Source organism: Pseudomonas sp. HAR-UPW-AIA-41 (genome assembly GCF_002304225.1).
In the GTDB taxonomy this organism is placed as follows: Bacteria; Pseudomonadota; Gammaproteobacteria; order Pseudomonadales; family Pseudomonadaceae; genus Aquipseudomonas.
Genome location: NZ_NSLB01000002.1, coordinates 1 through 53,590, shown reverse-complemented (window position 1 = coordinate 53,590; position 53,590 = coordinate 1). Strand labels below are relative to the sequence as shown.

The 53,590-nt window shown below is 60.0% G+C and carries 62 protein-coding genes and 1 pseudogene (1 of these 63 cut by a window edge); 26 read left to right on the top strand and 37 right to left on the bottom strand.

Annotated elements, in window-relative coordinates:
* The 24 genes from CK486_RS04550 to CK486_RS04475 form a co-directional block, all read right to left on the bottom strand.
* Positions 1 to 768, bottom strand: partial view of an FRG domain-containing protein gene (locus tag CK486_RS04550; RefSeq protein ID WP_095939106.1) — the 5' portion only. It extends 93 nt beyond the left edge of the window; only the first 768 of its 861 coding nucleotides appear in the window; it begins with the start codon at positions 766 to 768; the stop codon falls past the left edge of the window.
* 141 nt (positions 769 to 909) lie between these two features.
* The gene (gene rpsU / locus CK486_RS04545; RefSeq protein WP_256574364.1) at positions 910 to 1,188 is read right to left on the bottom strand and encodes a 30S ribosomal protein S21; all 279 of its coding nucleotides are present in this window, start codon (positions 1,186 to 1,188) and stop codon (positions 910 to 912) included.
* Between the two features lie 104 nt (positions 1,189 to 1,292).
* Positions 1,293 to 2,153, bottom strand: coding sequence for a restriction endonuclease (locus CK486_RS04540; RefSeq protein ID WP_095939104.1), 861 nt, complete (start codon positions 2,151 to 2,153; stop codon positions 1,293 to 1,295).
* A 123-nt stretch (positions 2,154 to 2,276) separates the two neighbouring features.
* Complete coding sequence (locus tag CK486_RS04535) at positions 2,277 to 2,825, bottom strand: hypothetical protein (protein WP_095939103.1); 549 nt, start codon at positions 2,823 to 2,825, stop codon at positions 2,277 to 2,279.
* 89 nt (positions 2,826 to 2,914) lie between these two features.
* Positions 2,915 to 3,682 carry a hypothetical protein gene (locus CK486_RS17930; RefSeq protein ID WP_141248884.1) on the bottom strand — a complete coding sequence of 256 codons (768 nt, stop codon included), beginning with the start codon at positions 3,680 to 3,682 and terminating at the stop codon, positions 2,915 to 2,917.
* 563 nt (positions 3,683 to 4,245) lie between these two features.
* Complete coding sequence (locus CK486_RS18040; RefSeq protein WP_176481650.1) at positions 4,246 to 4,575, bottom strand: hypothetical protein; 330 nt, start codon at positions 4,573 to 4,575, stop codon at positions 4,246 to 4,248.
* Positions 4,576 to 4,681: 106 nt separating this feature from the next.
* Entirely contained in the window at positions 4,682 to 4,984 is a 303-nt protein-coding gene (locus CK486_RS18035; RefSeq protein ID WP_176481649.1) for a hypothetical protein, read from the bottom strand.
* A 109-nt stretch (positions 4,985 to 5,093) separates the two neighbouring features.
* The gene (locus CK486_RS17920; RefSeq protein ID WP_141248882.1) at positions 5,094 to 5,420 is read right to left on the bottom strand and encodes a hypothetical protein; all 327 of its coding nucleotides are present in this window, start codon (positions 5,418 to 5,420) and stop codon (positions 5,094 to 5,096) included.
* Positions 5,421 to 5,521: 101 nt separating this feature from the next.
* Positions 5,522 to 5,755, bottom strand: a complete 234-nt coding sequence (locus tag CK486_RS04520; RefSeq protein WP_095939100.1) for a hypothetical protein — start codon at positions 5,753 to 5,755, stop codon at positions 5,522 to 5,524.
* 96 nt (positions 5,756 to 5,851) lie between these two features.
* The gene (locus CK486_RS17915; RefSeq protein ID WP_141248881.1) at positions 5,852 to 6,181 is read right to left on the bottom strand and encodes a hypothetical protein; all 330 of its coding nucleotides are present in this window, start codon (positions 6,179 to 6,181) and stop codon (positions 5,852 to 5,854) included.
* An 84-nt stretch (positions 6,182 to 6,265) separates the two neighbouring features.
* Positions 6,266 to 6,730, bottom strand: a complete 465-nt coding sequence (locus CK486_RS17910; protein WP_141248880.1) for a hypothetical protein — start codon at positions 6,728 to 6,730, stop codon at positions 6,266 to 6,268.
* Positions 6,731 to 6,820: 90 nt separating this feature from the next.
* Positions 6,821 to 7,297, bottom strand: a complete 477-nt coding sequence (locus CK486_RS17905; RefSeq protein ID WP_141248879.1) for a hypothetical protein — start codon at positions 7,295 to 7,297, stop codon at positions 6,821 to 6,823.
* Positions 7,298 to 7,388: 91 nt separating this feature from the next.
* Positions 7,389 to 7,601, bottom strand: a complete 213-nt coding sequence (locus tag CK486_RS18030; protein ID WP_176481648.1) for a hypothetical protein — start codon at positions 7,599 to 7,601, stop codon at positions 7,389 to 7,391.
* Between the two features lie 99 nt (positions 7,602 to 7,700).
* The gene (locus tag CK486_RS17895; protein WP_141248877.1) at positions 7,701 to 8,042 is read right to left on the bottom strand and encodes a hypothetical protein; all 342 of its coding nucleotides are present in this window, start codon (positions 8,040 to 8,042) and stop codon (positions 7,701 to 7,703) included.
* An 866-nt stretch (positions 8,043 to 8,908) separates the two neighbouring features.
* Positions 8,909 to 9,271: an ankyrin repeat domain-containing protein gene (locus tag CK486_RS04510; protein ID WP_095939098.1), complete on the bottom strand. Its 363-nt coding sequence runs from the start codon at positions 9,269 to 9,271 to the stop codon at positions 8,909 to 8,911.
* 103 nt (positions 9,272 to 9,374) lie between these two features.
* The gene (locus CK486_RS17885) at positions 9,375 to 9,800 is read right to left on the bottom strand and encodes a hypothetical protein (RefSeq protein ID WP_141248875.1); all 426 of its coding nucleotides are present in this window, start codon (positions 9,798 to 9,800) and stop codon (positions 9,375 to 9,377) included.
* Between the two features lie 467 nt (positions 9,801 to 10,267).
* Positions 10,268 to 10,498, bottom strand: coding sequence for a hypothetical protein (locus CK486_RS04505; RefSeq protein WP_095939097.1), 231 nt, complete (start codon positions 10,496 to 10,498; stop codon positions 10,268 to 10,270).
* Positions 10,499 to 10,596: 98 nt separating this feature from the next.
* Positions 10,597 to 11,052 carry a hypothetical protein gene (locus CK486_RS17880; protein ID WP_141248874.1) on the bottom strand — a complete coding sequence of 152 codons (456 nt, stop codon included), beginning with the start codon at positions 11,050 to 11,052 and terminating at the stop codon, positions 10,597 to 10,599.
* 88 nt (positions 11,053 to 11,140) lie between these two features.
* Positions 11,141 to 11,374: a hypothetical protein gene (locus CK486_RS04500; protein ID WP_095939096.1), complete on the bottom strand. Its 234-nt coding sequence runs from the start codon at positions 11,372 to 11,374 to the stop codon at positions 11,141 to 11,143.
* A 300-nt stretch (positions 11,375 to 11,674) separates the two neighbouring features.
* Complete coding sequence (locus CK486_RS04495; RefSeq protein ID WP_095939095.1) at positions 11,675 to 12,577, bottom strand: EamA family transporter; 903 nt, start codon at positions 12,575 to 12,577, stop codon at positions 11,675 to 11,677.
* A 9-nt stretch (positions 12,578 to 12,586) separates the two neighbouring features.
* Positions 12,587 to 14,281: a putative 2-aminoethylphosphonate ABC transporter permease subunit gene (locus CK486_RS04490; RefSeq protein ID WP_095939604.1), complete on the bottom strand. Its 1,695-nt coding sequence runs from the start codon at positions 14,279 to 14,281 to the stop codon at positions 12,587 to 12,589.
* Between the two features lie 38 nt (positions 14,282 to 14,319).
* On the bottom strand, positions 14,320 to 15,390 hold the full coding sequence (locus tag CK486_RS04485) for a putative 2-aminoethylphosphonate ABC transporter ATP-binding protein (RefSeq protein WP_095939094.1): 1,071 nt from the start codon (positions 15,388 to 15,390) through the stop codon (positions 14,320 to 14,322).
* Positions 15,391 to 15,493: 103 nt separating this feature from the next.
* Positions 15,494 to 16,516 carry a putative 2-aminoethylphosphonate ABC transporter substrate-binding protein gene (locus CK486_RS04480; RefSeq protein WP_256574363.1) on the bottom strand — a complete coding sequence of 341 codons (1,023 nt, stop codon included), beginning with the start codon at positions 16,514 to 16,516 and terminating at the stop codon, positions 15,494 to 15,496.
* Positions 16,517 to 16,680: 164 nt separating this feature from the next.
* A complete protein-coding gene (locus tag CK486_RS04475) occupies positions 16,681 to 17,592 on the bottom strand; it encodes a LysR substrate-binding domain-containing protein (protein WP_095939093.1) in 912 nt (303 codons plus the stop codon).
* A gap of 170 nt (positions 17,593 to 17,762) precedes the next feature.
* Between CK486_RS04475 and CK486_RS04470 the strand changes: the two genes are divergently transcribed.
* From CK486_RS04470 to CK486_RS04445, 6 genes are all read left to right on the top strand, one after another.
* Positions 17,763 to 18,461 (top strand): HAD family phosphatase, encoded by a 699-nt coding sequence (locus CK486_RS04470; protein ID WP_095939092.1) that lies wholly within the window; start codon positions 17,763 to 17,765, stop codon positions 18,459 to 18,461.
* Positions 18,454 to 19,575: a 2-aminoethylphosphonate--pyruvate transaminase gene (locus CK486_RS04465; RefSeq protein ID WP_095939091.1), complete on the top strand. Its 1,122-nt coding sequence runs from the start codon at positions 18,454 to 18,456 to the stop codon at positions 19,573 to 19,575. Before CK486_RS04470 ends, CK486_RS04465 begins: the two co-directional genes overlap by 8 nt.
* On the top strand, positions 19,572 to 20,405 hold the full coding sequence (gene phnX / locus CK486_RS04460) for a phosphonoacetaldehyde hydrolase (RefSeq protein ID WP_095939090.1): 834 nt from the start codon (positions 19,572 to 19,574) through the stop codon (positions 20,403 to 20,405). Before CK486_RS04465 ends, phnX begins: the two co-directional genes overlap by 4 nt.
* 138 nt (positions 20,406 to 20,543) lie before the next feature.
* Positions 20,544 to 21,692 carry an elongation factor P maturation arginine rhamnosyltransferase EarP gene (earP, locus tag CK486_RS04455; protein WP_095939089.1) on the top strand — a complete coding sequence of 383 codons (1,149 nt, stop codon included), beginning with the start codon at positions 20,544 to 20,546 and terminating at the stop codon, positions 21,690 to 21,692.
* Between the two features lie 36 nt (positions 21,693 to 21,728).
* Positions 21,729 to 22,304, top strand: a complete 576-nt coding sequence (gene efp / locus CK486_RS04450; protein ID WP_095939088.1) for an elongation factor P — start codon at positions 21,729 to 21,731, stop codon at positions 22,302 to 22,304.
* A gap of 61 nt (positions 22,305 to 22,365) precedes the next feature.
* Entirely contained in the window at positions 22,366 to 23,121 is a 756-nt protein-coding gene (locus tag CK486_RS04445; RefSeq protein WP_095939087.1) for a sulfite exporter TauE/SafE family protein, read from the top strand.
* On the opposite strand, the gene CK486_RS04440 is transcribed toward CK486_RS04445, so the two are convergent.
* Complete coding sequence (locus tag CK486_RS04440) at positions 23,111 to 23,962, bottom strand: LysR substrate-binding domain-containing protein (RefSeq protein WP_095939086.1); 852 nt, start codon at positions 23,960 to 23,962, stop codon at positions 23,111 to 23,113. The two genes, CK486_RS04445 and CK486_RS04440, sit on opposite strands and share 11 nt — an antisense overlap.
* Positions 23,963 to 24,058: 96 nt before the next feature.
* Here CK486_RS04440 and CK486_RS04435 point away from each other — a divergent pair, with 96 nt between their 5' ends.
* The 4 genes from CK486_RS04435 (at position 24,059) to CK486_RS04420 (ending at position 27,754) form a co-directional block, all read left to right on the top strand.
* A complete protein-coding gene (locus tag CK486_RS04435) occupies positions 24,059 to 24,289 on the top strand; it encodes a DUF1127 domain-containing protein (protein WP_095939085.1) in 231 nt (76 codons plus the stop codon).
* 85 nt (positions 24,290 to 24,374) lie between these two features.
* Complete coding sequence (locus tag CK486_RS04430; RefSeq protein ID WP_095939084.1) at positions 24,375 to 25,001, top strand: c-type cytochrome; 627 nt, start codon at positions 24,375 to 24,377, stop codon at positions 24,999 to 25,001.
* A gap of 10 nt (positions 25,002 to 25,011) precedes the next feature.
* A complete protein-coding gene (locus tag CK486_RS04425) occupies positions 25,012 to 26,208 on the top strand; it encodes a cytochrome-c peroxidase (RefSeq protein WP_095939083.1) in 1,197 nt (398 codons plus the stop codon).
* A 1-nt stretch (position 26,209) separates the two neighbouring features.
* Complete coding sequence (locus CK486_RS04420) at positions 26,210 to 27,754, top strand: parallel beta-helix domain-containing protein (protein WP_095939082.1); 1,545 nt, start codon at positions 26,210 to 26,212, stop codon at positions 27,752 to 27,754.
* A 195-nt stretch (positions 27,755 to 27,949) separates the two neighbouring features.
* Here CK486_RS04420 and CK486_RS04415 read toward each other — a convergent pair whose 3' ends face one another.
* Entirely contained in the window at positions 27,950 to 28,549 is a 600-nt protein-coding gene (locus CK486_RS04415; RefSeq protein ID WP_095939081.1) for a 2-hydroxychromene-2-carboxylate isomerase, read from the bottom strand.
* Positions 28,550 to 28,583: 34 nt separating this feature from the next.
* Entirely contained in the window at positions 28,584 to 29,315 is a 732-nt protein-coding gene (locus tag CK486_RS04410; RefSeq protein WP_095939080.1) for an SDR family oxidoreductase, read from the bottom strand.
* Between the two features lie 98 nt (positions 29,316 to 29,413).
* Here CK486_RS04410 and CK486_RS04405 point away from each other — a divergent pair, with 98 nt between their 5' ends.
* Positions 29,414 to 29,983 (top strand): TetR/AcrR family transcriptional regulator, encoded by a 570-nt coding sequence (locus CK486_RS04405; protein ID WP_095939079.1) that lies wholly within the window; start codon positions 29,414 to 29,416, stop codon positions 29,981 to 29,983.
* A gap of 48 nt (positions 29,984 to 30,031) precedes the next feature.
* Here the strand turns inward: CK486_RS04405 and CK486_RS04400 are convergent, their stop codons facing one another.
* From CK486_RS04400 to CK486_RS04385, 4 genes are all read right to left on the bottom strand, one after another.
* On the bottom strand, positions 30,032 to 30,562 hold the full coding sequence (locus CK486_RS04400; RefSeq protein WP_095939078.1) for a DUF3087 family protein: 531 nt from the start codon (positions 30,560 to 30,562) through the stop codon (positions 30,032 to 30,034).
* Positions 30,563 to 30,636: 74 nt separating this feature from the next.
* Positions 30,637 to 31,983, bottom strand: a complete 1,347-nt coding sequence (locus CK486_RS04395; RefSeq protein WP_095939077.1) for a class II 3-deoxy-7-phosphoheptulonate synthase — start codon at positions 31,981 to 31,983, stop codon at positions 30,637 to 30,639.
* Positions 31,984 to 32,081: 98 nt separating this feature from the next.
* On the bottom strand, positions 32,082 to 32,876 hold the full coding sequence (locus tag CK486_RS04390) for an ABC transporter substrate-binding protein (RefSeq protein ID WP_095939076.1): 795 nt from the start codon (positions 32,874 to 32,876) through the stop codon (positions 32,082 to 32,084).
* Between the two features lie 88 nt (positions 32,877 to 32,964).
* Complete coding sequence (locus CK486_RS04385) at positions 32,965 to 33,750, bottom strand: SDR family oxidoreductase (protein WP_095939075.1); 786 nt, start codon at positions 33,748 to 33,750, stop codon at positions 32,965 to 32,967.
* Between the two features lie 173 nt (positions 33,751 to 33,923).
* Here CK486_RS04385 and CK486_RS04380 point away from each other — a divergent pair, with 173 nt between their 5' ends.
* A complete protein-coding gene (locus CK486_RS04380; protein ID WP_095939602.1) occupies positions 33,924 to 34,682 on the top strand; it encodes a spermidine synthase in 759 nt (252 codons plus the stop codon).
* A gap of 50 nt (positions 34,683 to 34,732) precedes the next feature.
* Here CK486_RS04380 and CK486_RS04375 read toward each other — a convergent pair whose 3' ends face one another.
* Positions 34,733 to 35,524 carry a crotonase/enoyl-CoA hydratase family protein gene (locus CK486_RS04375; protein WP_095939074.1) on the bottom strand — a complete coding sequence of 264 codons (792 nt, stop codon included), beginning with the start codon at positions 35,522 to 35,524 and terminating at the stop codon, positions 34,733 to 34,735.
* A gap of 338 nt (positions 35,525 to 35,862) precedes the next feature.
* Here CK486_RS04375 and CK486_RS04370 point away from each other — a divergent pair.
* A pseudogene (locus CK486_RS04370) lies at positions 35,863 to 37,600 on the top strand (DEAD/DEAH box helicase).
* Positions 37,601 to 37,670: 70 nt separating this feature from the next.
* Here the strand turns inward: CK486_RS04370 and CK486_RS04365 are convergent.
* On the bottom strand, positions 37,671 to 38,600 hold the full coding sequence (locus CK486_RS04365) for an alpha/beta fold hydrolase (RefSeq protein WP_095939072.1): 930 nt from the start codon (positions 38,598 to 38,600) through the stop codon (positions 37,671 to 37,673).
* Between the two features lie 110 nt (positions 38,601 to 38,710).
* On the opposite strand from CK486_RS04365, the gene CK486_RS04360 reads away from it, so the two are divergent.
* Genes CK486_RS04360 through CK486_RS04350 form a run of 3 tightly spaced genes read left to right on the top strand, consistent with a single transcriptional unit; the run spans position 38,711 to position 40,688 of the window.
* Positions 38,711 to 39,541, top strand: a complete 831-nt coding sequence (locus CK486_RS04360) for an ABC transporter substrate-binding protein (RefSeq protein ID WP_095939071.1) — start codon at positions 38,711 to 38,713, stop codon at positions 39,539 to 39,541.
* The gene (locus CK486_RS04355) at positions 39,541 to 39,891 is read left to right on the top strand and encodes a DUF4398 domain-containing protein (protein WP_095939070.1); all 351 of its coding nucleotides are present in this window, start codon (positions 39,541 to 39,543) and stop codon (positions 39,889 to 39,891) included. Before CK486_RS04360 ends, CK486_RS04355 begins: the two co-directional genes overlap by 1 nt.
* Entirely contained in the window at positions 39,891 to 40,688 is a 798-nt protein-coding gene (locus CK486_RS04350; protein WP_095939069.1) for an OmpA family protein, read from the top strand. Before CK486_RS04355 ends, CK486_RS04350 begins: the two co-directional genes overlap by 1 nt.
* 56 nt (positions 40,689 to 40,744) lie before the next feature.
* Here CK486_RS04350 and CK486_RS04345 read toward each other — a convergent pair whose 3' ends face one another.
* Positions 40,745 to 41,146, bottom strand: coding sequence for a hypothetical protein (locus tag CK486_RS04345; protein ID WP_095939068.1), 402 nt, complete (start codon positions 41,144 to 41,146; stop codon positions 40,745 to 40,747).
* A 145-nt stretch (positions 41,147 to 41,291) separates the two neighbouring features.
* Between CK486_RS04345 and CK486_RS04340 the strand changes: the two genes are divergently transcribed.
* The 7 genes from CK486_RS04340 to CK486_RS04310 all read left to right on the top strand — a co-directional run bounded on the left by CK486_RS04340 (position 41,292) and on the right by CK486_RS04310 (position 48,781).
* Positions 41,292 to 42,731, top strand: coding sequence for a PLP-dependent aminotransferase family protein (locus tag CK486_RS04340; protein WP_095939067.1), 1,440 nt, complete (start codon positions 41,292 to 41,294; stop codon positions 42,729 to 42,731).
* 403 nt (positions 42,732 to 43,134) lie between these two features.
* Entirely contained in the window at positions 43,135 to 43,923 is a 789-nt protein-coding gene (locus CK486_RS04335) for an ABC transporter substrate-binding protein (RefSeq protein ID WP_095939066.1), read from the top strand.
* A gap of 66 nt (positions 43,924 to 43,989) precedes the next feature.
* The gene (locus CK486_RS04330) at positions 43,990 to 44,715 is read left to right on the top strand and encodes an ABC transporter permease (RefSeq protein ID WP_095939065.1); all 726 of its coding nucleotides are present in this window, start codon (positions 43,990 to 43,992) and stop codon (positions 44,713 to 44,715) included.
* Positions 44,712 to 45,455 carry an ABC transporter permease gene (locus CK486_RS04325; RefSeq protein WP_095939064.1) on the top strand — a complete coding sequence of 248 codons (744 nt, stop codon included), beginning with the start codon at positions 44,712 to 44,714 and terminating at the stop codon, positions 45,453 to 45,455. Before CK486_RS04330 ends, CK486_RS04325 begins: the two co-directional genes overlap by 4 nt.
* 5 nt (positions 45,456 to 45,460) lie before the next feature.
* Positions 45,461 to 46,234 carry an ATP-binding cassette domain-containing protein gene (locus CK486_RS04320; protein WP_095939601.1) on the top strand — a complete coding sequence of 258 codons (774 nt, stop codon included), beginning with the start codon at positions 45,461 to 45,463 and terminating at the stop codon, positions 46,232 to 46,234.
* A gap of 33 nt (positions 46,235 to 46,267) precedes the next feature.
* Positions 46,268 to 47,716, top strand: coding sequence for a diaminopimelate decarboxylase (gene lysA, locus CK486_RS04315; RefSeq protein ID WP_095939063.1), 1,449 nt, complete (start codon positions 46,268 to 46,270; stop codon positions 47,714 to 47,716).
* Positions 47,717 to 47,800: 84 nt separating this feature from the next.
* Entirely contained in the window at positions 47,801 to 48,781 is a 981-nt protein-coding gene (locus tag CK486_RS04310) for a LysR family transcriptional regulator (RefSeq protein WP_218192092.1), read from the top strand.
* A gap of 123 nt (positions 48,782 to 48,904) precedes the next feature.
* On the opposite strand, the gene CK486_RS04305 is transcribed toward CK486_RS04310, so the two are convergent.
* Genes CK486_RS04305 through CK486_RS04295 form a run of 3 tightly spaced genes read right to left on the bottom strand, consistent with a single transcriptional unit; the run spans position 48,905 to position 51,758 of the window.
* Complete coding sequence (locus tag CK486_RS04305; RefSeq protein WP_095939062.1) at positions 48,905 to 49,357, bottom strand: hypothetical protein; 453 nt, start codon at positions 49,355 to 49,357, stop codon at positions 48,905 to 48,907.
* On the bottom strand, positions 49,350 to 50,906 hold the full coding sequence (locus CK486_RS04300) for a hypothetical protein (protein WP_095939061.1): 1,557 nt from the start codon (positions 50,904 to 50,906) through the stop codon (positions 49,350 to 49,352). The genes CK486_RS04305 and CK486_RS04300 overlap by 8 nt, the downstream gene beginning before the upstream one ends.
* A gap of 39 nt (positions 50,907 to 50,945) precedes the next feature.
* Entirely contained in the window at positions 50,946 to 51,758 is an 813-nt protein-coding gene (locus tag CK486_RS04295; RefSeq protein WP_176481646.1) for an SDR family oxidoreductase, read from the bottom strand.
* A 182-nt stretch (positions 51,759 to 51,940) separates the two neighbouring features.
* Here CK486_RS04295 and CK486_RS04290 point away from each other — a divergent pair, with 182 nt between their 5' ends.
* The 3 genes from CK486_RS04290 to CK486_RS04280 form a co-directional block, all read left to right on the top strand.
* Positions 51,941 to 52,582 carry a TetR/AcrR family transcriptional regulator gene (locus tag CK486_RS04290; RefSeq protein ID WP_095939059.1) on the top strand — a complete coding sequence of 214 codons (642 nt, stop codon included), beginning with the start codon at positions 51,941 to 51,943 and terminating at the stop codon, positions 52,580 to 52,582.
* A gap of 128 nt (positions 52,583 to 52,710) precedes the next feature.
* Positions 52,711 to 53,178: a DUF2271 domain-containing protein gene (locus tag CK486_RS04285; RefSeq protein WP_095939058.1), complete on the top strand. Its 468-nt coding sequence runs from the start codon at positions 52,711 to 52,713 to the stop codon at positions 53,176 to 53,178.
* Positions 53,179 to 53,188: 10 nt separating this feature from the next.
* A partial coding sequence (locus CK486_RS04280) for a PepSY-associated TM helix domain-containing protein (protein WP_176481645.1) occupies positions 53,189 to 53,590 on the top strand: 402 nt, incomplete at its 3' end.

Sequence of the window (53,590 nt, the reverse complement as noted above, 5' to 3'; positions counted from 1 at the left end):
CTCCCTGAGTTTTTGTTTGTTTTCGACCGCGAATCTGATTGGCTCAAACTCCTCTTTCTTGTAATTGGCAAGCTTCTTCTTTGTTTCGTCGATTCCAAATAAAAGGAAAGCGCCGTCTTGTTTTATTATTCTTCTGTTGTTAAGAAGTGGCTTTACACACCATATTGACTGAAGGTGATCTTTCTCTATGGCGTGAGAAAAATACGGTTTTTCGTCTTTTATTTCGTGCAATAAATATTGGATGTGAGCGTGGTCGTTAAATCTTTTTATCCATTTCTTCTTTTCTTCGCCCTCGGATATTTTTCTAGATATTTTGCTGACATCCAGTTCGCCATAAGGCCTTCTTGCAACATTTGCAACTACGCTCACCGTATCTGAGTCGTAATACTTAACGAATTTGTCTGGTATTGAAAAAACTATAAAATCACCAGCCTCTGCATCAGTTTCTTTGTCAGACTCGACTGCAAAAAACAATGCGACCAATGGATTTGTTGTTATATCCAGAAGGCGAGTTGGCAATCCATAGTGTTGCATTTTTGTGAGTATTTCAAAGGTCGACCTCTGTCCTTTGAACTCATCGGGGTTTCTTATTATGAATTCTTTAAAAAGTACATCTTCGTTTTTTAAGTAGCCATTTCTATCAATTGATGGCTTAACGGTATCGTACCTTTTCTTTTGTCCTCTAAAATACAAGCTATGGCCTGATTTCTTTGTTGCAGATATCAGGTCTAGCAGAGAAGAGAGGCTGTCTATTTTAGTCGCACTCATCAAATTTATCTTTTTGTCGTGAAGGGCTGTGTGTTTGGTGCATAACGATTAAGCTAACGGGCGGCCAAAAGCGCAGCTTTTGGACGTCCAGCGAACGAAGTGAGCGATAGTTGAGCGCATTGTTAGGAAACAATTGCACGACTAGCGCCCTGCGGCTGAGCTGCCATTTTTAGAGAATTGCTCTTTAAGTCCAATTTTCAACCACAACCTACCACCTGACTGTATTGAAAGCTCTTTCATCTTCTTTGCCTTGCGCTTCAATGCTGATGGCTTCTCGTAATAACCGAATCTTCGCTTGTGCCAGCGGCGATCCGTTTCATGCTTTACCTTTTTATTGAGCTTGCGCAGCGCAACCTCAATTGGCTCTCCAGCTTCTACGTTGACTGTCACTGTCATTGCTTGCGTTTTAGGGACTGACACCTGTCCATCTTTGGTTTCTAACGATTAAGCTAACAGGCGAGCAAAGGCGCAGCTTTTGCGAGTCCAGTGAGCGAAGCGAACGGTGTTGAGCGCATTGTTATATTTTACTTCCAATCTTTAATGATTCTGTCCTTAAAGATTGCCGTTGAGGAACCCTTATGAAGATACTCAATTACGCCGACCAACTCTTTTGAGAAGTCAATATTGATGGGGTTGATGATTGGTTTTTGCCGGAAAAAATCAACCTCATATGAAAGCATTTTTAGTCTTAGCCCATTGTTGAGGAAGTACGCTTCTTGAAAGGTCTCTGTGTGGCTTAAATCGCCGTATTCTCCATTGGCTTTTGAATCTAGTCTATATGCCAAGTCATATAGTGAATAAGTGTCATTATTTGCAACGTCTTCAATGAATATTTCATTATTCATGCCGGACGAAATTAATTTAGTGCTTGGGTCTAGATTTGTATTTTCTTTTGCCCAATTTCCGTCTATGCGAGGTCGAAAGTTTGTTATTCTTGGGCAGGGCAGAATCTGCATTTCAATGTTAATTTCTCTAACTAATGGATTTCCGTCCTTGTCTTCCCAGTCGTCGTCGCGTTGCTTGCGAACAATTAGAAGGTCTATGCGGTTAGCTTTTGCCTTTGCCTCTGCGCCACTTTGGTAGCCGGTTTTGGTGGCAAATACTGGCTTTAAGTCTGGTATGTCGCGTGTTTTTCCAATAAGGGCATCAATTTTTTCAATTGAGACGCGCGAGGCGTAATCTTTGCATTCAATTACTGTTTTGTACGTGACGCCAGCCAGCTCGTACTCCCAGTACAGGTCGAATTCGCGCTCAATTCCGAAATTATCAATTATTTTCTTATTTGCCTCGATTTCAATGTTCTTTTGCTCGGAGAATTTCTCTGAATCCAAAAGTGCTTGCTGGAGGTCTTTTACGAATTTTTCGTAATCTTTTCCATCAGACATTGCATGATATCTCTGCGAATATAAAGATTAAGCTAACGGGCAGACAAAAGCGTAGCTTTTGGCTGTCCAGCGAACGAAGTGAGCGATAGTTGAGCGCATTGTTATGTGCCATTACTTGGTAGCTTAAAAATGGCCATTGGTAGAGCTAGCAATATTTCCGTGAGCGTACTTCTCTACGAGATATGTGCGTGACCTTACATCTAACTCAACGAATGCGCCAATGAGATACCCGCAAACATGCTCTGGGTGAGCGATACCATCTGCTGACCAAACATCGTCGTAGCTGGCCTTAGTCATCGCCCGAAGTCTGTTCCTATCGTCCTCTTTTTCGTGATTCGGTCGTGTGGATTTCTTAACCTCAAAGGCAATGAGATTATCCTCTGCCACAAGCTCACCTCTTGAGTGAAGTATGAGGTCGCAGTTGATGGTTACTATAACGTGCTGATGGTCAAGAATTGTTTTAACGCGACCATCTTGTTTTCTGTTGTACTCGGTGTCTGCGTAATATCTTTCTAGAGCAAACTCCGGAAGCAAATTATTGAGATGGATAGCTAAGCGCCCGCAGAGATTTCTCTCGTTAGTGCCCAGGGCAATATTATCTGACTCCGCACGGAAGAATACTTCGAGAGCTTTATCTAACAATTGCTCTACTTTGCCAGGATCAATAGGCATCGTGATTTTCCCTTTTGGCACATAACGTTTGGTTAAGGGGCGGGCTTTAGCCCGTCCCAGCGAGCGGAGCGAGCGATTTGAACCACTTGTTAGGCGCTTGCTACGCGAGCGTGCCCAATAGGTAAAATTAAATTCTGCCAATCTTCTTTTCTGTACTCTCTCAGGCCTTGGGGCTCAACCTTCTCGAAGGCGTTTATTAACTGACAGAATTTTATACAGTAGTCTCTTACTTGATCTCCCATTCCCGTGATGAGCTGGCTGGGTACGTTGCCGAAGCCGGGGATTGTGAAGGTGCATATTGCGCTGAGGGATTGGCAAACCCTCATGAACTCGGAGTTTAGTAGGTTATCCACTGCAGCGAACAACTCTTGATCTAGATTGTCTCCAGATGCGGCCAGCATTAAGTGGAGAGAGCTGGATAGCTGTATAAACGAGTCTTCTATATATTTATAGTATGGAGTGGTGCCCATTGAGTTTGCTGGTGAGGGTGCATAAATATTTAGTGCGGCAAATGTTTCTTCGTAGCGAGCGCCGAGAAATGAATTTATATCTTTGAACTCTGCTGGTTCTGCGCCAGCGTAAGCGCTTCTGTAGCAGTCAAGCAAAACCCTGTAATGTTGTCGTAGTGTGATTTTTTGATTTGAAATTGCTCGACGCTGTTTGTCTTTTCGAAGCTTTTCTTGCTGCCTTTCAATTAATAGATCATATGCATATATGAGCACAACTGACGTCACGATACCGGAGCCGATATTTAGAAGGACGGAAGAAAACCATGCTGACTTATCAAAGAGCCAAGACAGAAAGGTAAGTAGGACTCCAATGCCCGCAAGTAATTTCAGGGTTTGTAGGTTCTTCATAACTGTTTCTGCCTAACGTTTAGGTTAAGGGGCGGGCTCTGTCCGTCCCAGAGAGCGCGGCGAACGATTTGAACCGCTTGTTAGGCGACGGCACCATTAGTGATAAATTTTTATAGCTGCTTGTTGATCGCAAATTAATAAACATAGCAGCTATTAACTTCATTCGTTTCGTATCGCCAAGACTTAATTATGCCGGGTTCGGAAACTAAAACGGAGTACTTACATGCTCTCTCCCATGTAATGTAGTAGCGCTTGTCGTTTCCCTGAGGAATAACTTTGTCAAATTCTTCATTTTTATTTGATGGTGACCAGTAAGAGTCACCACAACCACTGTGGCAATCTTGATATATGTGACCGTTGAATTTTGTACCGACCATAGCGTCAAGGCCACGACTCCATACACCGTGAGATGGCGCGCAACCCATTAGGATGATTATAAAAATAGAGCAGAATAAATTTTTAATTTTGGTAACGCCTAACGATTAAGCTAACGGGCGGCCAAAAGCGCAGCTTTTGGCTGTCCAGCGAACGGAGTGAGCGATAATTGAGCGCATTGTTAGACGTTAGTTGTACTGGGCTTCCAGCTCTTTGATAAGAAGTTCGGCACCTGTATATGGGGTGCTTAAAGGGTTTTTCTGACAATAGTTATCCATCCAGACGGCAATTGCCTTATAGTCTGCGCCACCAAATACACCGTCAGGATTTGTTCCAGAATAAACATACGCGTTGTAAGCGCTCAAGAAGCCTTGGATCCAATGCAGTGTGGCGTGATATGTATTTTCTCGCCGCTCTTCTACCCACTCACCACAGCTTCCGGCTCCTGCCCCTTTAATTGGAGCAGCATTTGATATGAGCGAAAGTGTTATTAGAATCAAAGTTAAGACAAGCCGCATGGAGTTTTCCTCTAATGTTTAACGTTTGGTTAAGGGGCGGGCTTTAGCCCGTCCCAGTGAGCGAAGCGAGCGATTTGAACCACTTGTTAGATGCATGGCACGAGCCTCAATCGCTTACGCACTTTATCTCAGCTTTGAGTATGTATGCTTTGCTGAAGAAAGGCATGATTCTGTCAATGGTTCTTGTTACATAGCTTAGCTCTGTGCCAAGAAGCTCCTCTCGCAACGCAATAAGCTCATGAACAATAATATTCGATTTTTCTGGTGGAATCCTGGGGGAGTTATAGAGTTCTGCCAAAAGCCAGCCTAGGCATAGGTATTTCGGATTTTCGTTAACAGGAACGAATAGCGACTCTTCATGCGTTTCTATGCATGCTTTCTCGCTACCGTGATACATGTCGAATGCCATGATGGTTCCGTGATTTTTGAAACTGCATCTAACGATTAAGCTAACGGGCAGACAAAAGCGCAGCTTTTGGCTGTCCAGCGAACGAAGTGAGCGATAGTTGAGCACATTGTTATGTGCCTTTTGCGAGGCCAAAGGAATAAGCTTCAAGAGGAAAATCGGTTCCGTCCTCATGAACTAGCCTTCCGCCTTTTTCGATAAAGCCTTGCAGTAAATTCAAAGCAAGGCTTGTCGCTAGGCAGAGTGCTTGCAATGAGCCACTTCCGTGAGCGTTATGCAGCCGTTTGTATAGCGGCTTAAGTGACACTGGGCATGCCCACTCATCAATGTCTTCTTGGCCTTCAACTGGGAACGGCTTGCCGATTTCGGCAATGATATCGATCCGCTCTCCATCAGGAGTTATTCCAATAACCTTCAGGCTTGCAATGAGCTCTTTCATGTGTGTTTGCACATAACGATTAAGCTAACGGGCGGCCAAAAGCGTAGCTTTTGGACGTCCCGCGAACGAAGTGAGCGGTAGTTGAGCGCATTGTTATGTGCCTATTCCTCGTATTCAATGAAGTCCCAAGGAATCTCTTTCTTGAATATCTGAATGGATTCCTCCATTAGCTCAAGTGAAATTGATTCTTTGAATACTGTTACTGTCCGAGTTCTGTCCGTATCGTCCCTAAAAATTTCAACGACCAGTTCGTCGTTTCTGTAGATTTCAACACCGATCCCATCTCGAGGATTTACATCGCTTGCGACTACAACTCTGTCTTTGGGGAGCGACATAGACCTTCCTTTGGCACATAACGTTTGGTTAAGGGGCGGGCTTTAGCCCGTCCCAGCGAGCGGAGCGAGCGATTTGAACCAGTTGTTAGGCCGTATTCATTCATACTTGAATTTAACGTTTGCGGGGCCGCCGTTCTTAACGGAAATAGTAAACGCGCTCCACTTGCCACCTGTGTGTGAATGCATTACTTCATGAAGTTTGGCGACGAGATCTGTAAGCTTGCCACCTTCGTCATTGAGGTAATCACTGAAAATTATTCCGTTGTCTGTATATGAAAATTTAGATCCAACTGACCAGCTGCCATCATCTTCACAATCGTATTCAAAAGTGCAGGTTGCCTCTTCAAACTCTGAGGGGGCGCTGTCATAGAGATACTCTGAAATTTTAGAAAGAATATCAGTCTGGACATCAATGGGGTTCGACATGTGTGAGGCCTAACGTTTGGTTAAGGGGCGGCAAAAGCGTAGCTTTTGAACGTCCCGAGTGAGCGAAGCGAGCGGCTTGAACCACTAGTTAGAGGCATGGCGCTCACTGAGAGTGGTGTATATGGAATAGATGACGGCGTATTTGAATTCTTCTTTTGAAAGCCCGCCTAGCTCGTTAGCCGTAACCTTGCTCAATGCTTTTGTGGTGAGGTTGGACGTTGCTAGATTTTTTGCGAAATCTGCAAGCTCGCGTTCTTCAAGGCTGCCAACTTTGGGCTTGATGATTAGAGGTATTCCGAAGATTGGGCGTGCGTAAAAGGACGGGAACACTTCGCGCGGTGTGTCTAGGCTGCCTTCAATTCCGAAGTAAAATTGATTACCAGCGGCATCTTCAATCTCAATTGTGACTGAGCCACCATCAGAAGAGGCAAATGCATTAACTGACCTCAGAGGAAGAACAAGGTTAGGCAGAGTGTGAGCAAAGGCGTATAGACTTGCTACAGCTACTATGACCGCGATTAGCGGTAAGGCCAGCCACTTAATTTTCACGCTTTGCCTCTAACGATTAAGCTAACGGGCAGACAAAAGCGAAGCTTTTGGCTGTCCAGCGAACGGAGTGAGCGACAGTTGAGCGCATTGTTAGGGGAGGCTGTACTGGTCGCAGTTTTCAGATTTATTTAGCGAGCCTCCTATGGAGGCTCTTGCGCCGCAAAAGCTATGGCATGAATTTACAGTGGTTATCGAAACTCTGTTTTCAGTAAAGCCAAAATGGATCTCGCAGATTTTATTGCTCTGGGAAATTCCATGCAGCTCCCACGCCCTAGGCCAATATTCCTTTTCGTCTTTGAATACAAAGGTTCCGTCAGCTTGTTTGAAGGCAAAACCTGGTAATCCGCAAGTATGGAAATTTGCACCGTATTGCTTAAGCTCAAATTCAATTTTTTCTTTTTCGATATTTATAATTTTTAAGAAAGATGTTGCCTCGCCCCACGTCTCTTCAGTCGCGCTGAAGTCTTGCAGTCTATCTGTTATGGTGTAGCACTTGCTGGGCGCTGCATAAGATGTGGTGCAGGCAAATAAAAATATAAATCCGGGTGCTATTGTTGTGATTCTCATATGCAACCCCTAACGATTAAGCTAAGGGGCCGGCTTTAGCCGGTCCCAGCGAACGGAGTGAGCGCTTTGAGCGCATTGTTAGAAGGCAGCTTCACAGTAGATAACCGCTCTTTATCCATGAAGCAACCACGACCTTGACCGTGTCAACAACTGTGTCCCAGTTATTTGGATTGAGGCCGTGTGATTCAATACCGTTAAGTGCGGCGACTGCTAAGCGCTGAGCACGTTCTTCGGGCACATGAAAGTGTCGCTGAATTAGCGCGGTAGTTTTGTGCTCGATTTCTGGCGTGTAGTACGCAGCCATGGTGCCTTCTAACGATTAAGCTAACGGGCGGCCAAAAGCGCAGCTTTTGGACGTCCAGCGAACGAAGTGAGCGGCAGTTGAGCGCATTGTTAGGCAGCCTCACGGTGCTATGCGTGCGTTGTCTGAAACTGCAAATGCTACCCAGTCGGTAGAACTGCAAATGCTTGTGAGTTGCTGCATAAAATAATTTTCAGCTTGATTGCTCCAAGATGGACCAAAATGTAGCGTTAAGTGTGCTGACTCAACAGGGCCGCCAGATAGCGAAATTTCGACTGAGTAATTAGCGCCAGAAACGAACCCGTCTTCTAGGCAGCCTGGGAATATTGAGTTGAACTTTTCTGCAACTGCATCAGCGCTGCCAAGTGGTGTGGTTTCTTCAACTTCGGTTAGATCAGTTATTGAAGAATCCGCTGGTTTGATGACGATGATGTCGAAGCTCATTTTGATTGCCTAACGATTAAGCTAACGGGCGGCCAAAAGCGCAGCTTTTGGACGTCCAGCGAACGAAGTGAGCGATAGTTGAGCGCATTGTTGTGCGTGCACTCAGCACCCAACAGATTTTAGCGCCGCAGAGGACGCGTAAGACAAGATTAGAAGAACTAGTGCGATAGCGCCTAGCATCCTTAGCTTACTAGAACTCTCGTCGAACATGCTTTTATAAAATGGCCACCAAAAGAAGAAAGTTGGAAGGCTGGATGAGATTAGATGCTTCTTGTCGGTAGGAACGCTGAAAAGCGCTGCTAAGCCCATGCCGACGTATAGAAGGCCTAGCAGTGCTCCTATGTAGAATGCGACCGAAGATGCTTCCATGACTTTCTTCCAGAACTAAATACGACGATTCAATAAAGTGACGCACAACGTTTGGTTAAGGGGCGGCCGTAAGCGCAGCTTACGGACGTCCAAGTGAGCGAAGCGAGCGACATTGAACCAATAGTTAGACGCTGTGGCCAGGTTGCACGCAATGGTACTGAGCGGCTCGGATTGAAGCCGAGACGTGCGCAGCAGGTTGGCAACAAGCTTGAAGCCGATTGCCCGTCGGGCGTTGCCGGGTGAACTGTAAAAGCAATGCCGGCACAAGACTGCTGCGGCTGACGAATGAAACGCCGGATGGCCGGGGGAAAGTGCGTGCCGCACGGGGCAGAACTTGCCCCAGCACGGAGTGGCTGAACTGATAGCGGATACATGCGCATTTCCATTGCTTGCACCAACCCAGAAATAACAGTGCTCTAACGATTAAGCTAACGGGCGGACAAAAGCGCAGCTTTTGGACGTCCAGCGAACGAAGTGAGCGGCAGTTGAGCGCATTGTTAGATACCACCACTCAGGATTTTGATTATTTCTTTCCGCTCCAATAAATCGGCTAACTCAAGGGGTGTGTGGCCGTTTGAGTCTTGCACGATTTCCGCGCCAAGCGATAGGAGCAGCGCTACTGCCTCAATGCGATTTTGCTCTGTTGCACAATGCAAAGGAGTAAAGCCTGTTTCTCCCCGTGCATTTATATCTGCGCCAGCTTCAATAAGAATTTTTATAGCTTCGCAGTCACCCCAGCAGCTGACAATGTGAAGCGGCGTATCTCCCCAGCCGCTCTTGTAGTTAACAGACGTAGCCTTGTGGCCGTAATAGTCCGGAACCGAATCGACTGCACGAAGTATTTCTTCAAGGCTGCGCATAAATTTCTTGTGGTTTCTAACGTTTGGTTAAGGGGCGGCCAAAAGCGTAGCTTTTGGACGTCCGAAGTGAGCGAAGCGAGCGACTTGAACCAGTTGTTATGCGCTACCACCATTCTGGAGCCTGTAACGAAGCAACAAACCCGGCATCAGTGATTTTAATCAGCAGATTATCATCCTTTACTAGGCCAATACCCTCATGGCCGATAGTTGCTACAGACCAAGAATTTTCACCGGGCTTATACATTGCCAGGCAATCGAAGTGTTGTTTAATTGCTGCTTTACTTGCACAGAATTCAATGATGCTGTTTTTTGTTGCTGATATTGTTTCTGTGCATTTTGGCTTGTGATCGTCCCCGTAGGTTGTAACAGGGATTAGGCTTTTGGGATTTGATGTTATGGAATGTCCGGAGTAGGTCGAGATTTTTGACTCAGGATATAGCCAGCCACAGAACGAATAATTTCCTATGCTCGCTAGAAATACGAGCAATTCCAACTGGCGATCAAAGTCCTTTTCGATAACGTAGATCATAACGTCCTAGTGTGCATAACGTTTGGTTAAGGGGCGGCCGTAAGCGCAGCTTACGGACGTCCAAGTGAGTGAAGCGAGCGACCTTGAACCAATAGTTAGACGCTGTGGCCAGGTTGAACGCAATGGTGCTGAGCGGCTCAGATTGAAGCCGAGACGTGCGCAGCAGGTTGGCAACGAACTTGAAGCCGATTGCCCGCCGGGCGTTGCCGGGTGAACTGTAGAAGCAATGCCGGCACAAGGCTGCTGCGGCTGACGAATGAAGCGCCGGATGGCCGGGGGAAAGTGCGAGCTGCACGGAGCAGAGCTTAACCCTGCACGGAGTGGCAGAACTGATAGCGGATACATGCGCATTTCCATTGCTTGCACCAACCCAGAAATAACAGTGCTCTAACGATTAAGCTAAGGGGCCGGCTTTAGCCGGTCCCAGTGAGCAAAGCGAACGATTTGAGCGCATTGTTATGCGCCAATTACACTGGATCACTAAAAGCCCATGGAATTTCTTTTTTGAAAATTTGAATGGATTCTTCCATGAGTTCCAGCGAGATTGACTCTTTAAATACAGTGATTGTGCGAGTTCTTTCTGTGTCGTCACGAAATAGCTCCATGATTAAGTCGTTGTCTCTGTAAATTTCGACACCAATACCATCCCGCGAGCTTACATCGCTTGCCACTACAACTCTGTCTTTTGGGGACGACATAGGCCTTCCTTTGGCACATAACGATTAAGCTAACGGGCGGCCAAAAGTGCAGCTTTTGGACGTCCAGCGAACGAAGTGAGCGACAGTTGAGCGCATTGTTAGGCCAACACACTAATGCTGCGTAGAAACATCGATTCCTTACCCTCAAGCTGGGCTTCCAGTCTTTCGACAATGTGAGGGTGGGCCCAGACAGCCATGCTTTCTAGACCTTTTACCTCATCGGGGGTGGCTGGTTTTTCGTTGCCCTCGCTGTAGATGCTTAACTTTCCAGTAATAGCATCCTTTTTGGCATAGAGCTGTGGGTTTATGCATGACGCAGGGATATCTGATTTTCCTACCTTTGCCCAGTTATAGCGATTTGGTGTGTCGTTAAATACAAGGACCCTAAATGCAACTGGAAGAGCAACGATTTCGTCTGCTTTCAGCTCTGTAGTGCAGGCGGCAAGAAAGAAGCGGGCAGTACCATCTGGTAACCATTGGCAGTACGCATGTGTCCCTTGTGTAGATAGGGGAAGAATCAGCAGGTCGCCTGGTTTCTTTGCTATGCGAGCCATATAGGGCCTAACGATTAAGCTAACGGGCGAGCAAAAGCGCAGCTTTTGCGAGTCCAGCGAACGAAGTGAGCGGCAGTTGAGCGCATTGTTATGCGCTGAACTGGCCCAAGACGGCCATTAATGAAATAGAGAACACGAGGATTCCTACGCAGCATACATAAGCTTCATTCTTTGATCCGCTTAGCCATTCGCGCATTGGATATTTCCCAAGCGTGGCAGCTTTTACAAAAGGCCAGCCAATCGCGTAGAAGAAGGTTCCTAGGAGTAGTTCGCTTACTACGTAGGCTAGGAAGCGGAGTATCGGGCTGAATAGTTCGTCCATGTGGCTCCAGCGTATAACTATAAGTAGACACCAAATGGTGCGTTTAAACGCACCATTGGTGGATAACGTTCTCTTGCTGCTGGAGGCTGTCCGCTCTATTGCGGGGAGGGTATGGCGTTTACGCCAGAATGCTATACACCAACCAGGCAAGTCCTTTTGCCAGCCGGAGCTAGCTTTTAGCCGAGGTTAGCCTGTGAACAAAGCTACAGGCAATCCATGGAAAGGTTGGTATCTGAAGTGTGCTGAAGCGGCGGCAACTGATATTCAGGGCTACTCCTTTGGGCCTGAAAGATCAGGCTTTCAGTTCAATACCACCAGCACCAGTCCGCTGATCACAATCCCCACCCCCACAATCTTGGGCAGGGTCAGGCGCTCGCCCAGCCAGAGGATGCCCAGCCCCACGCCGATGGGGATGCTGATCTGGCGGAACGCCACGACGTAGCTGACGTCACTGGCGAAAGCCATGGCCCAGACCACCAGGGCGTAGGTCAGCAGCATCATGATGCCGGTGAACAGGCTGCTGGCCAGCATTGGCGGCTGTCGTCGCCAGGCATGGCGCACGCCGGGCAGTAGCAGCGCCAGCCCCAGCCAGAGGGTGGCAGTGCCGGCCTGTAGCACTACGTAGAGCATGGCAACGCTGGCGCTGGAGGGCGTCAGGGGCAACTCGCGCATGGCGCGTGTGGCGATGTCGTCGATCAGTGAATAGCCGGCGGTTGCCGTGGCGGCCAGCAGGGCGAAGAGGGTGGCGGCGTTGCAGTAGTGACTGAGGCGCAGGTCGCGAAAGTGCTGCATCGGCAGAAAAAAGCAGCCGGCCACGATGAGCACTATGCCGAGCATGGCCGCCGTGCTGATGCGTGTATGGCTTTCCAGCAGCAGACTGCCGAGCAGCAGCAGGAGCAGGGGCGAGCTGCGGATCAGCGGGTAGAGCGCGGAGAGTTCACCGCGCCGGTAAGCTTCGGCCAGTCCCCACAGATAGAGCGCCTGGCACAGGCCCGTGGCTAGCAGCCAGCCCCAGATGGACACCGGCAGTGCCAACAGCAGGTCGCCGGTAAAGGGCAGCACCAGCGGTAAGCCGATGATGAAGCCCCACAGGCTGGCCAGCCAGAAGTAGCCGATGTTGGGATTGGCCTTTTTGCCGGCCAGATTCCAGGCCGCATGGGCGATGGCCGACAGCAACACCAGCAGCAGGGTGAAGGCGCTCATGGTTGCGTCTCAGCGCCCGCGCCAGTGTTGCTGGCGGCGCGCCAGCAGGGCAGAGAGCAATCCGTGCAGCAGTTTGGCTGCCGCACAGGTAAGCAGGATGCACACTGCCATGGCCGCAGCCCCGGCGGTTTGTCCGGCGTCGTCCAGATTCAGCACGCTGATGGCGGCCAGGCTGGTTTCCGGCCCGTAGAGGAAGACGACTGCCGAGACGGTGGTCATGGCGTTGACGAAGAAGTACAGCGCCACATCCAGTAGTGCCGGCAGGCTCAGTGGCAGGGTGACACGCAGCAGAATTTGTACGCGCGAAGCACGCAGTGACTCGCCCACCGCTTCGAATTCACCATCGAGTTGCTTGAAGGCGGTCACCAGATTCAGGTGCGGCACCGAGTAGAAATGCACCAGGGTGCACAGCACAAGAATCGTCATGCCGCCGTACAAACCGTTGAGCGGGTTCTCCGGGTGGTTGAAGAAAAAGATGTAGCCCAGCCCCAGCGTCATGCCCGGAACCGCAAGCGGTAGCAGGCTGCAGAGCTGGAACAGCCCGCGCAGAGCGCCGGGCTGCGGTGTGCGCTGGCTGAACCAGGCATTCACGAAGCACAGGGCGGTGCCGGCCAGCATGGTCAGGGCGGCCAGGCGCAGGGAGTTGAGGTAGCTGCCCCAGCCGTCGCCCAGCAGGCGGTCGAACTGGTAGCTGTTGAGGGTGAGGGTCAGGTTGTACGGCCAGTACTGCACCAGCGAGGCATACACCGCCATGGCGATGACCCCAAGGATGAACAGCACCGGCGCACTCAGCAGCAGCGCGCCCCAGCTATCGCGCAGGCGATTGGGTTTGGGCTGGTAGGGCACGGCACGGGCGGTGATGGTGGCGGCCTGTCGGCGCTGCACCCAGCGATCGGCAAGGAAGGCGAGAAGCGCGGGCAGCAACAGCAGAACACTGACCACGGCACCCATCTCGAAGCGCTGCTGGCCGATAACCTGCTTATAGATGTCGGTGGCCAGTACGTCGTAGCTGCCGCCGATGACCTTGGGCACACCGAAATCAGTGAACACCAGGGTGAAAACCACGAAGGCCGCGCTGACCAGCCCGTAGCGGGCATTGGGTAGCGTCACGCAGAGGAAGGTGCGCAGCGTCGAGGCGCGCAGTACCTCGGCGGCTTCATAGTGCCTGGCATCGGCCTGGGACAGTGCGGTGACAAGGATCATCAGGGCGTGGGGAAAGGTCCAGAAGCACGAGCCCATGACGATGCCCAGTGGGCCGTAGATGGAGTGCCCGGCCAGCCAGTGTTTCAGCACGCCCTGCTCACCGAACAGGTAGATCAGGCTCAGTGCCGGCAGCAGCGATGGCGCGAGGATCGGCAGCAGCAGTGCGGCGCGCAGCCAGCCACGCATTGGCAGGCGGGTGCGGGTCAGCGCCCAGGCGGCGGCGAATGCCAGTGAGACCACGATCAGCGTCGACAGGGTGGCTACCCACAGGGAGTTGCCGAGCGAGCGCTGCAGCGCGCCGCTGTTGAAGTAGTGGATGAAGTTGGCTAGGCCGACGAACTCACCCTGGGCATTCTCCAGGCTGCGCAGCAGCAGGCTTAACAGTGGGGCCGGGAGCAAAAGCAGCAGCAGGCTCAGGGTGATGCCGAAGCAAAGTCTGAGCAGCGGGCGTTCCCAGGAGGTTGCCTGGATAGGAGTACGGCGTAATACAGCAGCAAACATGGTGTTGGGTACCTGGGGCAGCAGGGCCCCTGCAGGGCTCAGGCGGCGAAGCAAGACAGATGCTCGGTGGGCAGGCGAACGCAGAGGCTCTGACCAAGGTGCAGTTCCAGCAGGCGTGCGGTGCGTGGGTCGACATCCACCGTCAGCGCAGTGGCGAGGCCATCGACGCGAATACGGGTGCGCATGAAGGTGCCGAGAAAGTCGAGTTGTTCGACAAAGGCTGGTATGCCCTGTGCGTCACAGGGCAGCAGTTGCACTTCCTCGGGGCGGAAGGCCAGCTGCAGGCGCGCGGAGTCGCCGGGTTCGAAGCTCGCCGGCAGGTCCAGCAACTGGTTGCCGACGCGCAGCTTGCCGAAGTCCACCTGTTCGGATTCGACGAAGTTCATGGCACCGATGAACTCGGCCACGAACGGGCTGGCCGGGCGGCGGTAGATTTCCTGCGGGGTGCCGACCTGTTCGATCACGCCGTGGTTCATCACCACCACGCGATCGGCCATGGTCAGGGCTTCCTCCTGGTCGTGAGTCACCAGAATGGTGGTGACGCCCAGTTGCTGCTGGAGGCGGCGGATTTCCCGGCGCAGGTGACTGCGCACACGGGCATCGAGCGCCGACAAGGGTTCATCAAGCAGCAGCAGGCCGGGGGCCGGGGCCAGTGCGCGGGCCAGCGCCACGCGCTGTTGCTGGCCACCGGAGAGCTGAGCCGGGTACTTGCGCGCCTGTTCACGCAGACCGATCAGGTCCAGCAGTTCGTCCACGCGCGCCTGGATTTTTGCCTTGGGCAGGCGCTGGCTGCGCAGGCCAAAGGCAATGTTGTCGTGCACGCTCAGATTGGGAAAGAGCGCGTAGGACTGGAAAACGATGCCGAAGTCCCGTTGCCGGGGCGGCAGGTTGGAAATGTCGTTTTCGCCCTGCAGCAGACGCCCGGCTGTCTGGGTTTCCAGGCCGGCGATGATGCGCAGCAAGGTGGTCTTGCCGCAGCCGGACGGGCCCAGAAAACACACCAGTTCGCCGGGCTGAATATCCAGATTGATATCGCGCAGAGCGCTGAAGTGCTCGAACTGCTTGTGGATGCCTTGCAGTTGCAGGCGGCTGCCGGTTTGCGAATGCATGCGGGTTTTCCTCATCAGGTAGCCGGGTGGGCAAAAACAACAAGCCCCTCGGGCCACCGCGGCGCTTGCGCGCCACGGGGCGAGGGGTGTTGCCGACACTCGTTTATTGCGCTTCGGCCTTGGACTCGTAGCGCTTCTGCCATTCGGTCAGGATGCGGTCACGGTTCTCCGCCGCCCAGTCGAAGTCGTTCTTGATCAGCAGTTTTTCCGGCTCTTTGGGGAAGTGTTCCACCGGCTTGGCGATGCCCGGCATGGCGACGATGCCGTAGGCCTCGTTGTACATGCGGTTGGCCTTCTCGCTGGCGGCCCAGTCCATCAGTTGCTGACTTGCCTGGAGCTTGTCACTGCCCTTGATGATGGCGGCTGCTTCCATTTCCCAGCCCAGCCCTTCGCTGGGGAAGACCAGCTCCAGCGGGGCGCCGGCGGCCTTTTCCTTGGCGCCACGGTAGGCGAAGGAGATGCCGATCGGCGCTTCGCCACTGGCGGCCATCTTGCAAGGCTTGGAACCGGAGTGGGTGTAGCTCTTGATGTTCTGGTGCAGGGCGTCCATGTAGCCCCAGCCTTTCTCTTCACCGAAGGTCTGCAGCCAGGCGGATACGTCCAGATAGCCGGTGCCGGAAGACGCCGGGTGCGGCATGACCACGTGACCTTTGTAGACCGGCTTGGTCAGGTCCTGCCAGCTAGTGGGCAGCGGCAGCTTGTGCTTCTCGGCTTCCACGGTGTTGAAGCAGATGGCCGCCATCCAGGCGTCCATGCCGATCCACTGGGGCGGATTGCCGCTGTCGCGGTACAGCGGATTGAGCTTTTCTACACCTTTAGGGGCGTAAGCTTCGAGCATGCCTTGTTGTTGCAGCAGCTTCAGGCTGGTGGCTGCCAGGCCCCAGATGGCATCGGCCTGCGGATTATTCTTCTCGGCCAGCAGGCGGGCAGTGATCACGCCGGTGGAGTCGCGCACCCACTTGATCTGGACGTCGGGATGGTCCTCGTTGAAGCGGTCGGCATACTTCTTCAGGTCTTCCGGTTCGAGCGCGGTATAAACCGTCAGCTCGGTGGCGGCCATGGCATTGAGCGAGGTGGCTGCCACCAGGGTGGCCAGCAGGTGACGCAACGGCTTGAGGGGCTTCACAGGACTCTCCTAACGACGGGGGTTGATGCTCGGCGCCATAACCCGCGCTAATGCACTTGGGCTGCCGATGCCAGAGGATCCTAGGAGGGCTCGATTGCGCCTTTGTGACTGCATGCGGCGAAATGGCCTAGATCTTCTAATGCGCAAGATGATCCTTTCTTGGGCTAGACCAGATTGCGCCCGAGCCCCAGTTGCTGTGCCCGCAGCTCGCGCCGCAGCCAGTCGCAGAAGGCCAGCACCTTGGGGCGCTGGTCGCCGCGCTGGCAGACCAGATAGTGACCGCCGCGAGTCGCCAGCGTGCCAGGGTGTATCTGCACCAGTTCGCCGCGCTGCAGTGCATCGGCGGCCAGGAAGCTGCGGGTCAGCAGTGCGCCGTCGGCATGCCGGACAGCCTGCAAGGCAAGGGTGGTGGTGTCGAACTCCATGCAGGGTGGTGGCGCCAGTGCTTCGACCTTCTGACAGGCCAGCCAGTCGCTCCAGCCTTCCCGGTAGCCGAGCACGCTCATCAACGGCCATTCCAGCAGGGCCCGGGCGGATTCCGGCATACCGCGTCGCTCGATGGTGTCTGGGCTGCTGACTACCAGCCAGTGCTCGGTGGTCAGGCGCTCGACCTGTCGGTTGCTCCAGTCTCCATAGCCATTACAGATCTCGACATCGACGTTGTGATGCTCCTCGAATGCCGTCCAGGGCGAGGAGCTGAGTCGCACGCGAAAGCGCGGGTAGTCAGCCAGAAAGCGGTGCAGGCGTGGTGCCAGGAAGTGTTCGGCGAAGGAGTTAGAGGCGCGCACGCTTAACTGGGTGCGGCCGCGCTCGCCGAAGAGTTCCTCGGTGCTGCTGCGCAAGGTATGGAAAGCCTGGGTCAGGGCCGGCAGATAACTGCGTCCGGATTCGGTCAGACGCAGGCCCTTGGCCTCGCGGATGAAGAGGGTGTTGCCCAGATGCTGTTCCAGCAGCTTGACCTGTTGGCTGACGGCCGCCTGAGTGACGTTCAGTTCTTCTGCTGCGCGGGTGAAGCTGCCCAGCCGGGCCGAGGCCTCGAAGGCGCGCAAGGAGTTGAGGGGAGGAAGACTGGCCACAACTTATACCTGTTCTGGAGCGAGCCGCGGCCAAGTTAATGCGAGGGATATGACGATCAGATGACGTGTTATTAGAAAAGCTGGGGCATGTGGCAAGGACGGCTGTCTGTGCGGATCGGGATCAGCTCCCGATACTGCGCCGGGTCTAGATCACCCCGGATGACACCCCCATGGAAAAACTGACACTGGCCATCTTCGACCTTGATCACACCTTGCTTGCCGGTGACTGCTCGGCACTCTGGAGTGAGCGCATGCAGCAACTGGGCTGGGTCGATTCCGCCGAGTTTCGTGCCCAGCACACGAAGCTGATGGCCGATTACCACGAGCGTGGGCTGGATATGGCGGCCTACCTGCAGTTGACCCTGGCCCCGCTGGCCGGTAGGCCGGTGGCCGAGGTCTCGGCGGCGGTCGAACAGCTGCTCCATGACAGCCTGCTGCCGCGGGTCTACGAGGAAGGCCGGGAGCTGATCGCCGCTCATCGCAGCGCCGGCCACGAGTTGTTGCTGATCTCCGCCAGCGAGGAGTTCCTGGTCGAGCCCCTCGGCCGTGCGCTGGGATTCACGCACGTTTATGGCGTGCCCTGTGGCCGCAAGGAGGGCCGCTTCACCGGGGCCAGCGAGGGGCTGATGACCTACGCCGAAGGCAAGGTGACCTGCGTTGAACGCTGGCTGGCCGAGCGGGGCGCCTGCGCCGAGCGCAGCTACTTCTACAGCGATTCGCACAACGACCTGCCGCTGCTGCGCTGGGCCAGCGACCCGCGTCCAACCAATCCCAATCCACGGCTGACGGACGAGGCGCTGCGTGCCGGCTGGAAGTGCCGCCACTTACGTCTTCATCCGACGGCCTTGCAGGAGACTGCTCATGCGTGACCCTTTGTTACTGACCCCGGGCCCACTCACCACCAACCTGATCACCAAGACCGCGATGCTACGCGATTGGGGCAGTTGGGATGGCGCCTTCAATGAACTGACCGCCAGTGTTTGCGCGGATCTGTTGAAGATTGCCCATGCCCAGGACAGTCATGTCTGCGTGCCCCTGCAGGGCTCGGGCACCTTTGTTGTGGAGGCCGCCATCGGCACTTTGTTGCCTCGCGATGGCTGTCTTCTGGTGCTGGTCAACGGCGCCTATGGCGAGCGCATGGCGCAACTGGTGGAAGTGATGGGGCGGCGGGTGGTGCGTCTGGCGTTCGCCGACAATGAGCCGGTCTGCCCGGCGCGACTGGCGGCCTGCCTGGCCGAGCATCCTCAGTGCAGCCATGTCGGGCTGATTCACTGTGAAACCAGCACGGGGCTTCTCAATCCGCTGCAGCAGATCGCCGAGGTGGTGGCCGCTGCCGGTCGCGAGCTGATTATCGACAGCATGAGCGGTTTCGGCGCCTTGCCGGTTGATGCCCGGCAGCTGCGCTTTGCGGCGTTGGTGTCCTCCGCCAACAAGTGCCTGGAGGGGGTGCCGGGTATGGGCTTTGTGCTGGTTGAGCGTCAAGCTCTGGCGCGTAGTCAGGGCAACAGCCACTCGCTGTCGCTGGACCTCTTTGACCAGCACGCCTACCTGCAGCGTACCGGGCAGTGGCGCTACACCCCGCCGACCCATGTGGTGGCAGCCCTGCGCAGTGCACTGGATCAGTATCAGGCTGAAGGCGGCCAGCCCGCGCGGCTGGCGCGCTATCGCGCCAACTGCGAGCGACTGATGCGCGGCTTCGACCGCTTGGGGCTGAAGTTATACCTGGATGATGCGGTACAGGCGCCGATCATCCTCACCGTGCATGCCCCGGCACATCCGGCCTATCGCTTTACCGACCTTTACCACGCGGTACGTGAGCGTGGCTGCATCCTTTATCCCGGCAAGCTGACCCGCGTGGAAACCTTCCGCGTCGGCTGCATCGGGGCGCTGGATCTTGCCGAAATCGACCAGGCCCTGGCTGCGCTGGAAGGCGCTCTCAGGGAACTGGGTTATCTGGAACACTCATCGGAGCATCACGCATGAGCTACCGCTATCAGCGACGTTACTGTGGCCCTCTGCAGGCCGTTATCCTCGACTGGGCAGGCACCGTCGTCGACTTTGGTTCCTTCGCACCGACGCAGGTGCTGATCGATGCCTTCGCCGGCTTCGACATCGAAGTGACGATGGAGGAGGCGCGCGTGCCCATGGGCCTGGCCAAGTGGGATCACATTCAGGCCCTCGGCCGGCTGCCGACGGTGGCGGCACGCTGGCAGGCGCGTTTTGGCCGTGCCATGCAGACCGAGGATGTCGACGCACTTTATGCCCGCTTCATGCCGCTGCAGCTGGAGCGGGTAGGGCAGTACTCGGCGCTGATTCCAGGGGCGCTCGAGTGCATTGCGCAGTTGCGCTCACGTGGGCTGAAAGTTGGCACCTGTTCGGGCTATCCGCGTCAAGTGATGGATCGTCTGCTGCCAATTGCCGCTGCTGCGGGCTATCAGCCGGACTGCACGGTGGCTGCCGACGACCTGCCGGCCGGCGGCAGACCGGGACCCTGGATGGCGCTGGAGAATGTGGTGCGCTTGGGCATCAGCGATGTGGCGGCCTGCGTGAAGGTTGACGACACCGTGCCAGGCATCGCCGAAGGGCTTGCCGCCGGTATGTGGACGGTGGGTTTGTCTGCCTCTGGCAACGAGGTGGGTCTGACCCATGCGCAGTGGCAGGCGCTGAGTGAGGGCGAGCGAAAAGCACGCCGGTTGCCGGCTGCCGAGAAGCTCTATCAGGCTGGCGCCCATTATGTGATCGACAGCATCGCCGAGCTGCCGACCGTGATTGAGCGTATCGAAGAGCGTCTGGCGGCAGGCGAGCGCCCATGATCTGAGCGAAATGACAGTGGCAGGGCCCGCATCAGTAGGGGCTTGCCACTGTTATGCGCAAGGGACTGCGCCAATCCGCACTGCGGGATTACTCGGGCTGGTGCACAATCGCTGCTCAACGAGTGGCGAGAGCAGGTTATGGCGGGGCAGTGGGACATCTTCTGCGCGGTGGTGGACAACTACGGCGATATCGGCGTGACCTTGCGTCTGGCCCGCCAGCTGGCGGCCGAACAGAGCGTGGCGGTGCGCTTGTGGGTGGATGATCTGCGTGCGTTGCAGCCACTGTCTCCGGCAACTTCGCTGACAGCCGCGCAGCAGTGGCTGGAGGGCGTTGAGGTTCGCGCCTGGACGGCTGAGTCGGTGTCCGGTGTGGAACCGGGAGAGGTCGTCATCGAGGCCTTTGCCTGTGAACTGCCGGCTACTTTCATTGCTGCCATGGCAGCCCAGCCGCGTCCGCCGCTGTGGCTGAATCTGGAATACCTCAGCGCCGAGGACTGGGTGGCGGGCTGTCACGCCTTGCCGTCGCCGCAGCCTTGCGGTCTGCGCAAGTTCTTCTTCTTTCCCGGCTTTACCGAAGGGACCGGCGGCTTGTTGCGCGAGGGCGATCTGCTGGCGCGCCGTGATGCGCTGCAGGCCGACGTGGCCGCGCGTACAGCCTTTCTAGAGCGCCTGGGCGTCAGGCCATTGGCAGGTGCGCGGCTGGTTTCCCTGTTTGCCTACGAGAATGCCGGCCTCGCCGAATGGCTGGAGGCCATGGCCGGAGGTGACGAAGCAGTGCAGTTGCTGGTGCCTCAGGGGCGTATTCAGGCGCAGTTGCAGGACTGGCTGGGTGTGACGGCAATGCAGCCCGGACAGGTCTGGCCGCGCGGTCGCCTGCAGGTGCAATTGTTGTCCTTCATGCCGCAGGCCGATTACGACCGGTTGCTGTGGTGCTGCGATTTCAATGCGGTGCGCGGCGAGGACTCTTTCGTTCGCGCCCAGTGGGCTGCGCGGCCATTGCTGTGGCACATCTACCAGCAGGAGGAGGGAGCGCACTGGGAGAAGCTGGATGCGTTCCTGCAGCTCTATGTCGAGGGGCTGAGTGAGCCGGCAGCCTTGGCCCTGAGCGGCTTGTGGCGTGCCTGGAATGCCGGGCAGGGCATGGGACTCGCCTGGCAGTCGCTGCAGCCGTGCTGGGCGGAACTGGCCGAGCACGCCCGCCGGTGGAGCGCCCGCCAGGCCGCTTATCCTGATCTTGCAGCGGCTCTGGCGCTGTTTTACCGAAATTCGCTATCATGCGCGGCCTAGAAATTCGTACCTCCATCTATATCCCGGATATTTCGTATGAAAACCGCACAAGAAATGAAGGCCAACAGCGTCGCTCTGATCGACGGTCATCCTTGGCTCATCCAGAAAGCTGAATTCACCAAGTCCGGTCGTAACAGCGCCATCGTCAAGATGAAGCTGAAGAACCTGATCAACGGCTCCAAGACCGAGACCGTGTACAAGGCCGACGACAAGATGGAGCCGGTGATCCTTGAGCGCAAGGAAGTGACTCTGTCCTACATCAACGGTGAGGACTACGTGTTCATGGACACGGAGTACAACTCCTATGAGCTGCGCGCCGAAGACCTGGAAAGCGTTCTGCCGTTCATCGAAGAAGGCATGACCGACGTCTGCGAAGCCGTGTTCTTCGAAGGCAAAGTGATCTCCGTTGACCTGCCGACCACCATCGTGCGTCAGATCACCTACACCGAGAACTCCGCCCGTGGCGACACCTCCGGTAAAGTGATGAAGCCGGCCAAGCTGGCCAACGGCACCGAAGTCAAGGTTGCAGACTTCTGCAACATCGACGACTGGATCGAAATCGACACCCGCGACGGTTCCTACAAGGGCCGTACTCAGGCTCCGCAGGCCTAAGTCACCGCGTGTCTCCAGAGCCCGGCCTAGCGCCGGGCTTTGTTTTTCTGGCGAGAGAGCAATGGATCTGATCAGTGCTGGGGTGCATGTGTTGCTGGGCGCGCTGCTCGGTACGGTGGGCGGCCTGTTTGGCATTGGCGGCGGGCTGATTGCCATTCCGGCGCTGGGTATCCTGTTCGGTCTGGATCAGCAGCTGGCGCAGGGCACGGCTCTCGTCATGGTGGTGCCCAATGTGCTGCTGGCCTTGTGGCGCTATCACCAGCACAACCCCATCGACCTGCGGCATGCGCTGGCGCTGGGACTCTCCGGGCTGCTCAGCGCCTGGCTGGCGTCACTGCTGGCGCTGCAGGTGGATGCCCGCAGCATGCGTTATGCCTTTGTCGGCTTTCTTCTGGCGCTGGCGCTGTTCAATCTGTGGCGTTTGTACCGGCCCTTGCCGGCTGCTGGTCAGGGCCTGCGCTATCCCTGGCCCTGGCTGGGCGTGCTGGGCGGCTTGTCCGGTCTGCTGGGCGGGTTGTTTGCCGTGGGCAGCGCGGTGCTGGCGACGCCGAGCCTGACCGCGATCTTTGGTGTTTCCCAGGTCATTGCCCAGGGGCTGTCGCTGTCCCTGGCGCTGCCGGCCACGGCGGTGACGCTGGCGACCTATGCGGCGCATGACGAAGTCAGCTGGAGCATGGGCATTCCGCTGGCCATCGGCGGCCTGCTCAGCATCAGCTGGGGTGTGAAGCTGGCCCATGCCTTGCCCGATCGTCTGCTGCGCCAGTTGTTTTGCGGCTTCCTGCTGGTCTGTGCGGTGGGCCTGGCCGTTATAGCCTGAACCCCTCGACGATCTGCTCGGCCAGGGTTTCGGTGACCGGAGACTGGCTGGCCGGGTTGCGCAGCAGGACGATGCTGGTGGCCGGCAGGTCGGGCAGGCCGTGACGGTTGTCGAGGATCTCCAGATCCGGGGTGATGATGCTCTCCAGCTGCGCGGTGATGGCCAGTCCCGCGCTGACCACAGCCATCAGCGCCGACAGGCTGGGGCTGGTGTAGGCAATGCGATAGGCGCGCTCGTGGGCGTCCAGGGCATTGCAGGCCCAGGCGCGGCAGAAACAGCCGGCGCTGAACATCGCCAGCGGCAGCGGGTTGCGCTCGTACAGGTCCTGGCCGCGCGCCTGAGCCCAGACAAAGCGCTCCTGACGCAGCAACTGGCCGATCTCGTCGCCCGGCTGCCGGGTGACGATCGAGAGGTCCAGGTCCTGACGCTGCAGCAACTGGTAGGACGGCTCGCAGTGCACCTCCACCTGCACCAGCGGGTAGGCCTGGGAAAAACTGGCGAGGATGCCCGGCAGAAAACGCATCACGTAATCGTCCGGGGTGCCAATGCGCACGGCGCCGACCATGTGCGGCTGGCGCAGGCTGGTGAACACTTCGCCCTGCAGCTTTAGGATGCGCCGCGCATAGCCCAGCAGCAGCTGGCCTTCGGCCGTCAGCTGCACATTGCGGCCCTCGCGCTCGAACAGCGGGCGCTTGAGCACATCCTCTTCCAGGCGCTTCATCTGCATGCTGACCGCCGACTGGGTGCGGTTCACCACGTTGGCGGCGCGGGTGAAGCTGCCGTGGTCGGCGATGGCCACGAAGCTGCGCAGCAGCTCGCTGTCGATGCTGGGGTGGCTCATGTATCAATTCCGGAGATGGGTGGCATAACAAACATTCGTTGGATTGATGCTAACGCCGTGACGAGACTGGCGCCATACCCGCAGGAGGGCATGGCGATGAACAGCAGGCAGCAAGGTTTCGTACAGGTAGGGAGTCTGGACAAGGCACAGGTCGCGCCCTTGTGGCGCAGGGCCTGGCACCAGGTGCGCCGCTGGTGGCAGTTGGCCGAGCAGCGCCGGCAGCTGGCGGCGCTCTCGGATGCGGCGCTGAAGGACATCGGTCTGTCGCGGGCCGATGCCTGGCAGGAAAGCGATCGGCCGTTCTGGGACGAGCCGCGTCAGGACTAGGCAGAAACTGCATTCAGGGGCTTGATTGGTACGATAGTGCCAGATATTCTTCAGGCATAACGAGAAAGTACCTGGTGATGCCTGCATGAAAGCCCCGATTGTCTGCCTGACCCTCTCCCTGCTGTTCACTCCGTTTGCCGTGGCTGCCGATGCGGCGGCTGGCGAGAAACTCTTCGCCGCCACCTGCGTGGCCTGTCACGGCGCCAAGGCCGAGGGCAATCCGGCGCTGAAGGCTCCTGCGCTGGCCGGCCAGCAGGCCGATTACCTGCAGCGCCAGTTGGCACAGTTCCGTGGTGGCCAGCGTGGGGCCAAGGCCGGCGACGCCGGTGGTGCGCAGATGGCTCCGATGGCCAAGTCGCTCGCCGATGACGCCGCGGTGGCGGATGTGGCGGCCTACCTTGCCAGTCTGCCGCTGCCCCAGGTGGCGGCCAGCGTTGAGGGCGATGCGGCCCAGGGCAGCAAGCTCTACCAGTCCAAGTGTGGTGCCTGTCATGGCGGGCAGGGCGAGGGCAACCCGGCGTTCAGTGCGCCGCGCCTGACCGCCGTGGGCGATGCCTACCTGAAGACCCAGGTCGAACATTTCCGCAGCGGCCTGCGCGGCTACGATGCGGCCGACCGCTTCGGCAAGCAGATGAAGCTGATGGCCGGCACCGTCAATGAAGACGAACTGGTCGATATCCTTGCTCACCTCAACAGCCTGAGCGCCAAGTGATGCGCCGGTTGTGCCTTGCGCTGCTGAGCTGGCCGCTGCTGGGCTGGGCGCAGGCGCTATCCAGCTGGCCGATGTCTGCCCGGCCGGCTTCGAGACCACGACGGAAAACACCTGCAAGCTGCACACCCGTTACGATCAGTACGACTCGCTCTACGAGCGAGGCGTCGGTGGTCTGCAGACCGCGCTACCGGCTCATCGCGATGGTTTCAGTCCGCAGCAGATCGATCTGGGACGGCACCTGTTCTTCGATCCGGTGCTGTCGGGCGACCAGACCCAGTCCTGCGCCAGCTGCCATCATCCCAAACTGGGCTTTGCCGATGGCCTGAAGCGCAGCATCGGCGCCAATGGCGCGGAAAACCTGCGCGCGGCGCCCAGCCTGTGGAACATGGCCTTTCTCACCCGGTTCTTCTGGGATGCCCATGCCGGCTCACTGGAAGAGCAGATGACCGGCCCGCTGTTTTCGCCGGTGGAAATGGCGGCGAGCCCCGAGCTGCTGCTTGAGCGACTGAACGCCAGCACCGAGTATCGCCGGCTGTTTGCCGAGGCGTACCCGAAGCAGGACGTGGTGACGCTGGATCAGCTGTATCTGGCCCTGGCGGCCTTCCAGACCTCGCTCATCTCGCTCAACAGCCCCTACGACCGCTACGCCCACGGCTCGCCCGATGCGCTGAATGCCCGGGAGCTGGAAGGCTTCAACGTGTACCGCTCGTTCGTGGCGCGCTGCTCGGAATGCCATACGCCACCGCTGTTCACCAACCAGCAGATCGCCGTGATCGGCGTGCCCGAGCCGGATGGCCGACCGTTCGATCCGGGCGCCCAGGTGCCGTTCAATAACCCGGACTGGCGCGGCGGCTTCAAGGTGCCGTCGCTGCGTAACGTGGCGCAGACTGCGCCGTACATGCACTCGGGGACCTTCGATAACCTGCGCGATGCCGCCGAGTTCTACACCAAGGGCCGCGGTCATGCGCTGCCCGAGGAAGAGAAGGGGCGAGTCCAGTTGCACTGGCATATCTGGGAGCCCAAGCTCGCCGAGCATGAGCTCGACCGCCTGGTGGACTTCATGCGTGCCCTGACCGACGAATCTTTCACTCCGGCCATTCCGGCGCAGGTCCCTTCCGGGCTGGCGCCGGTCGGCCGGGTTCCACCGGCCTTGCAGGCACGGATCGCTTCGACCACTCATAACAAGAACGAACCAACCGGAGAATAAAATGGCCAAGAAACTGTTGAGCGTGGCGATTGCCGCGGCCTTGTTGGGAGGCGGCGTTTTCCTGGGAACGCAGCTGGGCGGCGATAACAGCGCCACCATCGTCGGCGGCGCCGACCGCTACGCCAAGTCGGACAACAAGACCGCTGCGGTCGGTTCGCTGGCCAAGAGCGTGGGGGCCAGCGGCAAGGGCCAGGTCATCGAGGTCAAGGCCGGTGATTCCATTCAGGCCGCCGTGCGCGCCGCCAAGCCGGGTGACGTGATCCGTGTGTTCCCAGGCACCTACAAGGAAACCGTGTACATCGACAAGGATGACATCCTGATCACCGGCGTGATCGAGAACGGTCAGTGGCCGACCATGGAGGGCGAGCGCAAGCTCAACGACGCCATCCTCTACTCGGGCAACAACATCACCGTCGAGAACCTGCTGATCACCCACTACAAGGGCAATGCGATCATGGGGCAGGCGGGCAACAACTTCCTGATCCGCAACAACCGCATCGTCGACACCGGCGTGTACGGCATCTTCCCGCAGCTGGGCAAGAACGGTCTGATCAGCAACAACATCGTCAGCGGTATCGAGGACGCGGCGATCTACGTGGGCATGAGCGACAACGTTCACGTCAACAACAACGAGGTGTACGCCAGCGTCGCCGGCATCGAGTTCGAGAACTCCCGGCATGGCGTGATCGAGAACAACCTGGTGTACGACAACGCCGGCGGCATCCTGACCTTCATCACTCCGGGGCTGCCGATCAAGACCACCTACGACCTGATCATCCGCAACAACTTCATCACCAATAACAACCATGTGAACTTCGGCGCGCCGGGCTCCATGGTCTCCGGCGTACCGTCCGGCACCGGCGTGGTGATCATGGCCGCCGACGAGGTGACCCTGGAGAACAACATCATCTCCGGCAACAAGAATGCCGCGATCATCATCACCGACCACGACAGCTTCCCGAACATCACCCGCGACCCGGAAACCGACCCGAAGTCGGACAAGGTGGCCATCCTCAACAACCTGATGTACGGCAATGGTCATGAGCCGATCGACGAGATCAAGGCACTCAAGGTGGCCACGCTCACCAGCGGCAACGTGGATATCGTCAACGTCGGCACCAGCCGCGAAAGCTGCATCCTTAACCGCGACCAGTACATCACGGTCGGCCTCAAGGACTACGGCACCTGTGGTTTCTCCACCACGGCCGATGTGGTGACCCGTCTGCTGCCCGAGCCGGTGCCGCCGCGCGAAATCACCGAGCTGGACAAGGGCAAACTGACCTACTTCGGCGTGTGTACCGGTTGCCACGCTTATGGCACGCGCATGATCGGGCCGCCGGTAGAGATCATCCAGGCGCTGTACATGGACAATCCGCAGGGCATCGCCGAGTACATCGCCAAACCGGTGAAGAAACGCGAGGACTACCCGGCCATGCCGGCGCAGGACTACCTGTCAGAAGCCGAACGCCTGGCTGTGGCCAAGTTCATGCTGGGCGTGGATAACCACGGAATTTTCCACGATCAGGCGCTTAACCAGAACCAATAAGGTGATCTGCTGCGCGTCGGCCATACAGCGTTGAAAACAGCCTCGGAATGCTCATTTACAACTCGTAAACTCCGCTTCCTCGGCTGTTTTCGCCTTGTCTGGCTCTAGCTCGCGAGATCACAGGCAGGTTCTATGTTCTTTGCCTGAAACAAAACGGGGCCCGCAGGCCCCGTTTTGCATTCCGCGGACTGGTGATCAGTCGGCCTGGGCCAACGCCTCGTCGACGAAGTCCAGGCGGTCCTGGCCGAAGAACATCTCGCCGCCGACGAAGCAGGTCGGCGCACCGAACACACCGCGCTGGACAGCTTCCTCGGTGGCTGCCTTGAGCGCGGCCTTGACCTCGTCCTCGGCCACCCAGGCGGCGAAGGACTGGGCATCCAGACCGGCCTCGGTCAGTGTTTCGGCCACCACGGCCGGGTCGGCCAGGTTGCGCTGCCGGGTCCAGAGTGCCTCGAAGATTGCCTTCACATAGGTCTCGAACTGACCGGGGGCGCGCAACTGGTAGGCGCAGGCGCCGCGCATCAGCGTCAGTGTGTTGATCGGGAAGTTCGGATTGAGCGAGAAGGCCACGCCATAGCGGCGGGCGAAGCGCTGGAAGTCGATCAGGGTGTAGCGGCCCTTGGCCGGTACGCTGATCGGCGAGGCGTTGCCGGTGGCCTGGAATACGCCGCCCAGCAGCATGGGGCGAAAGCGCAGCTCGGCGCCGTGGCGGGCGCACAGGTCCGGTAGCTGAGTCCAGGCCAGGTAGCTGGCCGGGCTGCCGAAGTCGAAGAAGAATTCCACGGTCTTGCTCATTGGTGCTGCTCCGTTGCGAAAGGGGAAGGGCGGCTCACCATTTTTCCTGCCAGGGACGCAGATCCAGTTCAAAGGTCCAGGCATCGCGTGGCTGGGCGTGCAGGTGCCAGTAGTTGTCGGCGATATGCGCGGGATCGAGGATGCCGTCATGGTCCTTGCGCGCGTAGATGTCGGGGAAGGTGTCACGGATGAAGGCGGTGTCGATGGCACCGTCGATCACCACATGGCCGACATGGATGCCGCGTGGCCCCAGCTCACGCGCCATGCTCTGGGCCAGGGCGCGGATACCGTGCTTGGCCCCGGCGAAGGCGGCGAAACCCGCTGCTCCACGCAATCCTGCGGTAGCGCCGGTGAACAAGATGGTGCCGCGCTGACGCGTGACCATCCGCCGGGCAACGGCCTGGGCGGTGAGGAAGCCGGCAAAGCAGGCCATCTCCCAGATCTTGAAGTACTTGCGTGCGGTTTCGTCGAGGATGCTGCAGGGCACATTGGCGCCGATGTTGAAGACGAAGGCTTCGATGGGGCCGATGTCGCGCTCGATGGTTTCCACCAGTTCGGCAACTTCCTCCTCCTTGCGCGCATCGGAGGCAAAACCGTGGGCCTGGCCGCCGGCGGCGATGATCTCGTCCACCAGCGGCTTGAGCTTGTCGGCGCTGCGCCGGGTGACGCAGGCGATGTAGCCCTCGCGGGCGAAGCGTTTGGCGATGGCGCCGCCGGTGGCGTCGCCGGCACCGATGACCAGCACGACTTTGTTGGATTCGGACATGGCAGGCTCTCTGGGTGAACAATTGCCTAAACGATCGTTAGGTAAACGAACGCTATGCTATGCTGCCGGTATCGTCAAGCGTCAGGAGCGGACAGGGCATGCGCTACTCGGCCGAACACAAGCAGCAGACCCGCGAGAAGCTGCTGCAGAGCAGCGGCGCGCTGGCCAAGGCCGGCGGCTTCGCCACCACCGGCGTCGACGGTTTGATGAAGGCCATCGGTCTGACTGGCGGCGCCTTTTACAGTCATTTCCCGTCGAAGAGTGATCTGTTCACTGAGATCGTCCGCCGCGAGCTGTCGCACAGCCCGATTGCCTTGCTGTGTCAGGCCGATGGCGACCGGCGCGAGCGGCTCGAGCGTTGTCTGGAGCGCTACCTGAGCCTGGCCCATGTGCGCAATCCCGAGGGAGGCTGCGCCATCCCGGCTCTGGGCGCGGAGGTTGCCCGCGCCGAGCCCGTAGTGCGCGAGGAGGCCGAGCACTGGCTGTGTCAGATTCAACAGGCCTGGGCCGGGATTCTGGACGACAGTGAGCTGGCCTGGGCGCTGCTGGCTCAGTGCGTCGGCGCCCTGGTGGTAGCGCGCATGCTGGCCCGTGAGGACGTGCAGGGGCAGGTGCTGGGTGCCAGCCGGGCACTGGTCAACCGATTGCTGCCCGCGACGGCAGATTGATAACGCAAAACGGGACCCGCAGGTCCCGTTTTGTTTGGTTCTCCCGTATTACACGGGGATCTGCCGCACCTGCACCAGCCACTCGGGTTCCAGTGTGTCGAACTCGGTGGGCAGACCAAGGGCTTCGAGTCTGGCCCTGTGCTGGTCAATCTCGCGCACCATCTGGCTCAGGGCGCTGGAGTTGCCGTCCAGCTGGTGCATCTGGGTCACGCCCAGATGATAGAAACGCAGCAGTCTGAGTGCGGCCGGATGTTCCGCAGCAACGCCCGCCGTCACATGGTGCATGACGTTGGTGATGCTCATCAGGCTGCGCTTGAGGCGCCAGCCATACACTGCCGGGGCCATCCAGGGCAGTGACCAGAGTTTGAAGCGCACCAGAGCGATGGTCAGCAGCAGCCCCAGCAGCACGCCACCCAGGTTGAAACGGAAATTGTCGCCGCCCGGCTCGCCGAACAGTTGTACGGCCAGGGTGGAGAGCAGCATGGCCAGCAGCACGAAAATCGCGATGACGATAAACGCGATACGCCGGGTGTCGCGGCGGTAGGCTTCGGGATTCATGGGCTGCAGGGTGAACGACATGGCAGGTGGCTCCGGTTCTGCTGGTCAGGAAAAAGGGAGCCGTTAGGCTCCCCTTGGCATCGCACGCGGCTGGCTCAGGTGCGCGCCTGTTTCAGGGTTTCGGCGATCAGGAAGGCCAGCTCCAGTGACTGGTCGGCGTTCATCCTTGGGTCGCAGTGGGTGTGGTAGCGGTCCGACAGGGCGTCCTCGGTGATCGGCCGGGCGCCGCCGATGCACTCGGTGACGTTCTGCCCGGTCATCTCGATGTGGATGCCGCCGGCCACGGTGCCTTCGGCGCGGTGGACCTGGAAGAACTGCTTCACCTCGGTGAGGATCTGCGCGAAGTCGCGGGTCTTGTAGCCGCTGGACGCCTTGATGGTGTTGCCATGCATCGGGTCGCTGCTCCACAGCACCTGACGCCCTTCATCACGGACCTTGCGCAGTAGGCGCGGGAAGTGCTGCTCGACCTTGTCGGCGCCCATGCGCACGATCAGGTTGAGGCGGCCGGGATCGTTGTCCGGGTTGAGAATGTCGATCAGGCGGATCAGCTCGTCCGGGTCCATGCTCGGGCCGACCTTGACCCCGATGGGGTTCTCGATACCGCGCATGAATTCGATATGGGCGCCATCCAGCTGACGGGTGCGATCGCCGATCCACAGCATGTGCGCGGAGCAGTCGTACCAGCGGCCGGTGAGGCTGTCGCGGCGCACGAAGGCCTGTTCGTAGTTCAGCAGCAGCGCCTCGTGGGCGGTGAAGAAACTGGTCTCGCGTACCTGCGGCTGGGCGTCCATGCCGCAGGCGCGCATGAAGGCCAGGGTTTCGTCGATGCGGTTGGCCAACTGGCTGTACTTCTCGCCGAGGGCCGAGTTGCCGATGAAGTCCAGGTTCCACTGGTGCACCTGGTGCAGGTCGGCGAAGCCGCCCTGGGCGAAGGCGCGCAGCAGGTTGAGGCTGGCGGTGGACTGGTGGTAGGCCTGCAGCAGGCGCTCCGGGTCCGGTACGCGGCTGGCGGCGTCAAAGCCGATGCCGTTGACGATGTCGCCGCGGTAGGCGGGCAGGGTCACGCCGTCAACGGTTTCGTCATTGGCCGAGCGGGGCTTGGCGAACTGGCCGGCCATGCGTCCGACTTTCACCACCGGACAGCCGGCGGCAAAGGTCATGACAATGGCCATCTGCAGCAGCACCTTGAAGGTGTCGCGGATTTTCGCGGCACTGAACTCGGCAAAACTCTCGGCGCAGTCACCGCCCTGCAGCAGGAAGGCACGGCCCTGGGTGACCTCGGCAAACTGGCGGCGCAGCTCGCGCGCTTCGCCGGCAAACACCAGCGGCGGATAGCCGGCCAGGGTCTGCTCGACCTGCGCCAGCTTGGCACTGTCGGGGTACTGTGGTTGCTGCTGGATCGGTTTGCTTCTCCAGCTTTCGGGGCTCCAGGTTTGGCTCATGTACGGCTCGATACGACGGATCAGGGAAAGTGAGCCGCATGTTACCCGATCGTCCGTGGCAGCGGGACGACCGGGGTCATTGCCAAAGCCAATCGGGCCTATTGGCGGGTGGTGCGCACCGGCAGCCAGCGATTGATGATGCGCTGCAGGGTGCCATCGGCCTGCATGGCGGCCAGCTCCTGATCCAGAAGCTGACGCAGCGCTGGCTGCTGCTTGCTCACAGCCCAGGCCAGGCTCTCATCGGTCAGAGGGCGATGCAGGCTGAGCAGGCTGGTGTACTGGCGATCCTTGTCGACATTCCAGCTGGTGACGGCATCGTGCACCACGCAGTCGACTTCGCCTTTCATCAATGCCTGCAGGGCCGGCTCCACCGAGCTGAAGGCCTTGAGGGTGGTCATGCCGGCGAATTTCTTGGCGAAGGCCGCGCCGGTACTGTCGGCGACATAGGCCAGACGCACTTCGGGCTGGAGAATCTGCAGCGGGCTGGCGAAGCGGGCGGCATCGGCGCTGCGGATGATCGCCATCTGGCCCATCTTGAAGTAGGGCTGAGTGAAGTCGACCCTGGCCTGGCGCTCGGCGGTGACGCTGATACCGGACATCAGCATGTCCACTTCGCCGCGCTCGACCGCGTTGAACAGCCCGCTCCAGGGGATGATCCTGAACTGGTACTGGTGGCCCGTGCGCTTGCTCAGCTCGGCGGCCAGATCGGCCTCGATGCCGCGTACCTGACCCTCGCTCTGCATGGTAAGCGGTGGGTAGTCGGCCGCTGTACCGACGCGGATCACCTTGTTATCCAGTGCCGGTTTGGGCGTGGCCGGGTTGTCCGCGGCCTGAGTCAGTGAAGCGGCAAACAGGCAGGCGCCGGCCAGAAGCAATGAGCGCATACGCAGCATGGGCAAATCCTTGCTTGGTGTGGGGGCTTGAGCATGCCCCAGCGTGCAGTGGCACGCCAAGCAAGGTTTGCCGCAAAGTGTTGCAGCCTCAGTCCAGCTCACCGGCAAAGCGCCGTGCCATCAGGCGCAGGTAGAGGTCGGGTGCGATGCGCCAGAGCACGCTGGCCAGCTGACTGCCGCGGTCCGGAAACAGGCGCCGGCGTCGTTGTTCTGCGGCGCGCACGATCGCGGCGGCCATCCAGTCGGCACCGCGTACCTGACCCACGGTGGAGCGGGCGTGGCTGGCCGGTCGGCCATCGCCGCCCAGGGCATTGCGCTCGATGGGGGTGTCGAGAAAGCTCGGGTAAACCATCAGCAGGCTGATGTGCTGGCGCTCCAGCTCCAGGCGCAGCACTTCGAAGGCCTGGCTCAGTGCGGATTTGGCCGCACAGTAGCCGGCGCGGCCGAGTACCGGCATCCAGCCGGCCATGGAGCCGATGCAGATCACCTGGCCACGGTTGCGTTGCAGCAGGGGCAGGGCGCTCAGCGTCAGGTTCAGCGGGGCGTGGTAATCCACCGCCATCACTTTGCTGAAGACCTCGGGCTGGGTGCGTAGGGTCGGGGAGCGATGGGTGATGCCGGCATTGTTGACCAGCCAGTCGAGGCCGCCAAAGTGCTGGTGGCACACGCTGATCAGCTCCGCCTGAAAGTGCGGCTCGCAGAGATCGCCGGCCAGGGAGTGCACGGTGGCGCCGTTGGACAGCTCGGTGCGGCGCTGTTCCAGCAGATCGGCATTGATATCGGTGAGCAGCAGGTGCATGCCGCGGCTGTTGCAGGCCTGGGCCAGGGCCCAGCCGAGGCCGCTGGCGGCGCCTGTGATGAGGCAGGTGGTCATGGCTGAAATCCGTACTGGAGGGACAACGGATTGCCGAATGGAACTTGTGCTGGCGCTCCGCCTGCGGCAGGCTGCCGCCCGGATATTATCGGCGAGTGCCCCCGGGCACCGGCTATGACATTGACGGCCGGAGGTCGTGCGGTGTTGGTACGAATGGTCAGTTGGGGATGCCGGTGACGGAAAAACTACAGGATGAACATCTGCTGGCCGAGGTGCACGACGCCTATGGGCGTGTGCGGGTGGTGGAAATCGGTGAGTACCGCTTCCTCGAGTTCGGCGATGAGGTGGAGCAGAGCTGTGTGTTCACGGCCGATCCGAGCTGGCTGGAGTACGACTACACCCGCGCCATGCTGATCGGCGCGCTGTGCCACGAGCGGGCCGAGACGGCGCTGTTTCTCGGGCTGGGCGCCGGCAACCTGACCCAGGCCTGCCTGCGTTTTCTGGAGCTGGACGATGTCGAAGTCATCGAACTGCGCCCGGATGTGCCACGTCTGGCCATGGAGTTTCTCGGCCTGAGCGATGATCCGCGCCTGACCATTCGCATCGGTGATGCCCTGGAGCTGCTGGGCAGCGCCGAAAGCACCGACGTGCTGTTCCTCGATCTGTATACCGACACCGGGCCGGCTTCAGGTCATCTGGCCTGGCGCTTTCTCGAAGACTGCCAGAAGAAGCTCAATCCCGATGGTTGGCTGGTGATCAACCAGTGGGGTACCGATGATGGCAAGCCGCTGGGCGCCGCATTGCTGCGGGGCCTGTTCCATCGTCACTACTGGGAAATTCCGGTGAAAGACGGCAACGTCATCCTGCTGATTCCCGCTGCCCTTGAGCAGGAGCTGGATATCGGCGGGCTGCGCCAGCGCGCGGCTCAACTGGCGCCGCGTCTTGGCTACAGCCTGGATGGATTGATCGACGTGATGCGCCCGGCCAGCTAGCAGGCCGAGTTACGGCGGGCGGGGCTTTGTGGCCCCGCCCGACACCGCTCTCAGCGGCCCTGGAAGTTGCCCGGACGACGCTCGAGCATGGCGCGCACGCCCTCGGCGGCATCCTCGCTGGCCATCAGCTGGCGCATCACTGGTGGCAAGGCGGCAGCGGCAGCCGCTTCGCCCTGTTGCACGGCCTGGCGTGCCGAGGCCAGGGTGGCCTGCACGCCCAGCGGTGCCTGGGCGGCAATGCGCTCGGCAATCCACAGGGCGCGGGGGAGCAGTTCCTCGGTGGCCACGACTTCCTGCACCAGCCCCATCCGGTAGGCCTCATGGGCATCGAACTCATCGCCGGTGAGCAGCCAGCGCATGGCATTGCCCCAGCCGGCATTCTGGTGCATGCGCAGGGTGGCGCCACCGAAGGGGAAAATGCCGCGCTGCACTTCCATCTGCGCGAAGCGGGTATTGCTGGCGCACAGGTTGATGTCCGAGGCCAGCATCAGCTCGATGCCGATGGTGTAGCAGTAGCCCTGGGCGGCGACTATCACCGGCTTGCGTGTGCGCGGCCCGGCAAACACACCCCAGGGGTCGCAGCCGCCTTCCGGTGGCGCCCAGCCGGACTTGAAGGCATCGGCGACGCGGGTCAGGTCCAGCCCGGCGGTGAAGTGTTCGCCGTGGGCAAACACCAGCGCCACGCGCGCTTCGTCGTTGCGCTCCAGCTCACCGTAGGCCAGCGCCAGCTCATTGAGCAGGTCGAGGTCGAAGGCGTTGCGCTTGCTCACGCGGTCGAGGCCGAGCAGCAGGACATGGCCTCGCAGTTCGCGGGTAACTCGGCCGGCAGTACTCTGGGTCATCCTGGGGTTCCTTGGCAGAGGGGAAAGCCCCGATATAGCCTGAGCGGGGATGGCTTGTCCAAGCTATTCGCCATTCTGATGAACGGTATGGCGTTGCCTTGCAACCGCTGGGCCGAATCTGCCCTTATCCGGGAAAAACCCGCACAACGGTCAGGAAAATCCTGTATGATGCGCGCCGGCCTTATCAGGCCCCCGTTCAGGTGATCTCGCGAAGCGCTGCTTCGGCTGTTTGTCCGCCCTGCGGACTATCCTTAACGTTTCATCCATAAAGACGCGAATACGCAAAATCTGCTTGCCAGGCTGTCAGGGCGATCTATTGATCTTTCGGCGGCGCAGCGCTGGTCCATGGGTTTTGCGGTTGCAAAAGAGGCATTACCCATGACCCAGGAAACCGGCGGCTTTGCCGCACTCGGCCTTCATTCTTCTGTTGTTGCAGCACTGACTGCCGTTGGCTACGAAGAGCCGTCCCCGATTCAGGCTCAGGCGATCCCGATGATCCTCGCCGGCCACGACATGATTGGCCAGGCGCAGACCGGTACCGGCAAGACCGCTGCCTTTGCTCTGCCGATTCTGTCCAAGATCGATCCGAGCAAGCGTGAACCGCAGGCGCTGATTCTGGCGCCGACCCGCGAGCTGGCCCTGCAGGTGGCCACCGCGTTCGAAACCTATTCCAAGCAGATGCCCGGCCTCAACGTGGTGGCCGTCTACGGCGGCGCGCCGATGGGCCCACAGCTCAAGGCCCTGCGCATGGGCGCTCAGGTTGTGGTGGCCACCCCGGGCCGTCTGGTCGATCACCTCGGCCGTAACGCGGATCTGCTCAAGACCGTACAGTTCCTCGTCCTCGACGAGGCTGACGAAATGCTCAAGCTGGGCTTCATGGACGATCTGGAAGTGATCTTCCAGGCTCTGCCGGAAAGCCGCCAGAGCGTGCTGTTCTCCGCGACCCTGCCGGCCTCGATCCGCGCCATCGCCGAGAAGCACCTGCGCGAACCCAAGCACGTCAAGATCGCGGCCAAGACCCAGACCGTGGCGCGTATCGAGCAGGCTCACCTGATGGTGCACGCCGATCAGAAGGTCGCCGCCGTAACCCGTCTGCTGGAAGTGGAAGACTTCGATGCGCTGATCGGCTTCGTGCGCACCAAACAGGCCACCCTGGATGTGGCCAGTGCTCTGGAAGCCCGTGGCTACAAGGTGGCGCCGCTCAACGGTGACATCGCTCAGAACCAGCGCGAGCGCGTGATCGAGTCGCTCAAGGATGGCCGTCTGGACATCGTTATCGCGACCGACGTGGCCGCTCGTGGTATCGACGTGCCGCGTATCACCCACGTACTGAACATCGACATGCCGTACGACCCGGAGTCTTACGTGCACCGCATCGGCCGTACCGGTCGTGCGGGCCGTGAAGGTCGTGCGCTGCTGCTGGTGACCCCGCGCGAGCGCCGCATGCTGCAGGTGATCGAGCGTGTCACCGGGCAGAAAGTCGCCGAAGTGCGTCTGCCGGACGCTGAAACCGTGCTGCAGGCGCGCATCCGTCGCCTCAGCCAGAAGCTGCAACCGCTGGTAGCTACCGCCGAAGCCAGCCATGGTGATCTGCTGGCCAAGCTGGCCACCGACCTCGAGTGCAGTCCGCAGGCGCTGGCCGCCGCGCTGCTGGCCAAGCTCACCGAAGGCCAGGGCCTGACCCTGGACGCGGTACGTCGCGAGCAGCCGGAAGTGCCGAACTTCAGCTCCCGCGAGCGCAGCAGCAGTGGTGAGCGCAGTGGCGAACGCCGCGAGCGTGCTCCGCGTGCCGAGGGTGAAGGCGCCCGTGGCCGCAGCATGCCGCCGGTGGCCGAAGGCCGTGCTCGTTGCCGTGCCGGTGTCGGCGCGCGTGACGGTATCCAGGCGAAGAACCTGCTGGGTGCCATCCTCAATGAGGGCGGACTGTCCCGCGAGGCGCTGGGTCGCATCCAGATTCGCGACACCTTCAGCCTGGTCGAACTGCCGGAAGAGGGCCTCGACCGTCTGCTGGCCAAGCTCAAGGACACCCGCGTGGCCGGCAAACAGCTGAAACTGCGCCGCTACCGCGAAGACTAAGACCGACTTGGTTGTGCGCTAAAACAAAAAGCCCGCTCATCGAGCGGGCTTTTGTCATTCAGCATCGGTGTTATTTGGCCTGGTTCAGAAAGCTCAGGTAGTGATCAGCGGTTTCCTCTGGGCGCTCGACCATTGGGACATGACCGCAGTTCTTCATGACCACCACGCTGGGCTTTTGCAGCAGAGGTTTCATGACCTCGATGCTCGATACATCCAGCACGCGGTCCTTGTCGCCCCAGAGCAGCAGCACTGGCGCGGTGATCTTTGGTAGCTCCGGCTCCAGCGGGACGTAGCGCTCACGCAGATGGCCGAAGATCAGCTCGTAGTGAGCGGCGTTGGCCATGGCCTGGGCGGCAAAGTGCTCCTGAAGCGAAGTTGGCATCGGTGGCGCTTCGACAAAAACGAAATCCAGCAGGCGCTGGAAGTCTTCCGGTTTGCTGACCACCAGAGGGTTGGCGTCGCCCTGCTCAATGCGGCGGAAGAACTCGCTCTTGTTGGGAGCTTCCACGCCGGCATTGTCCAGCAGTGCGGCACTGAGTACCCGTTCGGGGTGGCGGGCGGCGAGCAGGGCACTGATATGACCGCCCATGGAGTTGCCGATGACGTGGAACTTACTGATCTTTAGTGCGTCCAGCAGTGTCAGTACGCGCTCGCTCTGACTGGCGACGTCGTAGCTGATGTTGGCAGGCTTGCTGCTGTCGCCGAATCCGGGTAGGTCAAGGGCGATCACACGATAATCTGCGGTGAGTGGGCGAGCAAAACGCAGCCAGTTGTCCTTGTTGGCGCCGAATCCGTGGATCATCACAATGACCGGCGCGTCATTCGGGCCTCCATCGTAGTAGCTGTAAGTCAGGTCGCCGACGTTTTGGCTCTTCAGACTCAGGCCTGCAAGCTGGCGTTCTGCGAACTGTACGGTGGCCAGCAGTGTGGTTGGTGACAGCGTCAGTACACCGCCTGCTGTGGCGAGCAATACCACTAATACCAGTAGAAGTTTTTTCACACGCACTCCTTATTTCCGTTTCTTGTAGTGGGTGGCCTAAACTAGCATGTCGGCGCTGGCCGATAGCGTGTTGTCTGTTTGCCCAATCTTAGGTTCAGCTGAGAGTTTCTATGCGCACTAAAGCAGTGTGGTTGTCGTTGCTATTGGCGCTGGCGCACGTGTCGGCGCATGCAGAGCCAGCCTGCGAGAAATTGGTGGCTACCGGCAATCCGGAGTATCCGCCATATCTGTGGCGTGACCCTGCCAACCCCGGCCAACTGATCGGCGCCAATGCCGAACTCCTGCAGCATCTCGGCAAAGAGCTTGGGCTGAAGATCGAGGTGATTCATACCGGCACCTGGGCCCGCGCTCAGGAAGAAGCCAGGAGCGGCCGTGTCGATCTGCTCGCCGGTGCTTTCCTGACGGTGCCGCGCCTTGGCGTGATGGACTACATCCATCCGGCCTTCTACGAGACACCCAGCGTTGTCTGGACTCAACGAGGTAAGTCATTTGCCTACAGCGGCTGGGCCGATCTGGTCGGCAAGCGAGGCGCGACACTGGTGAACAACAGCTTTGGTCAGGAGTTCGACCAGTTTGCCGGTCAGTCGCTGCAGATCCAGCAGCTGCCGAGCCTGACCCAGGCGCTGCAGATGCTGCTGCTCGGTCGTGTCGATTATGTCTTGTACGAGCGCTATCCCAGTGTGGCGCTGGCGCGTCAGCTGGGCATGCTCGAGCAGCTGGAAAGCCTGGAACCGCCGATTTCCAGTGAGGGCCTGTACCTGACGCTGTCGCACAATTCGGCATGCAATGAAGCGCGTCTGCGTGGCCAGCTGGCGCAGAAGATGACCGAGTTGCTGAACACCGACCTCCCCGAAATCATCCTGCAGCGCAATATCGACCGCTGGCAGGCACAACAGGTGGTTCCGGTGGAGCCGCCAGCTGCAGAGGAAAAACCGCTGTGATGCGCCATCGTCTACTTCTCGGCCTGTTCGCTGTCACCCTCAGCGGCTGTGCCAGCGACCCCGCGCCGATCGAACAGATGCGCCTGACCGAACAGACCCTGGCCCAGGCCCGAGCCGTCGGTGCCACGCCGGCTCTGGAGGAAATGCGCCAGGCCGAGGCCAAGTTTGCCCGGGCCCAGAAGAACATGGGCGAAGCCGACTACAAACGCGCCCGTCAGTTTGCCGAGCAGGCCGAGCTGGATGCACGCCTGGCCGAGGCCAAGGTGCTGACGACCAAGAGCGAGCAGGAACTGAAACAGATCAATATGCGCATCAAGCGGGTGCGCCAACAACTGGGAACCTTGCCGTGATGCGTTACGCCAACGCCCTTGTCCTGCTCCTGCCGGTACTGCTGCAGGGCTGCGCGACCAAGCCGGAAGATCGTCAGAGCCTGGAGCAGGCGCAGCAGGCCTTCCTGGCGGTCAAGAGTGACAACGATGTGCTGCGGGTGGCGCCCAAGGACGTGATCCGCTCCGGCGAGTCGCTGGCCCGTGCCGATCGTCTGTCCAGCTACTGGGGGGGCGATGCTGACATGCAGCACTATGCCTACCTCAGCCAGCGCTATAGCCAGATTGCCCGCGAGCACACCGATGCGGCGCTCAATGCCGAGCGTCTGCAGCGTGAGCAACTGGAGCTGGAGCGCCTGCAACTGACCCTGCGCGAGAGCAAGCTGCTCAGCGTGGCCGGGAACGGCGATGACGAGCAGATGTTCGCCCTGGCGGCGGCCGAAACCGATCGCGGTCTGGTGATGACCCTGGGCGATGTGCTGTTCGACACCGGCCGTGCTGATCTCAAGGCGTCGGCCAACCGCACCGTGCTCAAGCTCGTGCAGTTCCTGCAGAACAACCCGCGCCGGGTGGTGCGTATCGAGGGCTACACCGACACCAAGGGTGATGCGGCGTTCAACCTGCAGCTGTCCAGGGACCGGGCGCAATCGGTGGCCGATGTGCTGATTGATCTTGGGATCGACCCGCAGCGCATCAGTGTGCGCGGCTTCGGGGAGGCCTACCCGCTGGCGGAGAACGCTTCCAGTCGCGGCCGGGCCCAGAACCGCCGGGTCGAGATCGTGTTCTCTGACGCCAATGGCAAGCTGGGCATGGAGCGCTGAGCGCTTGCCGTGAAAGATAAACCCCGGCCACTGGCCGGGGTTTTGGTTTGCAGGGGTTAAAGCCCGCGAAAGAGGTCGTGGGCATCCAGCAGGCGGTAGGCGATTTCCGGGTGCTTCTCCAGACCCCGGCGGATGGCCGCCGGAATGGCCTGGCGGGTCTTGCGGCACAGTCCCGGCAGGTCATCGATATGAATACCGATGCCGCGCATGCTGCGCACTTCGTTGTGCCCGGGGGCTATCTCAAGGCGAATGCCCAGTTGCTCATGCAGACGCCGCTGCATGTGCTCGAGATCCTCCAGGCTCTGGATGTTTTCCAGACGCTCCAGCAGGCGCTTTTCCTCCTGACGCGTCAGCAGCAGGATGCGCGAGGCTGCGCCGGGCAGCTGCAGCAACTGCTCTCGGTCGCAGGTGCAGGCGCCGGGCGGGCAGGGGGAGCGGATGGGCAGAGACGAGTTCATGGGCACTGATCATAGCCAGCCGTGGCGCGGCTTGCCTACAGGCGCCGTGCGCCGGACTGTGCTGGCGACTCCCTGATGAACTGTACTGGTTGTTTTTCGCTGTGTTGCGCTACTGTTTCGGTTCAGTGACGCAGGAAGCCCGAATATGACCAATCTGTTGCTCTACCAACGCATCGCCCAGCAACTGGCCGAGGATATCCGCCGCGGTGTCTACCAGCCGGGTGAGCGCGTGCCCTCGGTGCGCAAGCTGAGCGTACAGATGAGTGTCAGTCATGCCACGGTGCTGCAGGCCTATGCCAATCTGGAGGACCAGGGCCTGATCCGCGCCCGGCCGCAGTCCGGCTACTACGTGCACCAGACCGCCGCGCTGACTGCGCCGACGCCCGCCATTGCCCATGTCGAGAAGCCCGCCTGCGTCACCCGCAGCAGCATCATCAGCGAAGTCCTGAGTGCCACGCGCCGTGAAGGCATCTTCCCGCTGGGGGCGGCGGTGCCGCACGTGTCCTACCTGCCGGTGCGTGCCCTGCATCAGCAGATCGCCAAGGTCACCCGCTTCAACAGCCCGCAGGCGTTCAGTTACATGTTCAGCCCCGGCTACGAGCCGCTGCGGCGTCAGGTGGCGATTCGCATGCGCGATGCCGGCGTGGTGGTCGATCCCAGCGAGGTGGTGATCACCCATGGCTGCGTCGAGGCTATCCACATGGCGCTGCGCGTGCTGACCCAGCCGGGCGACCTGATCGCCACAGAGTCGCCCACCTATTACGGCCTGCTGCAGCTGGCCGATGTGCTGGGCCTCAAGGTCATCGAGATCCCCAGCGATCCGAACACCGGCATCAGTCTGGAAGCGCTGCAGCTGGCTGCCAGTCAGTGGCCGATCAAGGCGCTGGTGACGGCCGGGCGGCTGTCCAACCCGCTCAGCGCGACCATGCCCGAGGAGCGCCAGAAGCAGTTGCTGAACATGGCCGAGGATTTCGGCTTTGCCGTGATCGAGGATGATATCTATGGCGAGCTGATGTTCGAGCCCAACGGTGCCCGCGCCATCAAGGCCCATGACCGCAATGGCCAGGTGATCTACTGCTCCAGCTTCTCCAAGACCCTGTCGCCGGGCGTGCGTATCGGCTGGATCATCGCCGGGCGTTATCAGGAGGCGGTGCAGCGTCTGCAGACTTTCAGTACCCACTCGGCTTGCAGCGTCACCCAGATGGGCGTTGCGGCTTACCTGGAAAATGGCGGTTACGACCGGCACCTGCGGCATATCCGGCAGGAGTACCGCAAAAACGTCACGGCCTATCAGCTGGCGGTGCAGCAGTACTTCCCCGAAGGCACGCAGATGACCCGACCGGCCGGCGGCTTCATCCTCTGGGTCAGCCTGCCTGCGCGGGTCAATACCCAGGAGCTGCACCTGCGTGCCCTGGCCGAAGGCGTCAGCGTGTCGCCGGGGCTGACCTTCAGCACCACGGAGCAGTTCAACCACTGCCTGCGTCTGACCTGCGGCATCCCTTGGAACCGTGAGGCGGAACGGGCGATTCAGACCATCGGCCGTCTGGCCCGTGAACTGTGTGCCGAGGCGGACGCCCGCCACTGATCGGCTCGCCGTCCAGGCGTTTACCTCCGAAAACGGCTCTGTGAGCCGTTTTTTTTCGTCAGCTGGACACGGCTGTTTTTCTCCCGGCTATGCCCCGTGCTGGGTCAGCCGGCGCCGTCTTTCTCTTGCATAGCCTCACCGTTCTGCGCGCTCCAGCCGGGTTGGCGGGGGCTCGCGGTAGCCGGTCATTGCTGCACCGATAACGTCACCTTGGCGGCCGTTTGCCCCCGGCTGGGGCCGTTTTGGCTGCGCTCATTCATATAGCTTTGGACTATGTATTGGATTTCAAAGATACATTTGAGTAATGCGAAAAGGCGGCCGATTCTAGCCCGCAAGCAGGCCTGACCCGCCAGTCAGTGGGCAGCCCTGGCCTCACCGATCCATTGCCCAAGAGGACAACAAAATGAACAAGACTCTGCGCTCCTTGATCCTGGCCGCCGCGGCCATCCTGCCGGCCGGCGCCGCGCTGGCCAGCGAAGGCCAAAGCCTGCGCATCGCCACCGAAGGTGCCTACCCACCCTTCAACTTCTTCACCGCCGACGGTCAGCTCGGCGGCTTCGACATCGAGATCGGCCGCGCCCTGTGCGCCCAGATGAAGGCCAAGTGCGAGTTCGTTGCCCAGGACTGGGACGGCATCATCCCGGCACTGCTGGCCGACAAGTACGACCTGATCATCGCCTCCATGTTCATCACCGAGGAGCGCCGGCAGAAGGTCGCCTTCACCGACCCCTACCAGAAGTCGGCCATGACCTTCGTGGTGCCCAAGGATTCGGATCTGAAGGACTTCTCGCCCAAGGGCCTGGCCGGCAAGACCATCGGCGCACAGGGTTCCACTACCCAGGGCGACTACCTCTCGGCCATGTTCCCGGACTCCGACGTGCGCCTGTATCCGACCCAGGATGCGGTGAACTTGGACCTGGCCTCCGGCCGCCTTGATGCACAGGTCGGCGACATGATCCCGATGCTGGAGTGGACAGGTAAAAGCGAGGACGGCGCCTGCTGCGTGCTGGCCGGTGCGCCGATCAGCGAGGCCAAGTACGTGGGCGAGGGCGTCGGCATCGCCCTGCGCAAGGAAGACGCCGCCCTGCGGGAGCAGCTCAACCAGGCACTGGCCGCGATCATCGCCGATGGCACCTACAAGGCCATCAACGACAAGTACTTCTCGGTCAACCTGCTGACCCTGCAGAAGTGATGCACCGGGCCCGCAGGGGCCCGGGCTTCGCATAGTTCTTCCTTCTGATCGAGAAGAGGCTGTTCTATGGAGTGGCTCTCCTACCTGAGTTTTACCGGCGGCGGCTGGGGTGACGAGTTGCTGCGCGGCCTGGGGGTGACCCTGGCGCTGGCGGCGGCCAGCCTGCCGGTCGGCCTGGCCCTGGGCCTGGCCGTGGCGGCACTCGGCCTGTGCCGGCGGCCGCTGTGGCGCGGCCTGTCGGTGGGCTTCAGCACCACCATCCGCGGTCTGCCGGAATTGCTGACCCTGTTCATCATCTACCACGGCGTGGGCCTGGCGCTGAACAGCCTGCTCAAGTGGTTCAGCCCGGAGGCCGAGTCCTTCGAGCTGAGTCCCTTCCTGGCCGGGGTGATCGCCCTGGGCCTGGTGTTCGCCGGCTACTCCAGCGAGGTCTGGCGTGGCGCCTGGCAGTCGCTGGACCGTGGTCAGCTGGAGGCGGCCCAGGCCATCGGCGTGCGCCGGCTGACCATCTTCCGCCTGATCGAGCTGCCGCAGCTGCTTCGTCTGGCGCTGCCGGGGCTGGGCAACCTGTGGATCAGCCTGATCAAGGACACCGCGCTGGTGTCGGTGATCGCGCTGAATGACCTGATGCGCATGGCCAACGTGGCGGTGGGGGTGACCAAGAAGCCCTTCCTGTTCTTCGCCGTGGTGTGCCTGGTCTACTGGGCCATCTGCCTGCTCTGCGAGTGGGGCCTGGCCCGTCTGGAGCAGCGAGCCAACCGCGGCTTCGAACGTGAGGGGCGCACGGCATGATCGACATCCTCGAGCGTTTTTCCGGGCAACTGCTGTCCGGCGCCGGACTGACCCTGCAGATCACCCTGATCGCGTCCGTGCTGGCGTGCTGCCTGTCGCTGCCGCTGGCGCTGCTGCGGCGCAGCCCGAGCGCCGCCTGGCGCTGGCCGGTGCGCCTGTACGTGTCGTTCTTTCGCGGCACGCCGCTGCTGGCGCAACTGTTTCTGGTCTATTACGGCTCGGGGCAGTTCCGCGTGCCGCTGACCGAGGCGGGGCTGTGGTGGTTCTTCCGCGACCCGTACTACTGCGCGCTGCTGACCTTCGTGCTCAATTCCACCGCCTACCAGGTGGAAATCCTGCGCGGCGGTCTGCGCGCGGTGCCGACCGGGCAGATCGAGGCGGGTGTGGCGCTGGGCCTGCGCCGGTTCGAGCTGTACCGGCGGATCATCCTGCCCAACGCCTACCGCATCGCGTTCCCGGCGCTGGGCAACGAGATCATCCTGCTGCTCAAGGGTAGCGCGGTGGTCAGCGTGATTACCGTGCTGGACGTGATGGGCCAGACCCGCCGCGCCTTCTCGCAGACCTTCGACCTGTCCGTGTACTTCTGGGCCGCCGTGCTCTACCTGCTGATGACCACGCTCTTCGTGCTGCTGTGGCGCCGCCTGGAGCACTGCCTGACCCGCCATCTGCACTGCCGCAGCGCCCAGCCGGGCAAGCGTCGCGGTCTGTTCACCCGCCTTTCCACAGGAGTGGCCCCATGACAACCATGCACCATCCGCAGGCCGCCCTGGAGGTGGAGAACCTGCACAAGTCCTACGACGGCACCGAGGTGCTCAAGGGCGTGTCGCTGACCGCCCATAAGCACGAGGTGATCAGCATCATCGGCTCCAGCGGCTCGGGCAAGAGCACCTTCCTGCGCTGCATGAACCTCTTGGAGTTCCCCGACAGCGGCACCCTGCGGGTGCATGGCGAGGAACTGGAACTGGCCGCCGACTCACGCGGTAACCGCTCCAAGCGCTTCCAGCGGCAGATCGAGCGGGTGCGCACGCGCTTAGGCATGGTGTTCCAGTCGTTCAACCTGTGGCCGCACATGAGCGTGCTGGAGAACGTGATGATGGGCCCCTGCATCGTCCTCGGTCGCCCTCGCGAGGAGGTAGAGGCCAAGGCACGCAGCCTGCTGGCGCGGGTCGGCATGCTGGAGAAGTGCCACGTCTACCCTGAGTGCCTGTCCGGCGGGCAGAAGCAGCGTGTGGCCATCGCCCGCGCCCTGGCCATGGACCCTGAGGTGATGCTGTTCGACGAGCCCACCTCGGCGCTCGACCCCGAGCTGGTCGGCGAGGTGCTGCGGGTGATCCGTGAACTGGGCGAGGAGGGCCGCACCATGATCATGGTCACCCACGAGATGCGCTTCGCCCGCGAGGTGTCCTCGCGCGTGGTCTACCTGCACCAGGGCCGCATCGAGGAGCAGGGCACGCCCGAGCAGCTGTTCGGCGATCCGCAGTCGGCCAACCTGCGACGCCTGCTGGCTACCCAGCACTGATTTCCCTTTTTATTACTGCCTAGAGTTTCCGACATGACTTCAGTCGTTTCCCTGCACCCGTGGAAGCGTGGTGCGCACCTCACCAGCGCCAACAACCAGCTGCTGATCGATGGCATGAGCGCCGTCGAACTGGTCGAGCAATATGGCTCGCCGCTCTACGTCTATTCCGAGGCGCGCCTGCGCCAGAATGCCCGCGACATCCTGGAGAACTTCCGCCGCGAGCACGCCAACACCCGTGTCTGCTTTGCCAGCAAGGCCTGCGCGAACCTGGCTGTACTCCGGGTGTTCAAAGACTGCGGCCTGGCCCTGGAAGTCAACTCCGGCGGCGAGTTCCACAAGGCCTGCGTGGCCGGCTTCGCCCCGGACGAAATGGTGTTCAACGGCGTGGCCAAGCAGGTGCAGGAGCTGCGCGAGGTGATCGAGGCCGGCATCGGCTCGATCAACGTTGATTCTTTGTCCGAGCTCGACCGCATCATCACGGTGGCCGGCCAGCTGGGCCGCCAGGCCCGCGTGGCGCTGCGCATCATCCCGGAGATCCGTGGCGGCGCGGCCGCTGGCTGGCAGACCGGCACCTCCAGCTCCAAGTTCGGCATGACCGCCGACGAGCAGGCCGAGGCCATCGAGCGCATCCTCGCCCGGCCGCATGCGGTGAAGATGGTCGGCGTTCACGCCCATATCGGCACCCAGATTACCAATATCGCGGTGTACCAGGCGGAGGCGGCCTTCCTCATCGACTATGTGCGCGAGGTGAGCGAGCGCCTGCCCTATGCCCTGGAACATGTGAACCTGGGTGGCGGCTTTGCCAAGAACTACAGCAGCGCCGAGGAAAACTTCGCCACGGTGGCGCCTCACTACCGCGAGAACTACCGCACCGACATCGACTTCGCCCGGCTCGCCGAGCAACTGATCCGCCCGATCAGCCAGGCACTGGGCAAGGAGATCCAGATCATCGTCGAGCCGGGGCGCAGCATGGTCAGCGACACGGCCATCCTGCTGACCCGCATCGAGGCGCACAAGGCGCGCCAGACCCCGGTGTTCTACCTGGATGCCGGCTACAGCGTGTTGTTCGACCTGTACAACGGCTGGTACTTCCACATGCTCAACGCCTCGCGCAGCGACGACCGCGATACGGCGCTGTTCCGCATGGCCGGCCCTCTGTGCGACAGCAGCGACACCTATTACGACATCGAGGGCGAGGGCGCGGTGGCCGAGCTGATCGCCGAGCAGCCGCTGCTGGCCGAGCACCGCGCGGTGCTGGAGCAGGTGCTGGTGCACCAGCCCAACCTGCGCGAGCTGCCGGCAGCCACGGAGCAAGGTGACGTGATCGCGCTGCTGGATGTCGGCGCCTACGCGCTGGAGATGATGAGCCAGTACTGCGGCCGTCAGGCGGCCGCCGCCGTGCTGGTCGATCAACGCCAGGGCAGCCGGCTGATCCGCCGCCGCGCCGAGTACGCCGACCTGCTCAGCTATGATGTCGACTGAGTACAACGGCGTGTCGCCTGAGAGGCAGCCTTGTGCTGCCTTTCAGGCCTGCGGCAATGCTAAGGTCTGCCAGGAGCCGCCACCATGACGGCCTGCCTGGGAGAAACGCCGATCATGCTGTCACCGCGCGAGCGCCTGCTGCGCAATCTGGACTGGAACCTGCTGTACACCTTTCTCGTCATCGTCGAGGAAAGCAGCATCACCGGCGCTGCGCGGCGTCTGTCGCTCAGCCAGCCGAGCGTGAGCAACGCGCTCAAGCGTCTGGAAGAACACCTGGGCATGCGTCTGATCCAGCGGCGCAAGGGCATGTTCGCCCTCACCGAGCAGGGCCTGCGGGTCTACGAGTACGTGTCCTCCGCCGGCAGCATCATGGAGCAGATGGCCGAGCAGTTCGCCGGTGAGGCCGGCGCGGTGCTCGGCGAGCTGCAGATTCAGGTGGCCAGCCATGTGAGCTGCCGCCCGTTTGATGCGGCGCTGCTGCGCTTTCACCAGCAGTACCCCAACGTGCTGATCAGCCTCAGCTCCGAGCCCAGCGCGCACATCGTCGACGCCGTGGCGCAGGACCGTCTGCACATCGGCATCAGCAACAAGAAAACAGCCCAGACCGGTCTGCACTTCGACCTGCTCGGCTACGAGCAGATGGCCTTCTACTGCGGTCCGACGCACCCGCTGTTCGGCCGCAAGGACCTGACCAGCGCCGACCTGCGCGGCCTGGCCTATGTGTCGTTCGAGAGCGACCAGCCAGGCGAAGGCCTCAGCGCGGTGAACAACGTGCGCGCCGAGCAGCAGTTCTGGGGCCGGCTGGTGGCGGTCTCGCCCAACGAGGAGGAAATCCGCCGGCTGATCCTCGCCGGCCTGGGCTTCGGCGCTCTGACTGTGGAGGGGGCCAAACCCTATGTGGCGCAGAACCTGCTGTTCCAGCTGCCGCCCTACGACGAGCTGCCGGTCAACGAGGTTTATCTGGTCACCCCGGAGAACCAGCTGCTGACCGATGTCGAGCAACTGTTCATCGCCCTGCTGCGTGAGGCGGCGGTGGACGAGGTGCGCGAGCGCTATTTTCGTTAGCGTGTAAGCCGCCGCGCGAGTTCCGTCCATGCGAACGCATCTGTCCGCGATGTTGAGGCGTGCCGCGACTGATGCTTGAGAGGAACGGTCGCAGCTATGTTTCAAGGGCGAGGCCGGGGTTTCTCATTCTCCGTTGGCTATCGCCTGTTTCAGCCGCATGGATACAAGCCCGATGTTGGCGGCGCCCCAGATGGGCAGCCCGATGCCAATGGCCAGGAGAATCCATGAAAACGGGTGCCCCAGTGCATACATTCCGTGGCGGATTCCGTAGGTGAAATCGAGAACCCCCAGGAACATCATGGCCCCGGCACTTGCGCTCAAGATGATCAGTGCCAGCGCATGATTCGGGCTCCTCAGTAACCTGCCGGCCGACCAGAACAGCGCCGCTGCCAGAATCAGGTCCGGCGCAGTGAAGCTGGTTTCCCAGGCGTAGTAACCTTCGAAATGACGTATGCGCTCTGCCAGCACCTCCACCGGGAAGATTAGCTCTGTGTAGAAGCCCAGCCAGAAAAGGACCAGCGTCACCGCCACTGTGAGGTTGACGTACATCGCCGGTCGCCAGAATTGCTCATGCATGACGGGCCTCCTGGCTGAACGGAGTCACGGGGTTTAGCCCATCATTCTGTCGCAGGCGCTCAGGGATTCTGTCACGCCGGTACACGTCCTCGATGGTTTCCGGCAATTTGATCCACTCGGCCTGATCTCCATTCACCAACACCACTCCCGGTCGTGGAAGGGCGTTGAAGTTGGCGGCCGAGACCTCCTGGTAGGCGCCCATGTCGAGAAAGGCGATCACATCTCCCTCGGCAATGTCCGGCACTTTCACCAGAGGCAGGATGCGGTCTGCATAACAGGATTGCCCCACGACATCTGCAATATGCTTGGCGGGCTGATCGACTTTGTTCGCGACACAGAACTCGTGCAGATTGTGTTCGTACACTCCGCCGCTCATGAAGAAATAGGTGGTGTCGGTCAGTACCCAGTTCATTTGCAGGGGCTGGGTCTGTCGCTTGAATTTCCTGACGCTGGACAGATGAATGCCGGTGTTGCCGTAAAACCCACGCCCCGGTTCAACCTGCAGCCGGACATTGCTGATATCCAGACCACTGCGGATCAGGGTGTCCCTGAATGTGCCGACGGCCGCCTCGGCATAATCCTCGATCGTCGGCGCTCGTTTGCGGCCCGGTATTTTTATCAGCGCTTTCTCGATAAGGGCTGACATGACCCGGTAACGGGCGCTGACGGACAGACTGTACAGAGCCAGTTCAAGGGGGTAAGTGAACCAGGTCAGCACGGTGTCTTCGCGGATGCCGAGTTTGCTGTGTGGATCTCGTTCGGTCGCGAAGCCGCCACCGATGTCGAGTTCTTTCGGCTGATAACCGCCCCAGGCCTGGCAGAGGTGAACGACCAGCTGTGCGTAACGTTTCATCAAGCCGCGCCAGTACCACAGACTGTTGTGATGGCGTCCGCCGTGAAAATGCAGGCCTGTCAGCTCGACGTTTTTCATCTGCAGCACCTGCTTGCCCAGCTCTTCCAGATATTGGGCAGGAATACCGGATTTATAGAGCTGAATCCCCATGTCTATGGAGGTGGACTCCGCTGCAAAGTCCGTCTTCTTCCAAAGATTGGGGAAATCCGGTTTCACCCGGAACCTGATTTTTGCCGATGTGTTCAACGTTGCGGCGATGCGGTTGATTCTTTCTGGTTCATCGAGGTCTTCGACGGTGATTCTCACGCCCGCCTGGATACAGCGGCGCAGCATGTCGTCGGATTTGCCACCGCCGTTGACGGAAATCAGGTCGCGCCTGACGTTGCACGCCAGTGCCGAGTACAACTCGCCCTCGGAGTAGATGTCGGCGCCGGCGCCTTCCTGGCTCAGGATCGTGCGCACGGCTGTATTCCAGTTCGCTTTGTTGGCGGGAAGGATGTCCACCTGGCCATTGGGCCAGTGTTGGCTGAAGGCGCGTTTGTACTGCCGGTAATTGTTCCGCAACTGTTGCTCGGACACGACGAACAACGGGCTGCCGAAGTCTTCGACCAGTTTCAGCGTGTCGCAATCCTCGATGAAGAGGTGGCCGTTGCGCTCACTGAGGCATTGGTCGGCTGGGTACTTTTGACGATTCATCAGGTGCTCCTGTTTGAATGAATGCGAGGGACTCTGGGTTCAGATCAGGTCGTGACGCTCTAGGTAGTTTTTCCTTCCCCGTTCGCCCAGGTACTCCAGCAGGGGATAAATCGTCTGCAGAGCGCCCGGAAAGAACGCGAGCAGGCGTGCGAACAGTCCGTCCAGATACGGCACATGGATTTCCAGCCGCTTGGTTTTCAGGGCTTGCTCGAAGGCATCCGCAACAGCGCTGACGGTTTGCGGTGTGTTGACGAAGTTCAGTGGCGAACCGTTGTTCAAGGCCTCGTAGCGCAGCATTTGTGTGTCCACGCCTGCGGGGTAGAGGCCGGATACATGCACGTTCAGCGCTGCCAGCTCGTCGCGTAAGCCCGTCATGAAGCCCCGTAGTCCGAACTTGGTGGCGGCATAGGTGGCGCTGCCCTTCAGGGCCAGGATGCCGCCTATCGAAACGGTGCTCACGATGTGCCCTGAGCCATGTGTGACCATGTTGTGTGCGCAGGCTTTGATCAGCATCAGCGCACTTCTCAGGTTGACCTCCATTTGCAGGTCGATCTGGCTTTCATTGAGGTCCAGAACATTGCCGGGAACGATCACGCCGGCGTTGATAAAGGCCACCTCAAGATGATTCCCGTCGTCTCGGATTTCTGTCGTCCATGCCGACAAGGCCTCGCGGTCTGCCAGATTGATCACGACGTGCCTTGAGCCGGGCAGCAGGACAGTGACCCGTTCGAGTCCCTCCCTGTTCACGTCGGTCAGGATCAGGTTGTAACCCTGCCGATGCAGGCGTTTGGCCACTTCGAAGCCGATGTCTCCGGCCGCGCCTGTGACCAGGGCTGTTCTCTTTGCGCTCACTGTAAGTTCTCCGACGGTGCCGAATACGCCCGGCCGGGAGCGGCCAGGACTAAACGTGATCAATGATCAGCTTTGATATATGAGCATTGATCAGGTATTGTTTGTCAAGCCGAATTTGGCGGGTATGGCGTCGGGCTCTGAGGCCACGTGCCGCGTTGATGTGATGGAAGGAGTCGAGCGTGATGACCGAGCCCCAGAGAAGAAGGCAGCCGTCCCAGGACCGCAGTCGCGAGAAGTGCGAGACCATCATTCGGGCTGCGCGTGACCTGATTGGTGAACGGGGCAACGATGCCGTCAGCATGCGTGAAATCGCCCGCCAGGCCGGGGTGCCCATCAGTTCGATCTACCAGTACTTTCCCGACAAGAAGGCCATCCTTGCTGCCATCATGGAGGGGTACTTCGAGCAAATCCGGGGGCTCATTCGGACGTTTGCCGATACCAGTAGCGATATCGACAGCCTCATCGCTCAGACCCACCGAGGGTTGGACGGGCTGTACCAACTGTTCCGTGGCGATCCTGCGCTGGCGACACTCTGGGCCGGCCTGCAGGCAAATCCGGATCTGCGAGAGCTGGATGCCGAGGACAGCAGGAGAAATGCGGCCATCCTGGCGGGAAAAATTACTGGGCTTTTTCCGAAAGCGGACCCCGATGAGGTTTATGACAGCATGCTGTTGCTGTCCCACGGGTTAGGGATGACAGTGCGGATTGCTCTTTCGCTGGAAGAACCGGAGGGGCAGAGACTGTTCAATGAATTCAAGCGCATTGTGAGTCTGAGACTGCAGTCATTCGCGGGTTCGGAGCCTGCCTCAGTGAACGAGGCATGAGCGCATTCGAGTTCAGGTGTGGTTAGCAGAGGCGCCTTAAGTCCGTCTTAAGCTCGTTGCCCAGGCCGTTCAGGCTGGTTTCAGGCAGCCCGGTTAAGGTCGAACCATTCCTTCTGGAGAGGTTCGCCATGCACAAGACCGCCATTACCTTCGCTCTCGCCGGTGCCACCGCGCTGCCCCTGGCTGCCCAGGCCCGCGAGATCACCCTGCAGACCACGCTCAAAGAGTACCGGGGCAACGAGGCTTATCTGGCCTTCTACGTCACCGATGCTCAGGGTAATTACCAGCGCACCCTCTGGGTGTCCGGCAAGAAGGCCAAGTACTACAAACACCTGCGCGACTGGGTGCGCTCGGGCAATCAGCGCTCGGAATACGACGGCCTGACCGGCGCCAGCGTCGGCAGCGGTGAGACGCTGGAAGTGGCCGTCGAGCTGGAAGACGCGCTGATCGACGCGGGCTACGAGATCCGCCTCGACAGCGCCGTCGAGGACAAGCGCGACAACCGCGCCGAGATCCGTCTGCCGCTGACCGCGCAGCCTGGCGAAGCCTCGGGCGGCGATCAGGGCTATGTCGAACGCTTCGGCTATCAACTCTGAGGGCCGCGCCATGTCGCAGCGTATTCACCTGCTGGCCAGCCTCGCGCTGGGCCTGCTGCTTCTGCTCTCGGCCGCTACCGGGCTGATACTGGCCGGCAACCAGCTGACCGAACAGCTGCAGGCACCGACCACCACCGACAGAGTGGCGCTGGTGGCCGAACGGGTTGCCGCCGCCGTGCCGGGTATCGAACGCATCGAGCGCGCGCCCAGTGGCGAGCTGCGCGTGGCCTTCAGTACGGCCGAGGACAGCGGCGTGCTGCGGGTCGATCCGGCCAGCGGTGCGGTGCTCGGCCCCTATGAACCCTCTGCCCTGATGGAAGGTCTGCGTGATCTGCACCGCGAGCTGCTGCTCGGCTCGGCCGGCCGCTGGCTCAGCGGCCTGGCGGCGCTGGGCCTGTTGCTGCTGAGCCTG

Excerpts from the sequence above, each read along its gene's own strand:
- CK486_RS04540 (WP_095939104.1), bottom strand. The coding sequence starts at position 2,153 with ATGTCTGATGGAAAAGATTACGAAAAATTCGTAAAAGACCTCCAGCAA.
- CK486_RS04535 (WP_095939103.1), bottom strand. The coding sequence starts at position 2,825 with ATGCCTATTGATCCTGGCAAAGTAGAGCAATTGTTAGATAAAGCTCTC.
- CK486_RS17930 (WP_141248884.1), bottom strand. The coding sequence starts at position 3,682 with ATGAAGAACCTACAAACCCTGAAATTACTTGCGGGCATTGGAGTCCTA.
- CK486_RS18040 (WP_176481650.1), bottom strand. The coding sequence starts at position 4,575 with ATGCGGCTTGTCTTAACTTTGATTCTAATAACACTTTCGCTCATATCA.
- CK486_RS18035 (WP_176481649.1), bottom strand. The coding sequence starts at position 4,984 with ATGGCATTCGACATGTATCACGGTAGCGAGAAAGCATGCATAGAAACG.
- CK486_RS17920 (WP_141248882.1), bottom strand. The coding sequence starts at position 5,420 with ATGAAAGAGCTCATTGCAAGCCTGAAGGTTATTGGAATAACTCCTGAT.
- CK486_RS04520 (WP_095939100.1), bottom strand. The coding sequence starts at position 5,755 with ATGTCGCTCCCCAAAGACAGAGTTGTAGTCGCAAGCGATGTAAATCCT.
- CK486_RS17915 (WP_141248881.1), bottom strand. The coding sequence starts at position 6,181 with ATGTCGAACCCCATTGATGTCCAGACTGATATTCTTTCTAAAATTTCA.
- CK486_RS17905 (WP_141248879.1), bottom strand. The coding sequence starts at position 7,297 with ATGAGAATCACAACAATAGCACCCGGATTTATATTTTTATTTGCCTGC.
- CK486_RS18030 (WP_176481648.1), bottom strand. The coding sequence starts at position 7,601 with ATGGCTGCGTACTACACGCCAGAAATCGAGCACAAAACTACCGCGCTA.
- CK486_RS17895 (WP_141248877.1), bottom strand. The coding sequence starts at position 8,042 with ATGAGCTTCGACATCATCGTCATCAAACCAGCGGATTCTTCAATAACT.
- CK486_RS04510 (WP_095939098.1), bottom strand. The coding sequence starts at position 9,271 with ATGCGCAGCCTTGAAGAAATACTTCGTGCAGTCGATTCGGTTCCGGAC.
- CK486_RS17885 (WP_141248875.1), bottom strand. The coding sequence starts at position 9,800 with ATGATCTACGTTATCGAAAAGGACTTTGATCGCCAGTTGGAATTGCTC.
- CK486_RS04505 (WP_095939097.1), bottom strand. The coding sequence starts at position 10,498 with ATGTCGTCCCCAAAAGACAGAGTTGTAGTGGCAAGCGATGTAAGCTCG.
- CK486_RS17880 (WP_141248874.1), bottom strand. The coding sequence starts at position 11,052 with ATGGCTCGCATAGCAAAGAAACCAGGCGACCTGCTGATTCTTCCCCTA.
- CK486_RS04500 (WP_095939096.1), bottom strand. The coding sequence starts at position 11,374 with ATGGACGAACTATTCAGCCCGATACTCCGCTTCCTAGCCTACGTAGTA.
- CK486_RS04495 (WP_095939095.1), bottom strand. The coding sequence starts at position 12,577 with ATGAGCGCCTTCACCCTGCTGCTGGTGTTGCTGTCGGCCATCGCCCAT.
- CK486_RS04490 (WP_095939604.1), bottom strand. The coding sequence starts at position 14,281 with ATGTTTGCTGCTGTATTACGCCGTACTCCTATCCAGGCAACCTCCTGG.
- CK486_RS04485 (WP_095939094.1), bottom strand. The coding sequence starts at position 15,390 with ATGCATTCGCAAACCGGCAGCCGCCTGCAACTGCAAGGCATCCACAAG.
- CK486_RS04470 (WP_095939092.1), top strand. The coding sequence starts at position 17,763 with ATGGAAAAACTGACACTGGCCATCTTCGACCTTGATCACACCTTGCTT.
- CK486_RS04465 (WP_095939091.1), top strand. The coding sequence starts at position 18,454 with ATGCGTGACCCTTTGTTACTGACCCCGGGCCCACTCACCACCAACCTG.
- phnX (WP_095939090.1), top strand. The coding sequence starts at position 19,572 with ATGAGCTACCGCTATCAGCGACGTTACTGTGGCCCTCTGCAGGCCGTT.
- earP (WP_095939089.1), top strand. The coding sequence starts at position 20,544 with ATGGCGGGGCAGTGGGACATCTTCTGCGCGGTGGTGGACAACTACGGC.
- efp (WP_095939088.1), top strand. The coding sequence starts at position 21,729 with ATGAAAACCGCACAAGAAATGAAGGCCAACAGCGTCGCTCTGATCGAC.
- CK486_RS04445 (WP_095939087.1), top strand. The coding sequence starts at position 22,366 with ATGGATCTGATCAGTGCTGGGGTGCATGTGTTGCTGGGCGCGCTGCTC.
- CK486_RS04440 (WP_095939086.1), bottom strand. The coding sequence starts at position 23,962 with ATGAGCCACCCCAGCATCGACAGCGAGCTGCTGCGCAGCTTCGTGGCC.
- CK486_RS04435 (WP_095939085.1), top strand. The coding sequence starts at position 24,059 with ATGAACAGCAGGCAGCAAGGTTTCGTACAGGTAGGGAGTCTGGACAAG.
- CK486_RS04430 (WP_095939084.1), top strand. The coding sequence starts at position 24,375 with ATGAAAGCCCCGATTGTCTGCCTGACCCTCTCCCTGCTGTTCACTCCG.
- CK486_RS04420 (WP_095939082.1), top strand. The coding sequence starts at position 26,210 with ATGGCCAAGAAACTGTTGAGCGTGGCGATTGCCGCGGCCTTGTTGGGA.
- CK486_RS04415 (WP_095939081.1), bottom strand. The coding sequence starts at position 28,549 with ATGAGCAAGACCGTGGAATTCTTCTTCGACTTCGGCAGCCCGGCCAGC.
- CK486_RS04410 (WP_095939080.1), bottom strand. The coding sequence starts at position 29,315 with ATGTCCGAATCCAACAAAGTCGTGCTGGTCATCGGTGCCGGCGACGCC.
- CK486_RS04405 (WP_095939079.1), top strand. The coding sequence starts at position 29,414 with ATGCGCTACTCGGCCGAACACAAGCAGCAGACCCGCGAGAAGCTGCTG.
- CK486_RS04400 (WP_095939078.1), bottom strand. The coding sequence starts at position 30,562 with ATGTCGTTCACCCTGCAGCCCATGAATCCCGAAGCCTACCGCCGCGAC.
- CK486_RS04395 (WP_095939077.1), bottom strand. The coding sequence starts at position 31,983 with ATGAGCCAAACCTGGAGCCCCGAAAGCTGGAGAAGCAAACCGATCCAG.
- CK486_RS04390 (WP_095939076.1), bottom strand. The coding sequence starts at position 32,876 with ATGCTGCGTATGCGCTCATTGCTTCTGGCCGGCGCCTGCCTGTTTGCC.
- CK486_RS04385 (WP_095939075.1), bottom strand. The coding sequence starts at position 33,750 with ATGACCACCTGCCTCATCACAGGCGCCGCCAGCGGCCTCGGCTGGGCC.
- CK486_RS04375 (WP_095939074.1), bottom strand. The coding sequence starts at position 35,524 with ATGACCCAGAGTACTGCCGGCCGAGTTACCCGCGAACTGCGAGGCCAT.
- CK486_RS04360 (WP_095939071.1), top strand. The coding sequence starts at position 38,711 with ATGCGCACTAAAGCAGTGTGGTTGTCGTTGCTATTGGCGCTGGCGCAC.
- CK486_RS04355 (WP_095939070.1), top strand. The coding sequence starts at position 39,541 with ATGCGCCATCGTCTACTTCTCGGCCTGTTCGCTGTCACCCTCAGCGGC.
- CK486_RS04350 (WP_095939069.1), top strand. The coding sequence starts at position 39,891 with ATGCGTTACGCCAACGCCCTTGTCCTGCTCCTGCCGGTACTGCTGCAG.
- CK486_RS04345 (WP_095939068.1), bottom strand. The coding sequence starts at position 41,146 with ATGAACTCGTCTCTGCCCATCCGCTCCCCCTGCCCGCCCGGCGCCTGC.
- CK486_RS04340 (WP_095939067.1), top strand. The coding sequence starts at position 41,292 with ATGACCAATCTGTTGCTCTACCAACGCATCGCCCAGCAACTGGCCGAG.
- CK486_RS04335 (WP_095939066.1), top strand. The coding sequence starts at position 43,135 with ATGAACAAGACTCTGCGCTCCTTGATCCTGGCCGCCGCGGCCATCCTG.
- CK486_RS04330 (WP_095939065.1), top strand. The coding sequence starts at position 43,990 with ATGGAGTGGCTCTCCTACCTGAGTTTTACCGGCGGCGGCTGGGGTGAC.
- CK486_RS04325 (WP_095939064.1), top strand. The coding sequence starts at position 44,712 with ATGATCGACATCCTCGAGCGTTTTTCCGGGCAACTGCTGTCCGGCGCC.
- CK486_RS04320 (WP_095939601.1), top strand. The coding sequence starts at position 45,461 with ATGCACCATCCGCAGGCCGCCCTGGAGGTGGAGAACCTGCACAAGTCC.
- lysA (WP_095939063.1), top strand. The coding sequence starts at position 46,268 with ATGACTTCAGTCGTTTCCCTGCACCCGTGGAAGCGTGGTGCGCACCTC.
- CK486_RS04310 (WP_218192092.1), top strand. The coding sequence starts at position 47,801 with ATGACGGCCTGCCTGGGAGAAACGCCGATCATGCTGTCACCGCGCGAG.
- CK486_RS04305 (WP_095939062.1), bottom strand. The coding sequence starts at position 49,357 with ATGCATGAGCAATTCTGGCGACCGGCGATGTACGTCAACCTCACAGTG.
- CK486_RS04300 (WP_095939061.1), bottom strand. The coding sequence starts at position 50,906 with ATGAATCGTCAAAAGTACCCAGCCGACCAATGCCTCAGTGAGCGCAAC.
- CK486_RS04290 (WP_095939059.1), top strand. The coding sequence starts at position 51,941 with ATGACCGAGCCCCAGAGAAGAAGGCAGCCGTCCCAGGACCGCAGTCGC.
- CK486_RS04285 (WP_095939058.1), top strand. The coding sequence starts at position 52,711 with ATGCACAAGACCGCCATTACCTTCGCTCTCGCCGGTGCCACCGCGCTG.